The organism is Mesorhizobium sp. P171375, from assembly GCF_057786075.1.
In genome coordinates this window covers 118,882-173,447 of sequence record NZ_JBYNWF010000001.1, presented here as the reverse complement: position 1 = coordinate 173,447, position 54,566 = coordinate 118,882, and the positions used below count along the sequence as shown (strand labels likewise).

Below are 54,566 nucleotides of genomic sequence, written 5' to 3'. Positions count from 1 at the left end.
GTCGGAGAGCGAGCCGGCGACGTCGGGTTCGTCGTCGATGATCAGTGCGTGGCGCAAGCCGCTCGAACGGGCCGGGCTGTCGCCGACCGTGGCCGCACCGCTGCTGATCGCTGGCAGCTGGACGACAAAGCGCGCGCCGCGCGGCAGCACCTCCTCGAACCAGACATTGCCATTGTGCCGCTCGATGATCGACTTCGAGATCGACAGGCCGATGCCGGTGCCGACGCCAACCGGCTTGGTGGTGAAATAGGATTCGAAGATGCGGCCGCGGATCGCCTCAGGAATGCCCGGTCCATTGTCCTCGACCGAAAAGCCGGGATTGCCGCGGTCGCTGCGGAATGTCCGCACCTTGATCAGGCGGTCGCCGCCAATGCCGGCCAGAGCATGCTGGGAGTTGATCAGGAAATTGGCGGCCACCTGCGTCACGTGGTCGGCATCGGCCATCGCCAGCAGCGGGCCGGGCGCGAAATCGGTGTCGATGATGATGCCGCTCGAGCGCGCGCCATAGGCTGTCACTTCGAGTGCGGCGCGGATCACCTGGTTGAGATCGGTCTCGGCCTGGGCCGCCGGATGCAGGCGCACCATCGACAGGAAGCTCTTGACGATGCGGCCGCAGCGCTCGGCGGCGGCGCGTACTTTTTCGGCGCGCACCTTGGTCTGCGGGTCGGTGGCGAATTCATGCAGCAGCGTCGACTGCGCGACGACCACGGCGAGCGGGTTATTGAGCTCGTGCGAAACGCCGGCCAGCAGCGAACCCATCGCCGCCATCTTCTCGTTCTGGTGCAGTTTCTCGCGTTGGCGGTTGATCTCTTCCTCGGCGCGCAGTTTGTCGCGCAGGTCGCGGATCGAGCCGAAGATGAGGTGGCGGTCGGCAACCCGCATCTCGGTCGCGGTCAGCTCGATGGGAAACACCTCGCCGGCCGCATTCTGGGTTACCGTCTCCAGCCGCTGGCCGACCATCGGCGCGCCGCGGCCAGACATGTACTCGGCCCCCGAGACATAGCCCTTGCGATAATATTCCGGCACCACCGTATCGAGCAGGTCCTTGCCGAGAATGTCGCTGCGCTGGAAGCCGAACATCTTTTCAGCGGCCGGATTGAATTCGATGATCGAGCCGGTCTCGTCGATGACGATGATGGCGTCGAGCGATGCCTGCAGCATGGTGCGGCGGATGACTTCGCTGGCGTGGGCATCCGACGGCGACCGCTCAATGGCGTCGCCGATGGCAAGCGCGATGATGTGCAGCGCCGCCTCTTCCTCATCGGTCCACTCACGCTCATTGACGCAGTCATTGACCGCAAGCGTGCCCCACAGATGGCCGTGGGCGAACACCGACACCGACAGGAACGATTTGATGTGCTGCTTTTCGAAATCGCTCCTGAGGAAACCGTCGAGGTTGCGCGTGTGGCCGGCGAAGATCTTGCCTTGCCGTTCGTCCTCCGCAACCCGCTCAAGCAGCGGGTCGTTGTCGACGATCGATTGCATGATCACTGTCGGTGAGGCCAGCTCGCCGCCGAAGCGCGGGTCGATCCAGTAGGCGGCGACCGACTGGGCAAAACCCTGGCCGGGCAGCTCGCGCAGCCTGAACAGGATGCCGCGCTGGCAGTGCATGGCGACGCACAGCGTCTCCAGGATGGTGTCCATCTCGCGCTGCCAGTCGCCGGCTTCGCGCAGCCGGCGCACGACACGCACGGCCGCCATCGCCGCGCCCTGGCGAACGCCCTTCAGGTCCATGCGTGCTGGGTCAGCGGTCATGTCAGCCATCTATACAGGGCCGTGGGTGGCAGGGCTCTAGAACGGTGCACCCGTTCCATCTCTTTGTTCCGACGCAATTCCGGACGGAAAACCGCTACGCACTTTTCCTGGAATTGCTAGTGTCCGTCGCCGGTCGGCAGCGAGAAGATATAGCCTTCGCCGCGCACCGTGCGCAAAAATTTTGGATTGGCCGGGTCGGCTTCGATCTTCTTGCGCAGCCGCATGATGCGGATGTCGACCGCACGCGACGATTCCGGGTCTTCGACGAAGCCGATCGCCTCGGAGATCGCCGCCCGCGTCAACAGCCGGTTGGCACGGGTCAGGAAAACCTCCAGCACGTCGAACTCGCTCTTGGCCATGTCGATGACGGTGCCGTTGGCGCCGGTGACAAGCCTGCCGTCGAGGTCAGCCTGGAATTGACCGAAGCTCAGCCGGCGCCCGCCATCGGCTTGCGCCTTCGCGGCCTGCGGCGGGCTCGGTTGCGGAACCCGACGCAGCACGGAGCGGACACGGGCCAGCACCTCACGCAATTCATAGGGCTTGACGATGTAGTCGTCGGCGCCAAGCTCCAGCCCGACAATGCGGTCGAGCGCGGTGCCGGCAGCCGTGGCATAGATGATGCCGATCGGCATTTTCGAGCGCAGCCAGCGGCCGAGCGACAGGCCATCCTCGCCGGGCATGGCGATGTCGAGGATGGCCAGGTTGAACGCTTCGGTCTCCAGCAAGGTGCGCGCCTCGGCAGCGCTTCCGACCTGGGTCACATCGTAACCATTGGCGCCGAGATACTCGGCGACCGCGTCCCTGAGATCGGGCTCGTCCTCGACGATGACAATTCGTGCCCGCACTATGGCCTCGCTCCCGCTTTCAGCAGAAAGTAGATTGGGTATAAACATGATGTCCAGCACTCATATCCGGTTGCAGGGGCAGGGGAAGAAAATATGGCTGCACGATCCGTCATCGCGCTGGTTTCCGTCGCCGATGTGGTGGCCGGCGATCTCGCCGACCATCTCGACCGGCGTGGCCATGACGTGCGCGAGGCGCGGCAGCCCTGGGAAGCCGAATCCCTGCTCTCGGCCGGAGGCATAGACGTCGTCATCGTCGGTGACAGCGTCAGCCAGGCGGAGGGGCGGGACCTGCTCAGGCGTTATGGCGGCGGCAAGAGCGTGGACGGGAAGGCCGGGCCCGATTTCATCCTGATCTGCCGACCGGCCGATCTGGTCGACAAGGTGCTGGCGCTCGAGCTTGGCGCCGCCGACGTCGTTGAAAGCCCGCTCAATGTCCGGGAGCTTGCCGCGCGCATTGGCGGCCTGCTGACGCGACGCGGCAGGTCTGCCCAGGAACTGATCGTACTGGAAAATGCCACCGTCGATTTGCGGTCGGCCATCGTCATGCACCGCTCGGGTGCGGAAGAGCAGCTGTCGCCGGGTCAGGTGGCGCTGCTGAGGCTGTTTCTGGCCAGCCCGCGCAAGGTGCTGACGCGCGACGACATCATTGCGGCGGCGCCGGCCGAAAATGCCGATGCCTTCGACCGCTCGATCGATTCGCGCATCGTGCGGCTGCGCCGCAAGCTCGACACCGAAACCATCATCACCATACGCGGCGCCGGTTACCGGTTCGACCCGCCGACGCAGCGCGCCGATTGAGAGCAGTAAGGCTGGATTGTTACGCGGCTCGCCCAAAACCGCTGCGCAATTTTGGGCGGCATGCATAGGCGTCAGCGCACCACCAGAAGCGATGGTCCCGACGGCAATTCGCTGGCGACCACGATGTCGCTGGAAGCCTGCGCGCGGTCCCTCAGGAGAACTGTGGCGAGACCGGCAAAGCCGAGCAAGCCCTGTGCGTAGAGCAGTGCCGAAAGCACCGTGGCAGCAGATTTCGTCTTCATCGGTATCCCCCAAAATCAAAAACCGCGGGTGCTTCAGGATAAACCCGAAGTGCCCGCGCCGCCCACGGAGCCCCCCGCTGCGGCGCGGGCCTTCGGTCCTCTCGGCAGCAAGTTGCCGGAGGGGCCGCGCATCCACTTCAACCCAAGGCCGACCCGCCAGAAGGCCTTGAGGCGGCTGATGCGCAGACTGGAGACAATCCAGACCAAGGCTATGAACAGCGCGGCATGCAGTGTCGAAACCTCACCCGAATTCATGACCGCCAGTTTCGTCATCGGGGTGCCGGCTATTGTGCCGATGCCGCCGACAACAAATGCGGCAATGCTGATCCTGAAAAGCCAGGACAGGGTGGTCGATCTGATGCTCATTTTCGTTTGGCGCCGGCTGTTCTCGTTGGGATGACTGTGCGGTTGGCCTGTAACCAGATCATGCCGCCCGGGCCGCGCTTTGTTGCAAGTGGGTTTCGAGCGAAGTCAAACCTCTTTCATATAAGGATATCCGCGCCTTCGTTTGGCGGCCTGGCCACAGCCGGAGTGCGCAGGACGGGCGGGACGCTCCTCGTTGGCTTCTCCCTTGCCCGCCTTGCTTGTTAACCAGAGGAAACAGATTCGAAACAAAAACGAGCATCAAGCGAAGTCAGCCTGAAACATGACGCAGGGATAAGCGGTCATCGAATTGACGCCGGCCGGGCCGGCAAAAGGGGAGCCATCATGTACAGAGCCATTTCCGCCAAACTCATCAACGTCACCGTCGCCGCTGCAGGCGCCGCAATCCTGCTTGGCGCCGCCAACAGCGCCGCCCATGCTGCGGCAAACCAGATCGTGGCACGTGTTTCGCTGTCGCAGCAGACCATGGAAGTGCTGGTCGACGGCCGGCCGACCTTCGCCTGGAAGGTCTCGACCGGCGACAGGGCGCATGTCACGCCGACCGGCTCGTTCAAGCCGACCCGCATGCATGAGATGTGGTACTCGAAGAAATACGATAACGCGCCGATGCCGCATTCGGTGTTCTTCAGCGGCGGCTACGCCGTGCATGCGACCAACGCCATCAAGCGGCTGGGACAGCCGGCGTCGCATGGTTGCGTGCGGCTGCATCCCGACAATGCCGCCGACTTCTACCAGCTGGTTGAAACCTTCGGCCCGACCAACACCAGCATCGTCATCGTCAAGTAGCAGACTGCGGTTGGAGCGGTCGTGCGGCGCAGCTGCACAGCGAGCTCCCGCCTGAAGCTTCGTTGAGCTTCGCGGTAATCAATCCAGTCAAAAAAGAGGCCGGATTTTTCCGGCCTCTTTGTTTGTTCGGCGGTGTCTTCGCAGTTCAGTCGACAGGCACCGGCATCAGCTTCGGGTCCGGCTTCTCGGCGTGATGCGGCAGGTCCTTGCTGGCGATGAAGGTGTAGAACATCGGCACCACGAACAGGGTGAACATGGTTCCGACCAGGATGCCGGTGAAGATCACCAGGCCCATCGAATAACGCGCCGCCGCACCCGCGCCGCTGGACACGATCAGCGGCACGACGCCGAGCGCCATTGCCGCCGTCGTCATCAGGATCGGCCGCAGGCGCACCTTGGCTGAGGCGATGATAGCTTCCCTTCGCGACATCTTGTGCTTCTCGCGTTGCTGGTTGGCGAACTCAACCAGGAGAATGCCGTGCTTGGTGATCAGGCCGATCAGTGTGATCAGGCCGACCTGCGTGTAGATGTTAAGCGTTCCAAGCCCCAGATTGAGCGGCACGATGGCGCCGAAGATCGACAGCGGCACCGCCATCATGATGATCAGCGGATCGCGGAAGCTTTCGAACTGCGCCGCCAGCACCAGGTAGATGACGATCACGGCGGCCGCGAACGCGATCAGGATCGTGTTGCCCTGTTCCTTCTCCTGCCGGGACTGGCCGGAATAATCGATGAAAAAGCTTTCGGGCAAGCTCTCCTTGGCAAGGTTCTCCAGGGTCTGCAGCCCGTCGCCCGTGGTGACGCCTGGAAGCGGCAGCGCTGATATCGTCGCCGAGTTCAGCTGGTTGAACTGCTCGATCGCGGCCGGCGAGGCGTTGGTCGAAATCTTCACCACCGCCGAAAGCGGCACCATCTCGCCGGTCACGCTGCGCACGAAATATTCGCCGAGCTTGTCGGGATTGTCGCGGAATTCCTGCGGCACCTGCGGGATGATGTCATAGCTGTTGGAGTCGCGGTCGAACTGCGCCACTTCGGCGCCGCCGACCAACAGCGTCAGCGTCTGGCCGATGTCGGCGATCGGCAGGTTGAGGGCGGCGGCGCGGTCGCGGTCGATGGTCACCGTCACCTGCGGCGCGTCAAAGGACATCGAGTTCTGCACGACGATGAAGCGGCCGGAGGCCTGCGCCTTGTTCTTGATCTGCTCGGCCGCCTCGTAGACCTCGGCCGAACCGCCGGTCGAGCGAACCACCATGGAGATCGGCAGGCCGCCGCCAGAGCCGGGCAGCGTCGGCGGCGCGAAGACGAAAGCCTCGACGCCGGCGACCTTGGCGAGACGTCCCTGGATGTCGGCCTGAAGCTCCTTTGAACTGCGCTGACGCTCGGCCCAATCCTTGAAGGCGAAGCCGACAAAGGCACCGTTGGTCGCGCCGCCAAAGGCAACGGCGGAGAATTGCGCCCTGGTTTCAGGAATGTCCTTCACCAGGCCGAGGATCTGGTTGACATAGGTCTCGGTGTAGTCGGATGTCGCATAGCGCGGTGCCGTCACGATCGACAGCAGGAAGCCCTGGTCCTCTTCCGGCGCCAGTTCGCTTGAAGTCTTGGTGAACATGAAGCCGGTGAGCGCAACCAGCGCCACGACCATCAGCAGTGTCACCGGCCGATTTCTCAACGAGGCGGTGACCGCCCGCTCGTAGACATGCTCGACACGGCTGAAGGTGCCGTCGACGATACGCTGGAAGCGGCCGGGGGCGCCGGCCTTCAGCAGGCGCGCCGCCATCATCGGCGTGATGGTGACGGCAATGACGCCGGACAGCACCACCGATCCGGCCAGCGTCACCGCGAACTCGCGGAACAGCGCACCGGTCAGGCCGCCGGTGAAGGCCAGCGGCGCGAACACGGCGGCCAGCGTAATGGTCATGGCCACGATGGCAGAGAAAATCTCGCGCATGCCGTTGAAGGCCGCCTGCATCGGCGACATGTGGTCTTCCTCCATGTGGCGATGGATATTCTCCACCACCACGATGGCGTCATCGACGACAAGGCCGATGGCCAGCACCATGGCCAGCAGCGACAGAAGGTTGATCGAATATCCGACCGCAAACAAAAGGAAGCAGACGCCGACCAGCGACAGCGGGATGGTCACGATCGGCATCATCACCGAGCGGAACGAGCCGAGGAACAACAGGATGACCACGATGACGATGGCGACGGCCTCGGCGATCGTCTTGAACACCTCGTCGATCGAGGCGCTGATCTGCTCGGTGGAATCGTAGACGATCTCGATGGTCATGCCTTTCGGCAGCGTGTCCTGAATCAAAGGCACGATCTTGTGGATCGCTTCCGCCGTCGTCAGCGGGTTGGCGGCCGGCGTCGGGAAGATGGCGAGGAAGGTGCCCGGCTTACCATTGAAGCTCACCCTGGTGTCGGTGCTCTCGGCGGCAAGCTCGACGCGCGCCACATCGCGCAACCGCACCACCTGGCCGTCGGTCGAACGCAGCGGAAGTTCGGCAAAGGCCTCCGGCGTCTGCAAGGTCGAGCGAACGGTGATCGACGACACGACATATTCGTTCTCAGTGTTGCCGGGCGCCGACAGGAAGTTGGAGTTGTTGATGGCGGTCAGCACTTCGGCCGCGGTCACGCCGCGCGCGGCAAGCTTCACCGGGTCGATCCAGACGCGCATCGAATATTCTTCGGCACCGAAGATCTGCACATCGGCGACGCCTTCCACCGTCGATATGCGCGGCCGCACCACGCGCTCGATATATTCGGTGAGCTGCTCCTTCGTCATGTTCGGATTCTGCATCGAGATGTACATCATCGCGAATTCTTGGCCGGTACCCTTGACGATGACAGGGTCCTTCGAGGCGTCAGGCAAGGTGCCGCGCACGCCCTGCACCTTCGACAGCACCTCGGTCAGCGCGACATCCGGGTTGGAGCCGAGCTTCATCTGCACCACCACGGTGCTGGAAGAGGGCCGGCTCGACGAGGTGACGTAGTCGATGTTCTCGGTCGAGGCGACGGCACGCGCGATCGGGGCTGAGATGAAGCCCTGGATCAGGTCGGCGCTGGCGCCGGGATAGGCGGTCGTGATGGTGATCGCCGTCTCGTCGACCTTGGGATATTGCCGGATCGACAGGTTGAAGATGCCCTGGAAACCCAGGAGCAGGATCATGCAGGCCAGCACGGTGGAGAGCACCGGCCGGCGAATGAAGATATCGGAAACGTTCATTGCTGAGCCTGCTGGTTCGCCGACTTGCTGGGATCAATGGTGTTGTCGACAGCAACGGACATGCCGTTGAAGAGACGGTTCTGACCGGCGGTGACGACTTCGTCACCGGTCTTGATGCCTTCCACGATCTCGACCATGCCGTCGTTGCGGCGGCCGGGCTTCACGAACACCTGCGACAGGACAAGCGCCGGCTTCTCCTCTTCAGCGGCCGGTTTGCCGGCGTCGGCAGCGGCGGCCTTGTCGGCGGCCTTGTCCGTGGACTTCGTCGCGTCGGCGGCGGGCTTGGCGGCTTCGGCCTGCGGCTTTGCGGCATCGTCGGCCGGTTTGTCGGCGGCCGGCTTCTGATCCTCGGCCTTTGCCGGCGGAGCCGCGCCCGCCTCGGCGGGCTTTGCCGGAACGACCACGAAGACGAAGTCGCCATAGAGGCTCGACGTCAATGCCGTCTGCGGCAAGGACAGGATATTTTTTTCCTGCGGCAGCTCAACGCGAACCTGGACGAACTGGCCGGGCGTCAGCTTGCCATCAGGGTTGGCGACTTCGCCGCGGACGGAGACCAGGCGGCTAGAAGCGTCGATCTTGGGGTCGATGCCGCGAATGGCGCCGGCAAATGGCATGTCGCCACCGCCGCCGCTGCCGCCGATGCCGAGCCGCACGGTCTGGCCGATCTTGAGCAGCGGCAGCTGCTGTTCGGGCACCGTGAAATCGACCCGCATAGTGTCCAGATCCTGCAAGGTCACCACCGCGCTGCCGGGCGAGAGATACTGGCCAAGGTCGATCTTGGGGATGCCGACGGTGCCGGCGAACGGCGCCGTCAACTGCTTCTGATCAAGCACGGCCTGCAACTTGTTGACCTGCGCGGCGGAGGCCGATGCCGCGGCTTGCGCGGTGTCGAGCGTGGCGTCCGTGCCGACACCGCGCCGCTGCAGCTCAACCGCGCGTTCAAGCGCAGTCTCGTCGGATACGGACTGCGCCTTGGCCGCGGCGAGGTCCGCGCGTTCGACGGCATCATCAAGCTGCAGCAGGACCGAATCGACAGGCACCTTCTGGTTGGCGTGGAAAAGAATGTCCTTGACGATGCCGCTGGTCTCGACGGTCAGGTCGACGCCGCGCACGGCGCGCACCGTGCCGATCGCCTCGACGCCCGGCGTCCAGTCGGAAGGCTTGACGACAACCGTCGACACGGTGGTCGCCGGCGGCTTCATGGTGGCAAAATACTGTTTGATGGCGCCGTCACGGAACAGGTTGAAGCCGACGACGCCGACGCACACCAGAGCGAGCAGAAGCAGAATTACTGTGATAGAGATGAAGCGCTTCACGAACTGTCCCCTCGGCCGGTGTCCGGCAAAATAGCCGAATTTCGGGACACCTATCCACGGGCAAGTCCCGATACAAATGACGGCACTTACTGTACCGTCTGGACGGTCTTGTCAATTCCGCCTAGGCTCTTGCGGGGGAAGGGATCGATGAAAACCCGAAGGGCAAATTCGCGCGACAAGATACTCGCCGCTGCCGCCGACGTAGCACGCGAGGCCGGCCCCGGCAGCCTGTCGCTGGATGCCGTCGCCAGCCGCGCTGGCGTGTCGAAAGGCGGCTTGCTTTACAATTTTCCGACCAAGGCCAAATTGATGCAGGGCCTGGTGGAGAATTACCTGCGCGCCTTCGAGCTGGCGCTGGAATCGGGCCGCGTCGCCGGCGCCAGCGGCGAGAGCCTGCTTGCCACCTATATCCGGCTCTCGGCGGCTGATTGTGAGGAGCCGAAGCCGACGGCCTCGTGGATATTTTCGGCGATCGCCGAGGATCCCGATTTCCTGACGCCGATAAAAGCCTTCAAGTCGCAGCTTCTGCAGCGGCTGAAGAGCGAGACACCGGACCTCAAGACGCTGCTGGTCTGCTTTCTGGCCATCGAAGGGATGCGCAGCATGAACCTCTTCGATTCCGACGTGCTTTCTGCCGACGAACGCCGCTTGCTCGTATCGGCGCTGCTCGAGATTGCGGGATAGTTCCATCAGGGCGATGCAAGCGGGCGGGTCAAATTCCGGCGCTGCTGCGCCCTTGCGCGATCAAAAAGACCATAGCCGTCACATCAGCTTCATCGTCCAGCCATAGCGTCACCCGTGGTTCTTTGCTGCAGTGCAAACGGAGTGGGACGATGGTGGACGTTGTTTCTAGCGAAGCGGGGATTCCGAGACCGGACCATCCGCTCAATCAAACGGGCGGTGCCAAGTGGTTCCTGCCGGCCTTCGGCGTGCTGGTGCTCGTAGGTGTCATCTATGTCGGCTACGCGCTCAGCCAGGATCTGGCGGTGGCCAAGACCGTGCCGTGGATCCTGCTTGGCATTGCTGATTGCGCTGGGCTTAGAGCGCCTCGCGCGTCGTGCGGTAGGTGATGATGACGTATTCGCGGTCGAAGAAGCGATACGGGCCGGGCGGGAAGGACGGGTTGGTCAGCGGCATCGCATAGGCGCGCTTCACGACATCGGCGATTTCCAAATTGCTCACCCATCGGTTCAGGAACGATCTTGCGGACGTGCAGGACGATTATGTTGCACGGCAGCATGACAGTGCCATGTCGTGTCACTTCGATGCCAGCGCAAGGCGCGCGTGGAGGATCACAACATTGTAATCGCAATGACATATGGTCATGCCATTGTTATGTTGCGATGCACAAACCGTCTGCGTCAAAGCTCCTCCCAACAGTCGCGAGATCTCCATGGGTTCCCTGTCTTCGAAGAATGCGCTCGTCACCGGCTCGACCAGCGGCATCGGCCTGGCCATTGCCCGTGCCTTTGCCGCCGAAGGCGCCAACGTCACCATCAACGGCCTCGGCGACGCCGCAGCGATCGAACAGGAGCGCGCCGGCATCGAGAAGGATTTCGGCGTCAAGTGCCGCTACTCCGGCGCCAACATGATGGACGGCGCGGCCGTGACCGCCATGGTGCACGAGGCTGAAGCTGCCTTCGGCAGCCTCGACATTCTGGTCAACAATGCCGGCATCCAGCATGTCGCGCCGATCGAAGAGTTTCCCGACGACAAGTGGGAAGCCATTATCCGCATCAATCTGCTGGCTGCCTTCTATGCGATCAAGGCCGTGGTGCCGGGCATGAAGGCGCGCAAATGGGGGCGCATCATCAACACCGCCTCGGCGCATGCGCTGGTCGCCTCGCCGTTCAAGTCGGCCTATGTCTCGGCCAAACACGGCATTGCCGGCCTGACCAAGACGGTGGCGCTCGAGGTCGCTCAGGATGGCATCACCGTCAATGCGATCGCGCCCGGCTATGTCTGGACACCGCTGGTCGAAAAGCAGATCCCCGACACGATGAAGGCGCGCGGCATGACCGAAGAGCAGGTCAAGCACGACGTGCTGTTGGCAGCGCAGCCGACCAAGGAATTCGTCACCGTCGAGGAGCTTGCCGCGCTGACGCTGTTTCTGTGCTCGGATTCAGCCAGGCAGATCACCGGCACGACCTTGCCGATGGATGGCGGCTGGACGGCGCAGTAGGCGCCGCCCCCAAAGGAAGGCCCCGAGCGCTGCTCCTTCCTTGACAATCGTGGTCGATCAATCCAGCATAGTGACAAGGGGTTCCTTCGCGACGACCCCGTGAGGCGTCAGCCCAACGATCGCGTCCAAACTCTCACTCTGGAGGTGGACGCCATGCCGTCAACAACCGCAATCACCGTAGCGCAGCTTTCTCGTCTCATCGGCCTGCCGGGCGCGCCTGTTCTTGTCGATGTCCGCACCGGCGAGGATTATGACGCCGATCCGCGCTTGCTTCCGGCCTCATCCCGGCGCGACTTCAAGGCCGTTTCCACCTGGGCGGCCGAGTTCGCCGGACGCCACGTCGTCGTCATCTGTCAAAGGGGGCAAAAACTCTCGCAAGGCGTCGCTGCCTGGCTGCGCCATGAGGGCATCACTGCTGAATCCCTGGAAGGCGGTTTCGAGGCCTGGCTGGCGGCCAAGGGGGTTCTGGTCAAGGCCGGGAAGATGCCGCGCCGCGACGACAAGGGCCGCACGGTCTGGGTGACGCGCGCCCGCCCCAAGGTCGACCGCATTGCTTGCCCATGGCTGATCCGGCGTTTCATCGACCCTTCGGCGGTGTTCCTGTTCGTCGAACCGGCCGAAGTGCTGGCTGCCGCCGACCGTTTCGCGGCGATCCCCTTCGACATCGACGATGTGTTCTGGAGCCATCGCGGCGAGCGCTGCACCTTCGACACCATGATCGAGGAATTCGGGTTGCGGTCCGAAGCGCTGGATCGTCTTGCCTTGATCGTGCGTGCGGCCGACACGGCGCGCCTCGATCTCATACCGCAGGCGGCGGGGTTCCTCGCGGCATCGCTTGGCCTGTCGCGCATGTTCCGCGACGATCTCGAACAGCTCGAGGCCGGCATGCTGCTCTATGACGCGTTTTTCAGGTGGTGCCGCGACGCCACCGACGAAACCCACAACTGGCCGAGCGGGGCCAAAACATGAGCGCCGTTGCCGCTGGGGAAAAGGCTCATGGTGTCGAGGCGCCCCCAGCGCCGACCTTCGGGCAAGCCACAAAACTGTGGGCGAAGATCGGTCTGCTCTCCTTCGGCGGGCCGGCCGGACAGATCGCGCTGATGCACAAGGAACTGGTCGAGGAACGGCGCTGGATCGGCGAGCAGCGTTTTTTGCATGCGCTCAATTATTGCATGCTGTTGCCCGGACCCGAGGCACAGCAGCTGGCGATCTATATTGGCTGGCTGCTGCACCGGACCGCCGGCGGCCTCGTTGCCGGCATCCTGTTCGTGCTGCCCGGCGCCTTGGTCATGTTGGGCCTCAGCATCTTCTACGTGCTCTACAATGATGCCCCTGTCATCGAGGCGCTGTTCTTCGGCATCAAGGCAACGGTGCTGGCGGTCGTCGTCGAGGCGGTGATCCGCATCGGCAAACGGGCGCTCAAGAACCGGGTGATGGTGGCGATCGCGGTGATCGCCTTCCTCGCCATCTATGTCGTCGGGTTGCCGTTTCCGCTCATCATCCTGTTTGCAGGGCTGACCGGCTGGATCGGCAACCGCCTGGCGCCGGCGCGTTTTTCCGGAGCCGCACACGGCAAGGACAATTTGCCCGATGTCAGGGGCGCCGTCGACCTGATGTTCGAGCGTGGCGAACTTGCCCATACCAGACCGACCAAATGGCACGCGCCGCGCACCATTGCGATCTGGCTGCCGATCTGGCTCGGACCGGTTGTGCTGATCCTGGCGCTGACCGGCCCAGCCAGTGTGTGGACACAGCTCGGCGGCTTCTTCAGCCTGATGGCGGTGGTCACATTCGGCGGCGCCTATGCGGTACTCGCCTATGTCGCGCAAGCAGCGGTGACCTCGTTCGGCTGGCTGGCACCCGGCGAAATGGTCGACGGCCTCGGCCTTGCCGAGACGACGCCGGGACCGCTGATCCTGGTGTTGCAATTCGTCGGTTTCGTCGCCGCCTACCGGAATGCCGGTGCGATAAGCCCGCTCGCCGCCGGATCGCTCGGCGCGTTGCTGACGCTCTGGGTGACGTTCGTGCCCTGCTTCTTCTGGATTTTTCTCGGCGCGCCCTACATCGAAGCGCTGCGCGGCAACAAGGCGCTGTCGGCGGCGCTGACTGCGATCACGGCGGCTGTCGTCGGCGTGGTGATGAACCTTGCTCTGTGGTTTGCGCTTCATGTCGTTTTCGGCGCGGTGCACCGTGTCGGCCTCGGCATGGAGGTGCCGGTGCTGTCGTCGCTGGACTGGCGCGCCGCACTGCTGGCGGCAGCCGCGATGGTCGCCATGCTGAAACTGAAGATCGGCATGCTGCCGACATTAGCCGGCTCGGCACTGGCCGGACTGGCGCTGCTGGCCTTGCCTGCTTAGAAAGGATCAGCGCGCGTCCGGGGGAAACGCTTTATGTCGAACCCGATACCGCCAAGCTGAACCTGTTCGACGCGGAGAGCGGGCGAGCGCTGGCAAGCTGATTTGACGAGGTTAGCCGAGCTGCTTCAAAGTCGGTCCCGGATCACGCAACGGGATATGGCATGGTGGATTTTGATCGGATCGACAAGCTGATCGCAGGGGTGCCCCCGGCCTTGGCGCTTCGCGCCGGGCTGGATCTCGGCATCTTCACCCGGCTCGGCGGCAACACGATGACTGCCGACAGCCTTGGGGCGGCGCTCAAGGTCGAGCCCGATCGTCTGTCGCGGCTCCTCTACGCGCTCGCCAGCATCGCGCTCCTCGAAGTCGAGGATGGTCAATTTCGCAACGGAGCCGAGGCGTCGGAGTTCCTCGACGCGTCCAAGCCGACCTATCGCGGTGGCGACCATGCGCTCCTGCGCGAGCTCTGGGGAGCCGACCTTTTGACCGCCGAGTCGTTGCGACAGAACCGGCCGGCTGCGCTGCACGACTTTTCCGAAGCGGGGCCTGAGTCCGCGGCGGCCTTCAGCCGCATGCTCGCACCGGGCGGGGTGATTTTCGGCCGAAATCTGGCCCGCGAGTTGGACCTGTCGGCGATCGGCTCGGTGATCGACATTGGCGGCGGCGCCGGGACCATTCTCGTCGGACTTCGCGAGCGGTGGCCGCACATTGCGGCGACGCTGATGGAACTGCCAACGGTCGCAGCGGTCGCGCCAGCCATCCTGTTGGAATACGGTGCCGACGACGTGGTCGTAGAAGAAGGCGACATAACGGTCGCGCCATCGATCGGTCAGCACGATCTGGCGATCCTGAAGGCCGTCGTCCAGGTCCTGCCGCCGGATCAGGCGCGCAGTTCGATCCTGAACGCCGCGCGTTGCCTGACACAAGGAGGCGAGATCGCAATTGCGGGGTGGGGTGTCGTCGATGACGACCGCCTCGGCCCGCCCGAGGGTGTCTTTCTCAATCTCACCTTCCTGAACCTCTATCGCGCAGGCGAATCGTACACCGAAGGTCAGTATCGCGCGTGGATGAGCGAGGCAGGATTTCGGAATATCTCCAGGTCGCGCCTGGCGGACGGCTGCACGTTGTTTCGTGCGCGCCTCGCGGGCTGATCGTGGCGGAATGGCTGGTTTCGGGCGGAAAGTCTGTCCGAGGCGCGTCCCGTCGCCGTGGCTCTCAAAGCCAGCCCTGGATGGATTGCACAAATTTCCTGAGGCGGCGTGAGCCGATCTTTCCCCTCACCGGGCAGCGTGGCGCATCAGCAGTCTTCTTCACGATGAGTTGTTTGGTACGCGAGATCTCTTGAAACTCTTGCGCGTAGGCAACCAGGAAGCCATCGACGGCGGACGTGGGACGTTCCCAATTGGCCTTGTCGTCCTTATAGTCAGTGTAGTCGTCCCAAATGAGCGTGCCGCCAAGCTTGAGCATCCCCCATGCCAGGACGCTATCCATCATGACGCTTTCGCGCTCGTGACAGCCATCGACATAAACCAGGTCAAATTCCGCCCCTGCCTGGCGTAGCCTGATCAGCGCCGGCAGCGAGAAGTCGCGAATCTTCGTAACCCGATCGGCGTAGCGCTTCAAATTCCTGTCGAACCTTTTCTCCCGTTTGTGGAAGGGATCAACGCAGGTGATGACGGCCCTTCGCAAATAGCTGGCAAAGAATAGCGCGGAGCGACCTTCCATGGAGCCAATTTCCAGAATCGAAAGCGGCGTGTCCCTTAGCGGTTCAAGAATGGGCATCCACGTCGACAGCTTGTTCGTCACGTAGTCGCGCTCGGCAAACGAAGCTGAAGCGTTGATGCTTTGCCAATCGAAATCCATTCCTGTCAGGCGTCCCTTCAGTGTAGCCGTGATTGTCGTTCCGGCCTCGCCGCACATTTGAACAATTTTGCGTCTTGAAACCATCCCCCTGTCTTCTCGATAGCTTCGTCTCAGACGGGTAAAATGTCATTTTGGTCGACAACAACGTTCGCGATAGCGGCATATGACCTCTCCATGAAAACGATGTTTCGCATTCATCGTTTCTGGGGCGATACCTCCGACGGTCAAGCGGCGGCATGAGGCGCGATCGCGGCAATTGCGCCTGGCCCGTCGGACTACGTCGAATCGGAATGGAGTTTTTAGACATTCGTTTATCTATTCGTGGTTTCTAATAACATATGGCATTCAATGCATTCACCTGGATGTGGTTTGTTTTCGGCCGCCTAAAACGCGCCGCGAACGGTAACGTTGCCGTCACCTTTGCCTTCACCTTGCCGGTCGTCGTCGGTGGCGCGGGACTTGGTGTCGAGACCTCCCTCTGGTACTACAACAGTCTGAAGCTGCAGGCTGTCGCCGATGCCGCGGCCTATGCCGGTGCGCTCGAGAAAATCGCGGGCTCCGACAACCCGACCATCATCGCCGCCGCCACCCAGTCGGCGACCTCGAACAATTTTGCCACGCCGGGCACGATCGAGGTCAACACGCCGCCATTGTCTGGCCCGAACACCGCGAAGAAGGCGGTGGAGGTCATCGTCAAGCAGAACCTCGATCGCTACTTCACGGCGATCTTCAACCAGGCGCCCGTTGCCGAACAGGCAAGGGCGGTGGCGCTGATCACCGACGCCGCCAAGGCCTGCAACCTAACTCTCAATCCGTCGGCCTCGCAGGCGGCGCTCTTCTCCGGCAACACCAACGTCAACCTCGTCGGCTGCGTCGTCATGTCGAATTCGACCGCCAGCGACGCCATCAAGACGCAGGGGTCGGCGGTGATCAAGGCCGACTGCCTGGTCACGGTCGGCGGGATGGTGCTGAACAATCCGGCGACCACGGTCTGCAAGTCTAACGTTACCCAGGCCTTGCCGGCATCCGATCCTTTCTCCAGCCTGCCGACGCCGACGGCCGGCAACCCGTGCAAGAGTGTCAACGGCAACAAGACGTCGCAAACACTCCAGCCCGGCACCTATTGCAGCGGCATGAGCCTCAGTGGCAACGTCACCCTGCAGCCCGGCGTCTATGTCGTGCAGGGCGGTATGAAGGTCAACGCCAACGCGGTCGTCGCGGGCAGCGGGGTAACCATCTTCATGGCAGGCAGCAACACCGTCAGCATGAACGGCAACGCCAAGGTGACGCTGAGCGCGCCGACATCCGGAACCTATTCCGGAGTGCTGTTCTACGGCGACAGGAACGGAGCTGCGGCGCAGAGCACTTTCAACGGCACCGCGGACTCGCTTTTGACCGGCGCGATCTATTTTCCCAAACAGCAGGTCAACTACCTTGGCAACTTCTCGGGGAACGGCGGCTGCACTCAGGTCGTCGCGGACACCATCCAATGGTCCGGCAGTACGACCATCAAGCAGGACTGCACCAGCCTCGGGATGAAGGACATTCCGGCGACGCAGTCCGTTCAGCTCGTAGAGTAGTGGGGATGTGTAGGCGGACCTTGCGCATTGTCCGGGACAAATCCGGGATAGCTGCCGTGGAATTTGCCATGGTGCTGCCCGTCCTGTGCTTAGTATGCTTCGGCATCGCCGACGGCTGGTCCTACGTGACGAGTTACCTGCAGATGCGCGCCGGCGTCAAAACCGCGGCCAATCTCGTGATGGCCGGCGCGTCCAATGACACGGGAACGCAGGCGGTGGCGCTTTCGAGCTGGAACAACAAGCCCGAGGATGCCGCGGTCGTGCTGGTCCGCTCCTATTTGTGCGGCACCACGGTCGTGGATGCGACCACCATCTGCGGCGGAACGAAGCTGCCGAACGTCTTCGTCCAGATAACGGCCACGGGCACCTGGGTGCCCCCGTTCAACTTCGGTGTCTTCCCCGATCCGCGCGCGATCAGTCATCAGCAGGTGATCCGTGTCCGCTGAAAGGATCGGATCCAGATGGCGCCATGACGGCTCCGGCGCAGCAGGGCTGGAATTCGCCTTGATCGCGCCGATCCTGGTGATGCTTTTGTTCGGAATCTTCGCCTTCGGCTGGGCCATGAACGCCGTGTCGACCGTCCGCTATACGCTGGAGACCTCTTCTCGGGCGCTGCAACTGAACAACACGCTTTCGGAGAGCGACATCCAGGCCATCGCTACGGAGAAATTGGCGAACCTGGGTCTGCAGAACGTCGTTGTGACGATTGCGATCGACCCTGCCAGCGGCGGCTTCAAGATGGCGCATCTGACCGCCAGCTATGCCTTCGTCATCGCCTTCCCGTATTTCGACCAGTATCCGATAAATTACGCTACGACCGTCACCGTTCCGCTGGTTGCCAGCTAGGTTGCGGCCGGCTTTCGTTGAGTTGGCGGCGCCCAACTCAGACCGTACCGGAACCACCGCGAGCCATAGCCGCCCCATCCGAGTTTGTACTTGCAAGGTGGTCGATTCCCTTCGTGGATGTAGCCGCTTAAAAGCCCGCTGCTGAAACCTCGGTGGTGGGCTTTTTCTCTATCGGACTAAAGTCTTGCTGCTTGCTTTCGAAGGTCTGATGTAACCGCTTTGGTTCTGTTCCTGTCCATTTGATGTTCCGAACTTTTTAGTGAATCCTCATACATTTTCGTCGGTCTGGATGATGCTACCCAGCCTTAGGTCAAGTGGCCCGAAGTCTCTGGGAGATGCTTCGCAACTTTCCGCACGTCGAACCGTACAGGTGGAGGTCGCTCCGTTGTAACCTCATGCCGGGGCGGCTGGCTCGCTGAGAATTCGGGCTGGGGTGTTCTCGGCGAGCCTGCAGGGACAGAACCCACGGAAGACCGGGGACTTCAGTCTTAGTTGAGCAATGGCTGACGTGCCTATAAGTTGGGCGTTGCGGGCCGAACCCCGTCCTCTAACCCATCCGCAAATGGCCCGACGCGCGTCTAGGTTCCGCCGACCTGCGTCGCGCGCGTCGGGCTGTTTCCTTCGCGAAGGTGCAGGTCTGTCCATGCCGACATCGAAGAAGCGTTTGCAGATACGCAGCGCGGGGTCACCGAACATTAAGCAAGCTTGAAAACGTTGGTGATCCCGACAGGAATCGAACCTGTGACCTACAGATTAGGAATCTGCCGCTCTATCCTACTGAGCTACGGGACCACGCGGCCAGATACATAGCCGCTTCGGACCGTTTCGCCAAGAGGCTCGCCGAAGGCAAATCAAGAGGCCGGCCGAAGGCAATCGGCCGGCCTTTCGGCGGCATAGGTCAGGCGGCGAGCGCCGTTTCGGCCAGTTTCACCCAGTAGCTCATGCCGTGCGGGATGACCTCGTCGTTGAAGTCGTAGGCCGGGTGGTGGAGGCCGGCGGTCTCGCCATTGCCGATGAAGATGAAGGCGCCGGGCCGGGCTTCCAGCATGTAGGAGAAATCCTCGCCGCCCATCACAGGCTGGATGGCGCGGTGAACCTGGGTGTCGCCGGCGACACTTGCCGCGACATCGCTGGCAAAGACGGTTTCTTCCGGATTGTTGAAGGTGACGGGGTAGTTGGCGTCATAGTCGACAGTGATCGTCGCCCCGAAGGCGGTGGCGATGCCGTCGCAAATGGCGCGGATGCGCTCCTCCGACTTCTTGGCGATCTCCTTTTTCAGCGTGCGCACCGTGCCGGCGATCTCGGCGGTCTCGGGAATGACGTTGTAGGCGTCGCCGGCGTGGAATTTGGTCACCGACACCACCACGGCCTCGACCGGATCGGTGCTGCGCGAGGCAACCGTCTGCAAGGCGCCGACAAGCTGGCTGGTGATGACGATCGGGTCGATCGTGCCGTGCGGCATAGCCGCATGGCCGCCGCGGCCCTTGACGGTGATGGTGAACTCGGCCGTCGCCGCCATGATCGGGCCCGGCCGGATGGCAAACTGGCCGACCGGCAGGCCCGGCATGTTGTGCATGCCGAAGACCCTGGAAATGTCGAAACGCTCCATCATGCCGTCCTTGACCATCTCGTTGCCGCCGCCGCCGCCTTCTTCGGCCGGCTGGAAGATCACCGCCACCGAGCCGGCAAAATTGCGCGTTTCGCTCAGATATTTGGCGGCGCCCAACAGCATTGCGGTGTGGCCGTCATGGCCGCAGGCGTGCATCTTGCCGGGCACGGTCGAGGCGTAGGACTTGCCGGTGATCTCGTTGATCGGCAGCGCGTCCATGTCGGCGCGCAAGCCTATGGTCGCGCCTTCGCCCTTGCGGCCATGGATGATGCCGACGACGCCGGTCTTGCCGAGGCCTGTCACCACGTCGTCGCAGCCGAACTCCTTCAGCTTCTCGGTGACGAAGGCGGCGGTCTTGAAGACATCGAAATTCAGTTCTGGCGTCTGGTGCAGATGACGTCGCCAGCCGGCAACTTCATCTTGCATCTCGGCGGCGCGGTTGAGAATCGGCATAATGGTTCCATCTCGCTGTTGGAGCAGACGGTCTAGCCTGCTGCTTTGCAATTGTGATTGCCAGGCACTTTGCCATCTTGGCGTCACATAGGGTAAATAGCACCGCAAACAACGTGATCCGGAAATTGAGGGCCGGATCTCATCATGCTGGCCATCGCGTAACGAAATCTTACGGAGCCAGGGGCGACTACGGCAAGAGGCGATTTCGGATTCCATGATGCGGCACAGCCATATCCTCAAATTACTGCTAACGGGCGCCTTGGCGCTGCCGATGCTGGCCGGGCCGGCTTCGGCCAATCCGATTGTCCTGTTCGACCTGAACAGCGGCAAGGTTTTACAGCATCAGGACGCCTTCAGCCGCTGGTATCCGGCTTCACTGAGCAAGCTGATGACCGCCTATGTCACCTTCCGGGCGATTGCCGCCGGCGAGGTCCAGCTCAATTCGCCGATCAAGGTGACCAAGCATTCCGCCGGCGAACCGCCAAGCAAGATGGGCTTCAAGCCGGGCTCGGTGATGCGGCTCGACAATGCGCTGAAGATGATGCTGGTCAAATCGGCCAATGACATCGCCATGGCCGTCGGCGAGAATATAGGCGGCTCGCAGGCCGGCTTCGCCATCCGCATGAACGCTGAAGCCGCGCGGCTCGGCATGACCGGGACGCATTTCGTCAACCCGAACGGGTTGTTTTCGCCGGACCAGTATACGACGGCGCGTGACCTTGCCTTGCTGGTGATGGCGATCCGCAAGGAATTCCCGCAATACGCGCCCTGGTTCTCGATCGAAGGCCTTGCCGTCGGCAAGAAGGCGATCTCCAACTACAATCTCTTGATCGGCCGCTACCCGGGCGCCGACGGCATGAAAACCGGGTTCGTCTGTCCCTCGGGCTTCAACATGATCGGCTCGGCGACGCGCAACGGCCGCACGCTGGTCGCCGTCGTGCTTGGCGAAAAATCGGCGATCAGCCGCGCCGAGACCGCCGCCAGGCTGCTTGATCAGGGCTTTGCCATGTCCGACCCGAACTGGCTCACGGTTGCGGCCATGCCGTCCTACGGCGATACCATGTCGCCCAACGACATGCATGACGAGATCTGCAAGAAGAAGGCCCCCGAAGAACAGTCCGAGGCAGCACCGCCGGTCGCCGCAAAAAACGCCACGGCCGCACCGAAATCGCCCTATCGGGAGAAGCTCGACCATGTGCCGACGCTGGTTGCCGTCGGCCTTGGCGGCGCCACCGGGCCGGCGCCGAAGGCAATGCTCGACCAGGGCGGCCAGGAATTCGCCGATGTGCCGCTGCCGAATTGGCGGCCCGACGTCCCGGCGCCAAAGGGCTCGGAACCGGTCGTGGTGGGTTCGGCAAGCGCAGTGCAAGGCGACCAGCCGGTCAAGGCCGCGAACTAGGCCGATGGCCAGTTTTCCGATACCCGTCACTGTGCTCACCGGCTTCCTCGGCGCCGGCAAGACGACATTGCTCAACCGGCTGCTCAAAGACCCGGCTCTTGTCGATACGGCCGTCATCATCAACGAGTTCGGCGAGGTGGCGATTGACCATCTCCTGGTCGAGCAGGCCTCGGACGGCATCATCCAACTGTCCGACGGTTGCCTGTGCTGCACGGTGCGCGGCGAACTGGTCGACACGCTGGCCGACCTCGTCGACCGGCTGCAGACAGGTCGTATAGCCCGCCTTGCCCGCGTCGTCGTCGAGACCACCGGCCTCGCCGATCCGGCGCCGGTGCTGCAGTCGATCATGGCGCATCCCGCCCTTGTCCAGGCGTTCCGGCTCGATGGCGTCATCACGCTGGTCGACGCGGTCAACGGCAATGCCACGCTCGATGGCCATGTCGAGGCGGTCAAACAGGTGGCGGTGGCCGACCGCATCGTGCTGACCAAGGTCGATCTGGCCGGCGATCCCGCCGATGTCGAGGCTTTGCGGGCGCGGCTCCATCAGCTCAATCTGGGTGCCAAAGTGCTGGAGGCCGGTGACAGCCAAACCGGCGTCGCGGCCCTGTTCGATTGCGGTCTCTACAATCCGGCGACCAAATCCGCCGACGTGCAGCGCTGGCTGGGCGAAGAAGCCGCTGATGACCATGAGCACCATCATCATGGCGATCACCTTCACCATGGGCACGGCGATCATGATCACGCCGGGCATCGCCACGATTCCCGTGTGCGCTCGTATTCGCTGGTGCATGACGGGCCGGTGCCGTTTTCGGCGATCGAGATGTTCCTCGACCTGTTGCGTTCGGCGCATGGCGATAAGCTCTTGCGCATGAAGGGCGTCATCGAGCTTGCAGAAGACCCGTCACGGCCGCTGATCGTCCACGGCGTGCAGAAGATCCTGCATCCGCCGGCGCGGCTGCCGTCCTGGCCGGACGGCCAGCGCGGCACCAGGCTGGTGCTGATCACGCTCGACATGCCGGAGGACTATGTGCGCCGGCTGTTTGCCGCCTTCACCAACCGTCCGTCAATCGACACTCCGGATCGTGCGGCGCTGGAGAGCAATCCGCTGGCGATTGCCGGGGGCTGAAGCAATTCCAGGAAAAGTGTGAGCGGTTTTCCCGGGAAAATCGCCTAGCGCTTTCCCTTGCGAATTGCGTCAAAACAAAGGGATAGAGCAGTTCCAAGGCGCTACGCGCCGCGCTCGACCAGAAAGCGATGGCCGCCGGAAATGGCCGCTGTTTCAACCAGCTGGTGGCCGGCGTCGGCGCAAAAGGCGGGGATGTCGATGACCGCCAGTGGGTCGGTGGTCTCCAGCCACAGCCGGCTGCCCGGCTGCATCGCCGCCAGGCGTTTTTTCGCCTTGAGAACGGGCAAGGGGCAGTTCAGCCCTTTGAGATCATAGATCGCGGCCAAGGTGAAACCTCAGCCGCCGAACATGCCGAGCAACTTGTTCTTGATCTTTGACAGCCGGCTTTCATCGGCCTGCGGCTCGGCCGGGGCTGCCTCGACGCTGGCGGTGGCGACCGGCTGCTGGGCGGCCTGCTTGGCTGCTTCCTTTTCGGCTACCGCCTGGGCCTTGGCCGCTTCCTTTTCAGCCAGTGCCTGGGCCTTGGCGGCTTTCGCGGCTTCGATGGCCGCAACCCGCTGTTCCTCGGCCTTGCGCCTGGCTTCCTTCTCGGCGTCGAGCGCGGCCATCTTGCGGCCGGCCGGCGAATCGATGCGGCCCATGCGCGCCGTCTCGGTCACCGTGCCATCGGAATTGAGCGACGGCGGGTCGATCGGCACGCGCTCGCCGCGGGCGCGCCGCTTCGACCAGTCGGAAACGATGCTGGCCTCCTTGATGCCGGCAATGGTCGGCTTGGGCGCCGGCACGCTGGCCTTGACCGCGCCGGTGAAGGCCGCGTCATAGCTGCTCTGATAGGCGTTGTAGGCGCTCTTCAGCGAATCCGGCTGCGTGGTCGGAGGGCAGGCGCCGGTCGGATCGAAGGTCGTGCCTTGAGGCGCCACCTGGTTAAAGACATAGCGCTTCTCGCAAACATCGACCTTCGGCGGCACCTTGGTGATCTCGAAGTTGTCGTAGCCGACCTTCAGCATCTTCCAGAACTCGTAGTTCGGGTCGTTGCGATAGCGCGCCATGTTGGCGGCGGTCATGCGGAACGGAAAGGCCTGGATCTGGAACTCGGTCTGGCCGCCCTGGAAGGCATCGCGGCCGAAGGCGTAAATCTGCTCGATCTGCGGGTCGGTCATCGAATAGCAGCCCGACGACGAGCAGGCGCCATGCACCATCAGATTGGCGCCGGTGCGGCCATTGGCACGGTCATAGGCGTTGGGATAGCCTATGTTGAACGACAGGTGATAGTTCGAGCGCGGGTTCATTTGCGACGGGCGAACCGTGTAGAAACCTTCCGGCGCCTGGCGGTCGCCCTCGGTGTATTTCGGTCCGAGCTTGCCCGACCATTTGCAAATGTCGTAGCTGGCGACCATCTCGTAGCGGCCGGTGGTCTTGGCCTTCCAGATCTCGAGCTTGCCTTCTTCCTTGAAGATGCGGGCCATCACCGACGAGGTGCGGACCATGCCCTTGGCCTTCATGTCGGCGAGGATCTTGTCCGGCAGCGGCTTGTTGGCCTCCGGCGCGAAATCCTTCATCGAGGAATCGTTGCAGCCGGCAACGCCGAGGGCGGCGATCAGGATTCCGGTGCGGGCAAGCTTGGCAAACATGGTTACGGCTATGTCTTTTTCCCGGGGCGTGGGGCTTCGCAGCCGCAGGCCAACACACTAAACCTTCACGGACACTAAGCCCGTTAACCTTGAAAATTCCTTACCGCAAGCTCCGGACGGCTGCCCCCACGGCAATTCGCTCGATGTCACGGACTTTTCATTGAACCGAATGCGGCGGCAATTTTGTGGCGAAATTGCTCGCTGACGCCACATTGCGGCGCCCGGCCGGCCTGAAATCAGAGGCTGCGGCCCATCGCCAGGTATTTTTCGCGGCGCTGCTCGCGAAAATCGGTGTTGGCGCCGGCAAAATCCTTCATCGTCTTGGCGATGAGGTCGCCGGTGGCGGCGATCACCGTTTCGGGCGCGCGCTGGGCGCCGCCGAGCGGCTCGGGGATGATGGCGTCGATGATCTTCATTTCCAGAAGATCCTGGGCGGTGATCTTCATGTTGGTCGCCGCATCCTTGGAGCGCGTGGTGTCGCGCCACAGGATCGAGGCCGCACCCTCCGGCGAGATCACCGAATAGATGGCGTGTTCCAGCATGTAGACGCGGTTGGCGGTGGCAATGGCAATGGCGCCGCCCGAGCCGCCTTCGCCGATGACGACCGAGATCGACGGCACTTTGAGGCCGAGACAGGCCGAGGTCGAACGGGCGATGGCTTCGGCCTGGCCGCGTTCCTCGGCGCCGACACCGGGATAGGCGCCGGCGGTGTCGACCAGCGTCAGAAGCGGGATCTTGAAGCGGTCGGCAAGTTCCATCAGCCGCACCGCCTTGCGGTAGCCTTCAGGTCGGACCGAGCCGAAATTGTGCTTGAGCCGGCTCGCCGTGTCCGAGCCCTTTTCCTGGCCGATGACGGCCACCGGTTCGCCGCGGAAGCGGGCGAAGCCGCCGATGATCGCCTGGTCCTCGCCGAAATTGCGGTCGCCGGCGAGCGGCGTGAAATCGCTGAACAGGCCCTTGATGTAGTCGACGCAATGCGGCCGGTCGGTGTGACGCGCCACCTGCACCTTCTGCCACGGCGTCAGCGCCTTGTAGATATCGCGCAGCGCGTCGCGCACGCGCTTCTCGAGCCGGCTGATTTCGTCGCCGACATCGACCGCCTCGCCATTCTCGGCAAGCTTCTTCAGCTCGAGGATCTTGAGTTCAAGGTCCTGCACCGGCTTTTCGAAATCGAGGTAATTGTACATTCTTGAGCGGACCGATGCGTCGGAAGGCAAAGACTGACGGAACCCTGAAAAGCGGGGCGCCGCGCGGTGGAACGTGCCCTCACATAGCGATATGAGGCCTAGTCGGCAAGCGGATGATGATCGTTGACCAGCCGCACCAGCCGCTCTTCCAGCACATGGGTGTAAATCTGCGTGGTCGAGATATCGGCATGGCCGAGCAACTGCTGCACCGCCCTGAGATCGGCGCCGTTCTGGAGGAGATGGCTGGCAAAAGCATGGCGCAGCACATGCGGCGATATTTTCGCCGCCGATATGCCGGCCCGTGCCGCAAGGCCTTTGAGGTCGCGGGCAAAGACCTGCCGGGAGAGATAGCCGCTGTCGCCGGCGGCCGGAAACAGGAACGGGCTGTCGGCGAAAGCCGGCACCGTGGCCCGGGCCGTGAGCCATGCCCGCATCGCCGTGCGCGCCTTGGCCGACAGCGGCACCATGCGCTCCTTGTCGCCCTTGCCACGCACCATGAAGAAGCGGTCGTCGCGCTGGGCGACGGTCACCGGCAGGCCGACCAGTTCGGAGACGCGCAGGCCGGTGGCATAGAGCACCTCCACCAGCGCGTGGAGGCGCAGCGCCGCCAGCCGGTCGCCATTGACGCCATTACCTGCTTCGAGGGCCGCGCGGTCGAGCAGCCGGCCGGTATCGGCCTCGCTCATCGTCTTGGGCAGCGGCCGGCCCTTTTTCGGGCTGTCGAGCGTGCCGGTCGGGTCGTCGCCGCGCAGGCCCTCGGCATAGAGAAATTTGAAGAACTGGCGGATCGCCGACAGTTTGCGCGCCTGCGAGGTCGGGGCAAAGCCCCGCGCGGCGATGTCGTCGAGATAGGCGCGGATGTCGGCCGCGGCAGCGCCGGCAAGCCCGCCGCGAATCTGCTGCGAGGCATCCTCGAGATCGCGGCGATAGGAGGACAGCGTATTTTCGGCGGCACCGCGTTCGGCGCTCATCATTTCGAGAAAGGCTTCGATGCGAGCCGCGCTGTTCATTTCCTGAAGTCAGCCTGCTTTGGTCAGTTTTTCTTGGGGTTCAGCTTTTCCGGCGGAATGCGCACGGTGATTTCCGCCTTTTTCGGCTCGACGAACATCGCCAGCGCCACCATCATACCATAGGCAATGCCGGCAAGAATCATCAGTGTCACGACAAAGCGGAACAGTGTCGGCATCAATTTTCGCCCGTCTTCTTGTTCTGCGATTCCAAACCCTGTGCCCTTATGGGACGCCAATCCGGCCAATTCAAGCACGAAGGGTTTTGTCTAACGCAGGTCGATGCGGGAAAACCACTGCACTTTCCGAGGCCTGCTCAGGGCGCGATGCTTGACGCAAACCGGCTTTTGATGTCGATACGCCGGCAAAGACGGCTTAGAAACAGCATGGTTTCATGAACGCGTTTCCAGCAAATCCTCCTGGCGAGAGCCATGCTACGCTGCTCGACAGGCTGGGCAGTCGTTCGATTGTCTTTGTCGGCCTGATGGGCGCCGGCAAGACAGCGATCGGCCGCAAGGTGGCGGCCATGCTTTCGCTGCCGTTCATCGACAGCGACCAGGAGATCGAAAGCGTGTCGCGCATGACCGTGCCGGAGCTGTTCGAACGCTATGGCGAGACCGAATTCCGGGCGCTCGAGCAGCGCGTCATCCTGCGCCTCCTGGAAAACGGCCCGCAGGTGCTGTCGACCGGCGGCGGCGCCTTCATGAATGCGCAGACGCGCGACGCGATCGCGTCGCATGGTGTCTCGGTGTGGCTGAAGGCCGAGCTCGATCTGTTGATGGAGCGCGTCTCCAAGAAGCAGAACCGGCCCTTGCTCAAAAACCCCGATCCGCGCGCCGTGCTCGAGCGATTGATGGGCGAACGCTATCCGGTCTATGCGACCTCCGACGTCACCGTGGCGACACGCGACGACCGCAAGGAGGTCATCGCGACCGAGGTCGTCGACGCATTGTGCGGGCATTTCGGCATTCCGGCCACCACGGCACTGGGCGAGGTGAGGCCATGAGCGAGCCGGTCACTGTCGAGGTCGGCCTTGGCGAGCGCGCCTATGACATCCTGATCGGCCCCGGCCTTCTGGCGCGCGCCGGCGCCGAGATATCGCGCCGCCTGCCCGGCACGAGGGCGGCGGTGGTCACCGACGAAAATGTCGCGGCGACACATCTCGACGCACTGAAGGCCGGTCTGGAAACAGGCGGCATCCAGCCTGCTGTCATCACCTTGCCGGCCGGCGAAAAGACCAAGAGCTTTGCCCATCTCGAAGAGGTGGTCGACGGCGTGCTGGCCGCCAGACTGGAGCGTGGCGATGTCGTCATCGCGCTCGGCGGCGGGGTCATCGGCGACCTCACCGGCTTTGCCTCCGGGATCGTGCGCCGCGGCATGAATTTCGTCCAGATTCCGACGTCGCTCTTGGCGCAGGTCGATTCCTCGGTCGGCGGCAAGACCGGCATCAACAGCCCGCGCGGCAAGAATCTGGTTGGCGTCTTCCACCAGCCGAAGCTGGTGCTGGCCGACACCGAGGTGCTCGACACGCTGCCGATCCGCGAATTTCGCGCCGGCTATGCCGAACTCGCCAAATACGGGCTGATCGACCGGCCAGCGTTTTTCGCCTGGCTGGAAGAGAACTGGACAAAGGTATTCGCCGGCGGGGCGGAGCGGGCCGAGGCCATTGCCGAAGCCTGCCGAGCCAAGGCCGATGTCGTTGCCCGCGACGAGTTCGAAACCGGCGACCGCGCGCTGCTCAATCTCGGCCATACATTCGGCCATGCGCTGGAGGGGGCCACACAGTATGACGGTGCTCGTCTTGTCCATGGCGAAGGCGTCGCCATCGGCATGGCGCTGGCGCATCGCTTTTCCGCACGGCTCAACCTGGCAAGCCCGGACGACGCGGCAAGGGTCGAGGCGCATCTGCGCGCCGTCGGCCTGCCTTGGCGGATGTCCGACATCCCTGGCGAACTGCCCGACGCCGAGGCGCTGCTTGGCTTCATCACCCAGGACAAGAAAGTGTCGCGCGGCGCGTTGACCTTCATCCTGACGCGCGGCATCGGCCAGGCTTTTATTGCCAAGGATGTGCCGGCGTCCGAAGTGCTGTCGTTCCTCAGGGAAAACCATCCGGCCAACGGGAAAGCCGGCTGAGATGGACACCGGCTGGATCGTTGTCGCCGTCCTCGCCATCCTCATCTTGTTTTTCATTGCCGTGCGCACGCGCCTGCTTGCCATGTTCGGCTATGAGCTGTCACGCATCGAGCCGCAGCGCTCCACCCAGGATGAGTTGCGCGGTGCGGTCGACGATTTCCGCCGTGACGGCCAGATGGTGCGCGAGGACCGCGACCGTGTCGGCGGCCTGTTCGACCTTGACGAGCTCGAAGTCTCCGACATCATGGTCCACCGCACCAATATGCGCTCGGTCAATGCCGACAATGCGCCGGAAGCGGTGGTGCGCGAGATCCTGCAGAGCCCGCACACTCGCATGCCGCTGTGGAAGGGCTCGCTCGACAACATTGTCGGTGTGCTGCACGCCAAGGACCTGCTGAGATCGCTGAACGAGGTCGGCAACGACTTTACCAAGATCGACGTGATGAAGATCGCGTCCAAGCCATGGTTCGTGCCCGACACCACGACCTTGCAGGAACAGCTCAACGCCTTCCTGCGCGCCAAGGCGCATTTTGCCATCGTCGTCGACGAGTATGGCGAGGTCGAAGGTCTGGTGACACTGGAGGACATCATCGAGGAGATCGTCGGCGAGATCGCCGACGAGCACGATGTCGACGTCCAGGGTGTGAAGCAGGAGGCCGACGGCTCCGTCGTCGTCGACGGCACGGTGCCGATCAGGGATCTCAACCGGGCGCTCGACTGGAACCTGCCGGATGAGGAAGCCACCACCATTGCCGGGCTGGTCATCCACGAGACGCAGTCGATCCCCGAGGAAAAGCAGGCCTTTACCTTCCATGGCAAGCGCTTCGTGGTGATGAAGCGCGACAAGAACCGGATCGCCAAGATCAGGATCCGGCCCGCGGGGGAAGTTAGCTAAATTCGGCCGTGGATATCACAATTCCCTGGTCGAGCGCTGGCTTAGCGTCGCGCCGGTTTCAGCATCGATCGCAGCCAAGCTGACATCATAACCCCAGAGGCTTCGGATATGGCGAAGCGTCGCGTCACGGCTCTTGCCGTCGAGCATGATACCGTTCTTGACATCGTGCTGCAGCCGCAGATGCCGGTCGCCCAGCAGATCGACGTCGACGACCTGGATGTCGGGACGGCTGGCGCCGATATCGTAGCTTTGCGCGAGCGCCGACCGTATCCTGGCATAGCCGCGCTCATTGTGGATCGAGGCCACCTCATAGTGTGGCTCGTCGGCACCGTCGGCGAGCACGAAGAGCCGCCATTTGCGGATCAGCGTCGGGCTTAGATATTGGCGGATGAAGGATTCGTCGCGGTGGTTTGCCCAGGCGTCGAGCAAGGTGTCGCGCCAGTCGCCGCGGCCGGCGATGTCGGGAAACCAGTCGCGGTCCTCGGCGGTCGGCGCGGTCGAGATGCGCTGGATGTCCTGCATCATGTCGAGACCCAGCGCATAGGGATTGATGCCGGAAAAGCGCGGGTCGTCATAGGCCGGCTGGAAGATGACGTTGGAGTGGTTGCGCAGGATCTCCAGCATGGCGCCTTCGTTGATGCGGCCGCGATCGAACAGCGTGTTCATGAGCGTGTAATGCACGAAGGTGGCGCAGCCTTCGTTCATCACCTGGGTTTGCCGCTGCGGGTAGAAATATTGCGCGACGACACGCACGATCCTGACGATCTCGCGCTGCCAGGGCTCGAGGACGAGGCTGTTCTTCTCGAGGAAATAGAGCAGGTTTTCCTCCGGCAGATTGAGCGATTTCTTCCGCTCGGCAAGGATTTCGTCCCCTGCTTCCGGCTTGCTCTTGCCCTGCGAGGGCGGCAGTGTCCGCCACAGATCGTTGAAGGAGCGCTCCTCGTATTCGAGACGTTCGCGCAGTCCCTCGCGCTGTTGCTCCGACGACAGTTTCGGCGGCCGGCGGTAACGGAACACACCTTGCTCCATCAGCGCATGCGCGGAATCCAGGATCGCCTCCACGGCGGCCATGCCATGCCGTTCCTCGCACCGGGCTATGTAGCTCTTGGCGAAGTCCAGATAGCTCAGGATGCCGCCGGCATCCGTCCATTGCCGGAAGAGATGATTGTTCTTGAAGAAATGGTTGTGCCCGAGCGCGGCATGCGCGGTCACCAAGGCCTGCAGGGCCATGGTGTTTTCTTCCATGAGGTAGACGATGCAGGGGTTGGAGTTGATGACGATCTCGTAGGCCAAACCCCGCGCGCCCTTGCGGTAGAGAAGCTCGTCGTGGAGAAAACGTTTGCCGAACGACCAGTGCCGGTACATCAGCGGCATGCCGATCGACGAATAGGCGTCGAGCATCTGCTGCGAGGAAATTATCTCCATCTGCACCGGATAGATGTCGAGGCGAAGCTCTTCGCGGCCGATCGCTTCGATCTCGTCATAGACCCGGGACAGTTTGTTGAAATCCCAGTCGGACCCGGAAAACAGCAGTTCGGACTTGCGCGCCTGGCTGACCATTGCCGAAGCCCTCAAGCGCTCTTGCGCAGGTCGGGCTGCCTGGCAAACAGCTCGCGGAAGACCGGGTATATGTCGGCCGGCGCGGCAATGCGCCTCATCTGGAAGTTCGGCCATTTGCCGTCGACGGCGTTGTAGGCGCGCCAAAGCGACGTGCCGTTCTCGGTCGAGCCGAAAATGTGGCTTTCCCGTTCGTCGATGATCTCCACATAGGCGAAATACTGGCAAAGCCGCATGAGCTTGCGGTCGAGCAGTTCTATGCAGCGCTCGGAGTCGGTGGCGAAATTGTCGCCGTCGGAGGCCTGGGCGGCATAGATGTTCCATTCGGACGCCGGATAGCGCTCTTCGATGATGCGATGCATCTCCTCGAGCGCCGTGGAAACGACGGTGCCGCCGCTCTGGGTGTGGTGAAAGAAGGTGTGCTCGTCCACTTCCTGGGCTTCATGGGTGTGGCGAATGAAAACGAGTTCCGTCCGCTCATAACGCCGCGTCAGGAACAGATGCAGCAGCACGAAGAAGCGTTTGGCCAGATCCTTCTCGCGCTCGCCCATCGATCCGGAGACGTCCATCAGGCAGAACATGACGGCGCTGGCATTCGGCCGCGGCTGAGGGTCGAAGCGATTGAAGCGAATGTCGACCGGATCGACATAGGCGATCCGCCTGCGCCGGCGCTCCAGCCGATCGAGCTCTTCGCGCAGAGCCTCGATGCGTTCGCCTGTCTTTGCCCCCGGCGGCCTGGATTCGAGCTCGGCGATCTGCTGGGCGATGGCGTCCACGTCGGCCTGCTTTGGACGCCTGAGCGCGATGCGGCGCCCGTGGCTGTTGCGCATCGTGCGCCCGACATTGATGTTGGTCGGCGCGCCGCTTGCCGCGAAGCCCGCCCGCCTCGGCTTGAAGCTGAGTATCTGCTTGAGGCTGAGCTTGACCAGATCCGGCAGCTCGAGGTCCTCGAAGAAGAGGTCGAGCACTTCCTCGCGCGACAGCACGAAGCGGAAGTCGTCCTCGGATTCCGTGGTCCCCGGAGCCGAGCCGTAGCCTCCGCCGCCGCCAGGCTTGTCGATAAGATCGCCAGGGCTGAACGTCCGGTTGCCGGGCAGGATGTGCTGGCGCCGGCCGCTGTCCTTGTCGTCGCCGAAGGTCGGTTCACCGGTGCCCTTGCGCGGAATCGGCACGGCGTGCTCGCGATCGAGCTCGGCGATGCCGCCGGCGCGGACCTTGTCGCGGATGCTGCGCTTGAGCTCTTCGCGGGCGCGCCTGAGGAAGCGCTGGCGATTCCCAAGGCTTTTGTCCTTCGGGTTCAGGCGGCGGTCGATGAAGATCGGCATGGAACCGTCCCGGCTTTGCTCAGCCCGCTTTGTTCACGCGCATGTACCAGTCGACCAACCGGCGCACCTGCCGCTGGGTATAGCCGCGTTCCACCATCCGCTGCACGAATTCGTTGTGCCGCTTCTCCGTGACGCTGTCCTGCTTGGAGCCGAAGCTGATCACCGGCAGCAGGTCCTCGACCTGGCCGAACATGCGCTTCTCGATGACCTCGCGAAGCTTTTCGTAGCTCGTCCAGGACGGATTGCGGCCATGGTTGCGCGCCCGGGCGCGCAAGGTGAATTTGACCACTTCGTTGCGGAAGTCCTTGGGATTGGCGATGCCGGCCGGCTTCTCGACCTGCGACAACTCCTTGTCCAGGACCTCACGGTTGAGAATCTGCCCGGTGTCGGGGTCCTTGTAGTCCTGATCCTCGATCCAGGCATCGGCATAGGCGATATAGCGGTCGAAGAGGTTCTGACCGTACTCGCTGTAGGATTCCAGATAGGCTTTCTGGATCTCGTGACCGATGAACTCGGCATAGCGGGCCGCGAGTTCCGACTTGATGAATTCGAGATAGGCGGCTTCCGTTTGCTTCGGGAATTGCTCGCGCTTGATCGCCTCCTCGAGGATGTACATCAGGTGCACGGGGTCGGCCGCCACCTCCTTGGTGTCGTAATTGAACGTCTGCGACAGGATCTTGAAGGCGAAGCGCGTGCTGACCCCGGTCATGCCCTCGTCGACGCCGGCGGCGTCGCGATATTCCTGGACCGACTTGGCTTTCGGATCGACCTCCTTGAGGTTCTCGCCGTCATAGGCGCGCATCTTGGTGTAGAGCGACGAGTTCTCGTGTTCGGCAAGACGGGTCGAGACGGTGAAGCGGCTGAGAATGTCCAGCACTTCCGGGGCGCAGGGGCTGCTTGCCAGTTCGCTTTCGCGCAGCAGCTTCTCGTAGATTTGCCTTTCCTCGGTGATGCGCAGGCAATAGGGAACCTTGACCACGAGGATGCGGTCGAGGAAGGCCTCGTTGTTCTTGTTGTTCTTGAACTGCTGCCATTCCGATTCGTTGGAATGGGCAACGACGATGCCCTGATAGGGGAAGGCGCCGAAATTCTCGGTGCCGTTGTAGCTGCCTTCCTGGGTTGCCGTCAGCAATGGGTGCAGCACCTTGATGGGCGCCTTGAACATCTCGACGAATTCGAGCAGCCCTTGCGTGGTCCGGTTGAGGCCGCCGCTGTATGAATAGGCGTCAGGATCCGATTGGCTGAAATTCTCCAACTGCCTGATGTCGACCTTGCCGACCAGCGCCGAGACGTCCTGATTGTTCTCGTCGCCGGGCTCGGTCTTGGCGATGGCGACCTGCCGCAGCCGCGACGGCATCAGCTTGACGACGCTGAATTTGGAGATGTCGCCCGACAGTTCGTCGAGGCGCTTGGCCGCCCAGGGCGAAATCAGTCCGTTCAGGCGGCGGCGGGCGATGCCGTATTTATCCTCCAGCAGATCGCCCATGCGGTCGGGATGGAAAAGGCCGAGCGGCGATTCGAAGACGGGGCTGATCTTGTTGCCGACCTTCAGCGTGTAGATCGGGCGCTCCTCCATCAGCTTCTTCAGCCGTTCAGCCAGCGAGGATTTGCCGCCGCCGACCGGACCGAGGAGATAGAGGATCTGCTTGCGCTCCTCGAGCCCCTGCGAGGCGTAGCGGAAATATCCGGCGATGCGCTCGATCGTATCCTCCATTCCGTAGAAATCGGAAAAGGAGGGATAGACCTTGACGGTGCGGTTGGAGAAAATGCGACCGAGCCGCTCGTCCTTGCTGGTGTCGATCAGGTTCGGTTCGCCGATGGCCTCGACCATACGCTCTGGCGCCGAGGCATACATGGATTTGTCCTCGCGGCAGGCAAGCAGATATTGCTGGAGACTGATCTCTTCCTGGGCCGCGTTGGAATAAATCTCCGAAAACAGGTCGAAGACGTCTGATTGATTCTCGCGCATGATGCTTCGCCTCGGAGCCGACCGGCAGCCAATCGGCTCATCGCTCCATCAACTGCCGGAAAGCAGTGTGGTTCCCTTCTCCTGAAGGGACAGTGCACCGCACTCCGACATTGGCCTTCGGGGATGCCCGATTCGGCCGAAAATGCTCGCCTAATAAGATACGTGGTGATTGCTGGCGGAGCGTCAAGGAGAGGATTTGTTTTCGCACCGAAAGTTGTCATTTTTGGTTCGTAGATTAGGTGCGTGGCGAGCGTCCGCGCGCTGTCGCCTAAACTTGGCCGGAGATGACGATGATCGATCGACGCAGCTTCATCGTGGCATCCATCGCAGCGATGCTGGCTGCCGGTGGAACGGCAGCTAAGCCGCAGCGCCAGCCGCAACCGCAGACGTTCGACTATGGACCGGCCAAGCTCGACATTTACGCGCCGGCCGGCGCGAAGAACCTGCCGGTGGTGTTTTTCGTTCATGGCGGAACCTGGCAGTTCGGCAAACGCAGCCAGGTCGGTGCCAAGCCCGCCTTCCTGCTCGCCAACGGCTTCTGCTTCGTCTCCATCGACTATCGAATGTTGCCCGAGGCCGATGTCGCCACCCAGGCCGGCGATGTTGAGAAGGCCTATGCCTATGTCAGGGCCAACATCGCCAAACATGGCGGCGATCCCGACCGCATCGTCGGCATGGGCCATTCGGCCGGCTGCCACCTTGTCGCACTGACCGGCATGCGCGGCGGGCTGCCCGGCGTTGCCGGGCTGATCCTCGACGATACCAGGGCGTATGATCTTGCGGCACTCGAAAAAAGCGGCGGCATGGTCCGCGCTTATGCCCGCGTCTTTTCCGATCCTTCGCAATGGGCGGCTCTGTCGCCGGCGAGCTATGTCGACGGGCGCAAGCATCCGCCGACCTTCATCGCCTATTCGCGCGCCGATGGCCGCGACGAGCAATCGACGGCCTTTGCCGAGCGCCTGCGCGCTACCGGCACGGCGGTGACGCTGTTCGACGGCAGCGCCTACACGCATATGTCGATCAACCGTGACTTTGGCGAGGACGGCGATGCGTTGACGGCCGCCGCGCTGGCATTCCTGAAATTGACGGTCGCCTGACGTCTACCAGCGGGTCTTTTCGCCTGGGGCTGCCGGTTCGATGGCCAGGGCATGGACGCCGGCCTTCAGCTCCGCCGCCAGCAGTTCGTTGACGGCGCGGTGGCGGTCAATGCGGCTCATGCCGGCAAAGACGGGCGAGACGATGCGGACACGGAAATGCGTCTCGCCGGTGCCGTCATAGGCGCCGTGATGGTCGGAGCCGTGGTGATGGTGGCCGGCATGGAGATGACTTTCATTGACGATAGCCAGCCGCTCCGGCGAAAACGCCTTGTTCAGCTTGTCTTCCATGGTCGCCTGTATGGACATCGCCGTTTCCCTTCACCATATCTGCAAAGGCGTGATCGGGAAATCGGGATCGATCTCGCCGGGCCGCCTCAAAAATCACCATTCGCCCTGCTTTATGCCGCGATTCAGCGGTTAGGGCGATCATCGCGAAAATGTCAATTCTTGTTTCGCACGTGCGAACAGCCCATAAATGGGTGAGATGAAATCGTACCCCAAATATTTCGAGAAGATTCGGATCCGTCCCGAAAAGGACGCGGAGCTGAAGTCGCGCTCGCCAATCTGCCAGTGGGACGGCTGCAAGGAGGCCGGCACCCATCGCGCGCCGGTCGGCCGCATGAAGGAAGGCGAGTATTTTCAGTTCTGCTTCGACCACGTGCGCGAATACAACAAGGGTTTCAATTACTTCTCCGGCGTGCCGGATACCGAGATCGCTCGCTTCCAGAAGGAGGCGATGACCGGCCACCGGCCGACATGGAAGATGGGCCTCGCCGGCGCTTCGACGCGCTCCTCCCCCGATATGGCGCAGATGCGCTCCGGCCGCGCCGGCTATTACAACCGTATGCGCGACCCGTTCGACCTGTTCAAAGGCCCGAAAGACCCGCGCGAGGCGCGCGAACGCAAGGCCAAGCCGCTTGAGGCCAAGGCGCTGGAAACGCTTGGCCTTGATACAAAGGCGACTGGCAAGGACATCAAGGCGCGCTATAAGGAACTTGTGAAGCGCCACCATCCGGATGCGAATGGCGGCGACAGAGGTTCGGAAGACCGGTTCCGCGATGTGCTGCAGGCCTATCGCGTGCTCAAGCAGGCGGGTTTGTGCTGAGCGACCCAACGGTTCGTATCGTTTTCCAACTTTCATAAGGGTGGAAAAGGCTCTAAGACCGCCCCCGGACAAAATCGATTGCCGGCGAAATCAGGCTTTTCGCCCGTGGAGACGTGGATAGAGATGAACAAGGTCGATCGCGACATCGCCAATTTGCCGGACACGACGGTGTCGGTGAAGGAAAAATTCGGCTTCGAGTCCAAGATGGTGGTGCCGGCCTATTCGGTAACATCAGAGCATGTGCCGGACATCGATCCGGACTATCTGTTCGACAAGGCGACGACGCTGGCGATCCTCGCCGGCTTTGCCTACAACCGCCGCGTCATGGTGTCTGGCTATCACGGCACCGGCAAGTCGACCCACATCGAACAGGTCGCCGCCCGCCTCAACTGGCCTTGCGTGCGCGTCAACCTCGACAGCCATGTCAGCCGTATCGACCTCGTCGGCAAGGACGCCATCGTCGTCAAGGACGGGCTGCAGATCACCGAATTCCGCGACGGCATCCTGCCCTGGGCCTACCAGCACAATGTCGCGCTCTGCTTCGACGAGTATGACGCCGGTCGTCCGGACGTGATGTTTGTCATCCAGCGCGTGCTGGAATTGTCGGGCCGCCTGACGCTGCTCGACCAGAGCCGCGTCATCCGTCCGCATCCGGCGTTCCGGCTGTTTTCGACCGCCAACACGGTTGGCCTTGGCGACACCACCGGCCTCTATCACGGCACGCAGCAGATCAATCAGGCGCAGATGGACCGCTGGTCGATCGTCACCACGCTGAACTATCTGCCGCACGACAATGAGGTGAACATCGTGCTGGCCAAGGCCAAGCACTATCGCGACGGCAAGGGCAAGGACATCGTCAACAAGATGGTACGCGTCGCCGACATGACGCGCTCGGCCTTCATCAATGGCGATCTGTCGACGGTGATGAGCCCGCGTACCGTCATCACCTGGGCTGAAAATGCCGAGATCTTCGGCAATATCGGCATGGCGTTCCGGCTGACCTTCCTCAACAAGTGCGACGAGCTGGAGCGTTCGGTGGTGGCCGAGTTCTACCAGCGCGCCTTTGGCGAGGATCTGCCTGAGAGCGCCGCCAACGTGGTGCTGGGGTAACATCGCTCCATGGGAACAACCGGTCGGACGTTCCTGTGGGGCTTCTCAATCCTCTGCTTTGGTCTCTCTCAGGCAGCTATGGCCCAGAACGAACCCTTCAAGCCTGGGCAGACCTGGACCTATCACGGTGCGACGCCAATATCGTCGCGGGTGATCATAGGCGCAGTCGACAATCTGAAAGGCGAAGATCAACCGATCGTGTCGATTTCAGTTACCGATGCGCCGATACCGAATGACGGAAAGCCGCTGCAAACCGTTCCCCACCTTCCTGTGGCGGCCAACGTGCTCAGGGAGAGTGTGGTTGAGCTTGAGGGGACTGCACCAATTCCCGATGGCTTCGGCCATGGATATAGCCTGTGGAGACAGGCATATGACAGTGGCAAGGGCGGCTATTTTACAATCTCGGTGCAAGAGATTGTTGGCATCCTGCGCACCCAGCTCGGCCAGCAGCCGGCGGCGAAATAGAGATAGATAATGGCGGGTCCGGGCGACAACACGCGCAACAAGTCGAAGACGGGGTCTGAGGCCGACAGCTTCAAGCGCGCCGTCACCGTCTGCATGCGCGCCATAGCCGGCGACAAGGAGCTTGAGGTCGGTTTCGCCAAGGACAGGCCAGCGCTTGCCGGCAGCCGCGCCCGGTTGCCCGAACTGCCGAAGAAAGCCTCGAAAGAGGATATCGCGATTACCCGCGGTCTCGGCGATTCCATGGCGCTGAAGCGCGCCTGCCACGATCAGCGCATCCACACCAAGCTGGCGCCGGAAGGCAAGCTGGCGCGCTCGATCTATGACGCGGTCGAGCAGGCCCGGGTCGAAGCGATCGGCAGCCGCGCCATGCTGGGCGTCGCCGACAATATCGGCTCGATGCTGGAGGACAAATACGCCAAGGCCAATCTCGTCGACGTCAAGGACAAGGCCGACGCGCCGATCGAGGAAGCGCTTGCGCTCATGGTGCGCGAGAAGCTGACCGGCCGCCCGATCCCGAAGAGCGGCGAGCGGCTGGTCGAACTCTGGCGGCCCTGGGTCGAGGAGAAGGCCAAGGCCGACCTCGATGGTCTCTCGGCCAAGCTCGGCGACCAGCAGGCCTTCGCCCGCGTCGTGCGCGACATGCTGGCGTCCATGGAGATGGCCGAGGAACTCGGCGACGACCAGGAGACCGAAGACTCCGAGGACAATGACGAGAACCAGCCGCAAGGCGAAGAGCAGAGCGAGGAGGGTGGCGAAGACGATTCCGGCTCCGAGCAGTCGCAGTCCGAGGATGCCGAAGCGTCGGCTGACGACGAACAGTCGTCCGAGACGGAAGCCACCGATGCCACTGCCGACGATCTCTCCGACGATGACGATGCGGACGCCGAAACCCCGGGCGAAGCGCGCCGCAACGACAATCCCTTCACCAATCTGCCGAAGGAAATCGACTACAAGGTCTTTACCACCGCCTTCGACGAGACGGTCGGTGCGGAAGAGCTGTGCGAAGAGGAAGAACTCGACCGGCTGCGCGCTTTCCTCGACAAGCAGTTGGCCAATCTCTCCGGCGTCGTCGGGCGGCTCGCCAACCGCCTACAACGGCGCCTGATGGCGCAGCAGAACCGCTCCTGGGATTTCGACCTCGAGGAAGGCTATCTCGACCCAGCCCGGCTGGTACGTGTCGTCATCGACCCGATGCAGCCGCTGTCGTTCAAGCAGGAGCGCGATACCAAATTCCGCGACACGGTGGTGACGCTGGTGCTCGACAATTCGGGCTCGATGCGCGGCCGGCCGATCACGGTTGCCGCCACCTGCGCCGACATCCTGGCGCGCACGCTGGAGCGGTGCGGTGTCTCGGTCGAAATCCTCGGCTTCACCACGCGGGCCTGGAAAGGCGGCCAGGCGCGCGAAAAATGGCTTAAGGACGGCAAGCCGCCGAACCCCGGCCGACTCAACGATCTGCGCCACATCATCTACAAATCCGCCGACCATCCTTGGCGGCGGGCGCGCCGCAATCTCGGCCTGATGATGCGCGAGGGCCTGCTCAAAGAAAACATCGACGGCGAGGCGCTGCTGTGGGCGCACAACCGGCTGATCGCCCGGCCCGAACAGCGCAAGATCCTGATGATGATCTCGGACGGCGCGCCGGTCGACGATTCGACGCTGTCGGTCAACCCGGGCAATTATCTCGAGCGCCATTTGCGCGCCGTCATCGAGCTGATCGAGACACGCTCGCCGGTCGAGCTTCTGGCCATCGGCATCGGCCACGACGTCACCCGCTACTACCGGCGCGCCGTCACCATTGTCGATGCCGAGGAACTGGCCGGCGCCATGACCGAGCAGCTGGCCTCGCTGTTTGCCGAGGAAAACGCGCGCGACACGCGCCGCGGCGGCTATCGGCGCGCCGGATGATCTTTTTGCGCGGTGGCTTCAGGCAGACGTTTTTTGCCGCCACTGCCTTGTTTGGCATGGCTTTGGCGCCAGCCATCGCCGCCGGGCCAAGCGCGGTCGAGATGGTCGAAGTCTCGGCCCGACCGATCAGCAACTTCCATATAGGCAGCGCCGACAAACAGTTCGGGCCGCTGGAATTCGTCGGCGGACTGGAGATGACGTCGACGACGCGCGATTTCGGCGCGCTGTCGGCGTTTCGCTTCCTCAAACCCGGCGGCGATTTCATCGGCGTCGCCGATACAGGCTTCTGGTTTTTCGGCACCATAGTCCACGACGCCGACAAGCGGCCGTCCGGCATCCAGAACTTCCGCATGCAGCAGATGGTCGATACATCGGGCCGGCCGATCGACAAGAAATGGCAAGTCGACGCCGAAGGCCTGGCGGTCAAGGACGGCATTGCTACCGTCGGCTTCGAGCGCGACCAGCGCGTCGCCCAGTTCAAGATCGACCCTGACAATATGAAGGCGCCATTCAAGCAGCTGAATTTTTTGGTTCCGGCCCATGAACTTCGGCAGAATCGCGGCTTCGAGACCGTCACCCACGCCAATCCTTATGGCCAGCACGAAGGCGGGTTGGTCGTGGTCTCGGAAAAGAGCCTCGACAAATCAGGCAACATCTATGCCGCCATCATCGAAGGACCGCACAAGGGCGTCTTCACCGTCAAGCGCAATGGCGATTTCGACATCACCGACGGCGCCTTCCTGCCGGACGGCGACCTGCTGCTCCTGGAGCGCAGTTTTTCGATGGCCGGCGGGGTGAAGATGCGGCTCAGACGCATCTATGGCGAAAGCGTCGGGAAGGGCGCGGTTGCCGACGGACCGGTGCTGATGGAAGCCGATATGGGCTATCAGATCGACAATATGGAAGGGCTCGACGTCTGGACCCGAGACGACGGCGCGGTGATGGTGTCGCTGATCTCGGACGACAACCATTCGATCCTGCAGCGCAACCTCTATCTGGAATTCATCCTGCACCAGGATTGAGCCGACCGGATTTCTGCTTTCCCGTCTGCAACCATGCACGGTTTGGTAACGCCGAATCGGCAAACTGCCTTGCAATCCCTGGTTTCAGTCGGGCGACGCCTGTCTGGAACCGTGCAACCGGTTCTGGACCCATGACGAGCGTCTCATCCGTATCTCGACAGCAGGTGGCCCTGCAATTGCTGCTCAGAGGCGATTCCGGTGAGAAGCCGAAACCGATCGGCCTCCTGACCGATGGCCCGAGCCTTCGCCGAGGCGACAGTGCCCAGAAAAGTGCGCTCGAGCGGATCATCAAGCTGTCGATGGAAGGGGCCTGGGCCAGCAATGGATTCCTGGTCGTCATGCCCGTCAATGCAGAGTTCATCGAAACCGGATCCGGCAACGACACGGTCAACATCACCTCGTCCGGCGACGACACTGCGCCGAACTACATCTCGCTCGGAGACGGAAACGATCGGCTCAATCTCGTGGCCACCGAGGACGCCACTTCAGACTATTGGCAGGGCAGCACGACGGCAGGCGCCATGGCGCTGAAGGCATCCGATGCGGTCAACCACGAAATCTCCATCTTCGTGCCAAGCGGTCGCGGCATCTTCGCCGGCGCCGGCAATGATGTCGTCAACATTGCTGCCGGACGGGATGTCTACAACGTCATGGCCGGTGAAGGCGACGACGCGCTCACCGTTTCCGCGGGACGGGATATCTCGGGAATCTGGGGCGGCGACGGACGCGATGTGCTTGTCCTTGCGGGCGGAATGAACATCGACAACATAACCGGCGACGCCGGCGACGACATCATCACCGTTGCTGCGGGCAACGAAGCGCGCGGTATTTCAGGCGGTCAAGGCCGCGACATCATCACCGCCGCCGCCGGGCAGAGGGTCGATGGCATTTCCGGCGGCCAGGGCTCCGACATCATCACGATCGCGAGCGGTCAGGCCGTCTTTGGCGTCTACGGAGGCGATGATGACGACACCATCGCCATCGCCGCCGCCAAGGTCGATCGCGTCGAGGGTGGCAGCGGCGACGACACAATCAGGATCAACGCGCGCACCGCCGACGCCATTTCAGGCGGGCTGGGCGACGATCGGATCGATCTCACCGGCACGGACAAGGCCAAGCTGTTCTTCGATCGCGGCGACGGCAAGGATGTCGTCCGGGTTGCCGGAGAGACCACCATCGTCTTCGCCGAGCGTTCAATCGACGACGCCGACATCAGCTATGGCGACGGCAAGATCACCATCTCCTTTGCCGACACGGGCGACTCCGTGACGCTGGATTACAGCGCGGCGTCGTTGAAAGGACCCACGCCCAAGTTGAGCTTCGAGGACCCAGATCACCTCGACGTCCGTCGCGAGGCGCCGCATGGCTGGAATGCTTCCACCTTGTACCGGTATTTCGACGCGCACGGCGCGGGCGGCTTCTCGCTCACCCTGAGATAAGGCGCCGGCCCTTCGGCCGGCCGCCTTCCGCGTGTGCCTTGCCGTCTCTTAGCTTTCGCCTGTCTGGTTTTGCCCGGCTGATCGCACAGCTTTTCGAAAATACTTTAGTCGTGACTTGACAATTTTCTCTCGCCGGAATACTCAAGTCCATGCTTAACTATCCGGAGATTGACAGCATCCTGCGGGCTCTTGTCGAGCCCACCCGCCGCCAGATCCTGGAAAGGCTGAGCCGCGGACCAGCGACCGTCAGCCAACTGGCGGAGCCGTTCGGCATGACCTTTGCAGCCGTGCTGCAGCATCTGCAGGCGTTGGAAGCCTGCCGGCTGATCCGCAGTGAAAAGATCGGGCGGGTGCGCACCTGCCGGATCGAACCGGGCGGGCTCGCTCCGCTCGCCGACTGGATCGCGGAACGCCGCATTCCGGCGGAACGCCATCTCGACCGTCTTGGCCAGATCCTGGCCGAGACGGACCCCGAAGACCAATCCCCCGAATCCCCCAAGAAGACTCAGGACAAGGACCAAGAGACATGAACCAGATCGCCCCCGTAGAAGAGCACTCCGTCATCCACTCCACCTTCACAGTCGAGCGCACCTATCCGCAATCGCCGGCCAAGGTCTTCCATGCCTTTGCCGACAAGGAGACGGTGCGGCGCTGGCGCGTCGAAGGCCACGGCTTCACCATCGCCGAATTCAGCTTCGACTTCCGTGTCGGCGGCGCTGAGGTATCGCGGTTCAGTTATCAGGGCGGCCCGGAGATCAGGCTCGACGCGCAGTTCCAGGACATCGTTGCGGAACAGCGCATCGTGTTCTCCTATCGGATGGCAATCGGGCCACAGCCCATGTCGGCCTCGCTGACCACGGTCGAGTTGGCCCCGTCGGGTGAGGGCACCCGTCTGACCTTCACCGAACAGGGCGTGTTCTTCGATGGCGTCGATTCGGCGCAAGGCCGGGAAGAGGGTACGCGCGGTCTGTTGGAGGCGCTTGCCGCCGAACTGTCGAGATAGCTTCTATCCAAGTCGGGCGGGATCGAAGCGATCCGCCCGTCTTTCCTCGCAAGCTCAGCTAGAGGTTCGTTGCGATCCAGATGACATGGCGCGCGCCGCGCTTGCCGTTGGCGCGCGTCTTCACTTCTTCCACCGCAAAGCCCGCCTGCTTGAGCCTGCGCGTGAAGCCATTGTCGGGCCCTTGCGACCACACGGCCAGCACGCCACCGGGCTTGAGCGCGGTGCGGGCCGCTGTGAGGCCAGCGGCGCTGTAGAGAGCGTCGTTGCCCTTGTGAACGATGCCTTCGGGGCCATTGTCGACATCGAGCAGGACGGCGTCCCAGGCCGAGACATCGGATCTTATGATGTGCCCGACATCGGCTTCGCGGATGTTGACACGCGGGTTATCGAGACAACCGGCAAAAAGAGCGGCCATCGGGCCGTGTGCCCAAGCAATGACCGCGGGCACAAGCTCGGCAACGGTGACGCTTGCGTCGGCGCTGAGTTCGGCAAGGGCAGCACGCAGCGTAAAACCCATGCCGAGGCCGCCGATCAGGATTTTCGGTCGGCTGTGTCCGGCAATCCTGTCGCAGGAGAGTTTTGCCAGCTCTTCCTCGGAACCGCTGAGGCGGCTGTTCATCAGCTCATTGGTGCCGAGCATGATGGAGAATTCAGCCCCGCGCTGCTTTAAGCGCAGTTCCTGGGCGCCGTCGGGCGTCTTTGCACTGTCGAGTTGGACCCAGGGGATCACAGCGTTAAGCGGCCAAGGCCGGCTGGCTCCAGCGGGCGGCGAGCAGCCGGTAGGGGATCAGCGCCACCACGGCGATGATCAGCTTCACCGAGAGATCGCCGAGCGCCCAGGAGACCCAGCGCATGGTCTCGACCGGCAGCACGCCCATCAGCGGCGCCGTCTCCAGCGCAAAGCTGTCGTTCGGGCCGGCGAAGGCGAAGAGGGCGGAAAAGGCGACGCTGAAGAACACCAGCGTGTCAAACACCGAGCCGACCAGCGTGCCGACGATCGGCGCGCGCCACCAGCTCTGCCGGCGCAGCCGGTTGAACACCGTGACGTCGAGCAATTGCGCGCAAAGGAACGCCGCACCCGAAGCCGTCGCAATGCGCACCAGCCGGTCGGCTGCGGTCTCGAATTCGATCAGGCCGTGGCGAAACAGGAAGGGCGGGACGAGGATCGAGCAGATCACCGCGGTCATGAAGCCGACAAAAACGATGCGACGCGCCACGGTCGGGCCGTAGCGGCGGTTGGCAAGGTCGGTGACCAGGAAGGAGAAGGGGTAGGTGAAGGCGCCCCAGGTCAGGATGTCGGCCAGCGACAGGCCGCCGATCTGGCCCTGCATCGGGAACTGCACGAGAATGTTCGATGCCACGACGACAAGCGCCATGGCGGCCACAAAGGGCAAATATCGCGAGAAGGAAGTCATTTTTTTATCCTGGGTAATGGAACCAGCCAGGCGCTATCCGAAATGCGGATCGCGCTGCCTTGCAAGTTTTGAGCATCGGATCGCTCCGATGCTCAAGGCGGTCGTCCCCCGCCTTAATATCTTTAAGCGGCGGGCTGGTCGGCCAGCTTCTTGGCGATCTGCTTCTTCAAGAGGCGCGCGCGCTGCGACAGCTCCTTGGCATCGGCCTTGGCCAGGAAGGCATCGAGGCCACCGCGATGCTCGACCGAACGCAGCGCGTTGGCCGAAATGCGCAGGCGCACATTCTGGTTCAGCGCTTCCGAAATCAGCGTCACATTGACGAGGTTCGGCAGGAAGCGGCGCTTGGTCTTGTTGTTGGCGTGGCTCACATTGTTGCCGGTCTGGACTGCCTTGGCAGTGAGTTCGCAGGTACGGGACATGGTTCTAACCTTCAGTTCTTTCTAAGCCTGCCAAACCATTTTCGCCCGCGCCGGGCGGCGCGCGGTTTCGGTCAGGCGGCCTTATGGAAAAGTTGGCGTTCCATAGTTGCATTTCGCCGAGGCGTCAAGCTCCGGCTTCCCTCGGGATGCGGCGGTCCTTTCATATAAAGGCCGAAATTCAGCCTATAAGCGGTCGCATAGGGACATGCCAGGCCGGAGTTGCCCATCTGCGGCTTGAAAATTCAAGGAACGATCCCCGCCATGCTTCGTCCGTCACATGCCGTTGTCGCGGTGCTTGCCGCTGCCTTGCCGACGTCAGCCCTCGCCGCCACACCGGCAACTGCCCCGCAGTCCTTTAAGGGCGAATACACGGTGTCGTTCCTCGGCCTTTCGGTGGCCAAGGCGAAATTTAACAGCCACTACGAAGGCGATAGCTATTCCATCGACGGCACCGTCTCCAGCGCCGGTATCGCCACTTTGTTCGACGATACGAGCGGCACGATCTCGTCAAAGGGCAAGATCCTGGGCAAGCAGATGCAGCCGCAGGCGTTTCGCGCCGACTACAAGTCCGGCAAGAAGGCTTCCGTGGTCGATATCCGCTTTGCCAATGGCGCGGTTACCGCCACTCAGGTCATTCCCGAACCGAAAAAGCGCAATCCCAAGACCTGGATACCGCTGGGTGGCAACGATCTGACATCGGTGCTCGACCCGATGGCCGCCACCGTCATCCATGCCGATAGTCTCGACAAGGTCTGCGGGCGCAAGGTGAAGTTCTATGATGGCGAGATGCGCGCCGACCTGACGCTGACCTATGCCTCGAAAGGCTCGATCTCGGTCAAGGGCTACAAGGGCGACACCGTCACCTGCAAGATGAGCTTCGAGCCGGTGGCGGGCTACCGAAAGGGCCGCAAGGCGCTGAATTACCTGAAGAACAAGAGCAAGATGATGGTGACGTTTGCACCGCTCGGCCAAACCGGCGTATATGCGCCGATCCACGCCACGGTCGGGACGCAGATAGGCACCTTGACCGTCAGCGCGGGGCGGTTCGAAGCTGCTGAATAATTTGTTTTTACGCAATTCCGGACGGAAAACCGCCGGACACTTTTCCTGGAATTGCTAGAGGCGCCTGGCGCGCCGCCGGAGACGGGCATGGGGCGCGCAACACTGATCGGTTTCTCGGCAGTCGCCATGTGGGCGCTGCTGGCGTTGCTCACCGACGCCTCGGGCGCCGTGCCGCCTTTCCTTTTGTCGGCCATTACCTTCACCATCGGCACCGCGGTCGGGCTGGTCGCGCGGTTGTTCATGCCGGCGACCGATAAAAGCCAGAAGATCCCGCGCCAGGTCTGGGTGATCGGCATTGCCGGCCTGTTCGGCTACCACTTCTTCTACTTTACCGCACTGCGCAACGCGCCGGCGGTGGAGGCAAGCCTGATCGCCTATCTGTGGCCGCTGCTGATCGTGCTCGGCTCGGCGCTGATGCCGGGCGAGAAGCCGGCCTGGAACCATGTCGTCGGCGCGTTGCTTGGGCTGGCCGGCACTGTCCTCATCGTCACCAAGGGCGGCGGTCTTGCCTTCGATGCGCGCTACGCTTTCGGCTATGCGATGGCCGCCGTCTGCGCGCTGCTGTGGTCGTCCTATTCGCTGTTGTCGCGCCGCTTTCCGGCGGTGCCGACGTCGATCGTCACCTGGTTCTGCGCCGCCACGGCAGCCCTTTCGCTCGTCTGCCATCTGCTGCTGGAACAGACGGTGCTGCCCGACGGTCCCGGCCAGTGGCTGGCGGTGCTCGGGCTCGGGCTGATGCCAGTGGGTGCAGCCTTCTATGCCTGGGATATCGGCGTCAAACGCGGCAACATCCAGGTGCTGGGTGCGGCAAGCTATGCGGCGCCGCTTCTGTCGACGCTGGTGCTGATCGTGGCTGGCGTGGCCGAGCCGTCGCTACGTATCCTCGCCGCCTGCGTGCTGATCACCGGCGGCGCGGCCTTGGCGGCGAAGTCGCTGTTCCTGCGCAAGCCGGCTGAGATCGGAGCCAAGGCATGACGATGCCGTTTGCCGGCGGCATCGACGCCAATGCCAATGCGACATTGATTTTTTCGCTGGTGGCGGCGGTGATCTACGCCTTTACCCTGGATATGCGGCCGACGCTGGCCCGCTCGGCGGCAAAGGCGCTGTCCGTGGCCATGCTTGCGGTGCTGGCCTTCATGCAAGGTGGTCCATTGCTGCTCATCGCGGCGCTGGCCCTCAGCGCCGTCGGCGACGCCTTCCTGTCGCGTGACGGCGAGAAGGCCTTCCTCGGCGGGCTGGCCAGCTTCCTGGCGGCGCATATCCTCTATGTGCCGCTCTTCCTGCGCAGCGGCGGCGGGCTGGATGTGCTGGGCACCGAGACATGGCGCGGCGCCATCGCACTCGCCATGGCCGCCTTCGTCGTCGTCATGCTGGCGGCACTCTGGCGCCGTGTCGGCCCCGGCCTGCGAGCGCCGATCGCCGTCTATATCGCGGCCATCCTGGCGATGGGTATCTCGGCGCTGACGCTCGACAATCCATGGGTCATCATCGGTGCCGTTATGTTCATGGCGTCGGACGGGCTGCTTGCCACGGAAAAATTCCTGGTGCCGGCCATCGCGCCCTATCGCGCCGGCATCCGCTATGCCGTCTGGGTGCTCTACTATGCCGCCCAGCTGGCAATTACGCTTGGCTTTTTGCTGAGCTAGGTTCCCAGCCGGGTTCGGCCATTTCGAAGGCGGCGAAGTCGAAGCCCGGCGCCACGGTGCAGCCGACCAGGGTCCATTCGCCGAGGCTGCGCGCGGATTGCCACCAGCCTGCCGGCACCACGATCTGCGGCCGCTCGCCCGCCGCAAGTTCAATGCCGAGCACCTGCTCGATCATGGCACTGCCTTCCTCGCACATCGACAGCGCCAGCGGCGCACCGGCATGGAAATGCCAGACCTCGGCCGCGTCCTTGACTCGGTGCCAAGCCGAAATCTGGTCCTCTTCCAGGAGGAAATAAATCGCCGTCGAATGGCCGCGTGCGCCGCCGGCGCCGTCGCGAAAGGTCTCGGCATACCAGCCGCCTTCCGGATGCGCCTTGAGGCTAAGCGTGGCGATGATTTCAGCGGCGCTGGTCATGGCTTTTCCGCAAACGTCATGATGGTCAGAAATTGTCTTTGCGCTTGCGGATCTCGGCAAACACGTCGGCATCGCTGGCCTTTTCCATGCCGAGATGCTTGCGGATCGCCGGGTCGTGCCAGCGCAGGAACGGATTGGTCGACAGTTCCTCGCCGATCGTGGTCGGCAGCGTCGCCTTGTTGTCGGCGCGCAGTGTCTCGATCTTGGCGGCGCGCTCCTTCAGCGCCGAATTGGTCGGGTCCACAGTCAGCGCGAAGCGGGCATTGGAAAGCGTGTATTCATGGCCGCAATAGATGACCGTGTCGGCCGGCAGTGCGGCGAGCTTCTTCAGCGATTCATACATCACCGGCGGTTTGCATTCGAACAGCCGGCCGCAGCCGAGCGCGAACAGCGTGTCGGCGGTGAACGCCACTTTCGAGGCCGGCAGGTAATAGGAGACGTGGCCCGCCGTGTGGCCGGGCGTGGCGATGACATCAATCCGCTCACCGCCGAGATGGACGACCGAGCCTTGGCCGACGGTCTCGTCGATGCCGGGGATCTTTTCCTTTTCCGCCTCCGGTCCGACGATGCGCAGCTTGAAGCGCTCCTTCAGCGCCAGATTGGCCTCGACATGGTCGACATGGTGGTGGGTGGTCAGGATCAGCGTCGGCTTCCAGCCGGTACGCTCGATCGCGGCAAGGATCGGCGCTTCTTCGGGCGCGTCGATGATGGCGGTCTCGCCGCTCTTGGGGTCATGCACCAACACGCCGAAATTGTCGCTGCGGCACATGAACTGTTCGATTTCGACCGGCATTTTCATCTCTCCATCTGTCGCCGCAGACATAGGGCGCTTGCCCGCCGATGTCATCCGGAACTTGGCACCTTTGTTGAACTTCAGCGGCATCGCAGCTACCGTCCCGCGCATGCATTCCGATATCGTCGATCTCCGTTCCTTCTATTCGACCACGCTCGGCCGCCTGGCCGAACGCTCGATCACCATGGCGCTGTCCTCGATATGGGCTGCCGTGCCCAATGAGCGGCTGGTTGGGCTCGGCTATACCTTGCCGTGGCTGGAGCGGTTCGGCACCGATGCCGAGCGGGTCTTTGCCTTCATGCCGGCCACCCAAGGTGCGGTGGTCTGGCCGGCGAGCGGGCCGACGTCGACGGCGCTGGTCTTCGACGAGGAACTGCCGCTGGTCGATTCCTGCATCGACCGCATGTTGCTGGTGCATTCGCTGGAGCATGTCGAAAACCCGCGCGAGACGCTGAACGAGATCTGGCGGGTGTTGTCGCCGGCGGGGCGTGTCGTCATCGTCGTGCCCAACCGGCGCGGCGTCTGGGCCCGGTTCGAGCACACGCCGTTCGGCAATGGCCGGCCGTTCTCGCGCGGCCAGCTCACCGAATTGCTTCGCGAGGCGAATTTCACGCCGGCTTCCTGGTCCGACGCGCTGTTCTTCCCGCCATCGCCGCGGCGCTTCATGATGCGCTTCCACAATGTGCTGGAGCGCGCCGGCAGGCGGTTCTGGCCGATCTTTTCCGGCGTCATCGTGGTCGAGGCGCAGAAGCGGCTCTATCAGGGCGTGCCGGTCGCCCAGCGCGCCTCGCGCCGCGTCTTCGTGCCGGTGCTGTCGCCGCACGGCGCGACAAGGCTTGGCCACCGCGCTGAAGGGGTGACATCGACCAAGCGTCAGGTGACACCTTCGTGATCACGATTAAAACTGGTGTTGCGTGGGGTTTTCCCACCTATCTGTCGCAGATGCATTCACAGGCCGTTTGAGCTGCGGATGCCTTCAAGTCCCTCCATTCGGTTTAAGCACCGCTGTTGAACGCAAGGATTCAGGTCATGGCTGATCAACCGGACGCGAACGCCACAGCCCAGCCGGTGACCGTCGAAGCCAGCAGTCTGCGCGACCAGGTGGCGACGATCAAACGGGCGCTGGTCTGCTCGCCGATGCGCAAATGGCTGGTGTGGACGTCGGTCGGTATCATGGCCGTCATCGTCGCGACGTCGATTGGCCAGGTTCTGCTCAACCGCTGGAACCAGCCCTTCTACGATGCGCTGGCGCGCCGCGACATGGCGGCCTTCCTTCACCAGCTCATGATTTTTGCAATGATCGCCGGCACGCTGCTGATGCTCAACATCGCTCAGACCTGGCTCAACCAGATGATCCGGCTGAAGCTGCGCGAGGCGCTGACGCTCGACCTGATCGACCAGTGGATGCGGCCGGCGCGGGCCTTCCGGCTGGCCAATGCCGGCGCCATCGGCGTCAATCCCGACCAGCGCATGCAGCAGGATGCCGCGCATCTATCCGATCTGTCGACGGATCTCGGCGTCGGCCTGCTGCAATCCTTCATCCTGCTGGTGTCCTTCGTCGGTGTGCTTTGGCAACTCTCGTCGGGCTTCGTCTTCCACATCAACGGCTGGTCGCTGGCGATACCGGGCTACATGGTCTGGGCAGCGTTCCTCTATGCCGGCATCGCCTCATGGTTGAGCTGGCTGGTCGGGCGGCCGCTGATCCGCCTCAACAGCGACCGCTACACGCGCGAAGCCGAGTTGCGCTCCTCGATGGTGCGGGTCAACGAGAATGTCGACGCCATTGCGCTCTACCATGGCGAAGCCGACGCCAAGCGACGGCTCGAACTCGACCTCGGCACGGTGCTGGGCGCCATGCGGCGCATCTACACCGCGCAGATCAACCTGTCCTGGGTGACCGATACCTATGGCTGGATCACCGTGGTGGCGCCGATCCTGGTGGCGTCGCCGGTCTATTTCTCGGGCGATATCAGCTTTGGCGGGCTGATGATGGCGGTTGGTGCCTTCAACCAGGTGCATTCGTCGCTGCGCTGGTTCATCAACAACATCGGCGGCATCGCCGACTGGCGCGCGACGCTGATGCGCGTTGCCGACTTCCGCATCGCGCTCGATGAAACCGATGTGCTGCACGACAAGGAAAAGCGCATTGAATTCGGCGACAACGCCAATGGCAGCCTGACGTTCGAAAAGCTCCAGGTGGCCTCGCCCGAGGGCTGCACCAAGCTTGCCGACAGCCACGTCGAAATCCATCCCGGCGAGCGCGTCATGATCACCGGCGAGCCCGGCGCCGGCAAGACGCTGTTCTTCCGCGCCATTGCCGGCCTGTGGCCATGGGGCAGGGGGCGGATCGGCCTACCGGCTGGAGAAACCCTCATCTTCGTGCCGCGTGTCCCATATTTGCCGGCCGGCACGTTGCGAGAGGTGCTCAATCATGCGAACGGGCATGCGCCCGCTAACGATGCCGACATTTCGGCCGTGCTGGCCGAGGTTGGTCTTGAACGGCTGTCATCGTCGCTCGACCGCGTGGGGCGCTGGGACCATGAGTTGGCCGATGACGAACAGCGCCTACTGGGCGTGGCCAGGCTCGCGTTGCGGCAGCCGAAATGGGTGATCATCGACGAAGCGATGGATGCGTTTGACGGACCCTCGCTGAGGCGAGTGCTGGCGATGTTGGAAAAGCACCTGAAGGGAGCCGCGATCATCAATATCGGGCGCGGCCAGCACAACACTCAGTTCTTTCCGCGCGGCCTGACGATCGTGAAGGATTCCGGTGCGCCGGCGCTGAAGCCCGCTCGCGTCAGGGCCGGCGCCATCGACCCGCCGCCGAGAGGGGCTCGCCCGCGAAAAGAGTAGCCTAAAGCGCGACGCATTTGAACGGATTCACGCGACGCGCTTTAGGTCTTTGTTTCATGCATGTCGTTCTCTCAAAACCGGGGCCACTTTTGAGCGACATGCATTAGGCTTTATTTCGCCGCGATCGCGGCGAAGATTCGCGGATCGAAACATCCGTGGTGCGGCCATGCTCGATGCGCTCAGCCTGCTAGCCTGCCTTGCCTGCACTCCGGTCACGCCCGTGGCTGCCCCGGCCAATGCCGTTGCCGTGGATGTCGAACTGGTGCTGGCCGTCGATATCTCGCAGTCGATGGACGAGAGGGAGTTCGCGCTGCAGCGTGCCGGCTATGTCGAGGCGCTCAGGCATCCCGACTTCATCAAGGCTGTGCGCTCGGGCACGACCGGCCGCATCGCGCTTGCCTATTTCGAATGGGCGGGCGTCGTGCGCGAGGATGGCGTCATCGCCTGGCAGGTCATCGACAGCGCAGAAAGCGCCGACGCCTTCGCCGACAAAATAGCCGCGCGGCCGTTCCGCAGCTTTCGCGGCACCTCGATTTCCGGCGCGCTTGCCTTCGGCGCCGGGCTTTTCGACAGCACCGGCTTCGACGCACCACGCAGCGTGATCGACATCTCCGGCGACGGCCCCAACAACACTGGGCTGCCGGTCGCCACCACACGCGATGCCGCGGTGGCCAAGGGCATCGTCATCAATGGTCTGCCGATCCTGATCAGCCCGTCACCGACCTTCAGCCATCTCGACCAGTATTATGACGATTGCGTCACCGGTGGGCCCGGCTCCTTCGTGCTGCCGATCTACGCAGCGTCTGAATTCGCCACCGCCATACGCCGCAAGCTTATCCTGGAGGTGAGCGGCATTGCCGATGCGACCGTGGTCACGATCGACGCGGCAGCGCCCATGGACTGCCTGCAGGGTGAACGCGACCGGCGGCTTTATTCCGACCCTTATTTCCCGGAACTCGACAAATGAGGCCTAGAAATAGTTCCCGAGGGAAGCTCTAGGCCGGCCGCGCACCGTATTTGTCGCGAAATTCGGTGTAGAGATCGCGGCGCCAGCGCCGGCCGCCGACATAGCCGCGAAACAGTTGCGGCAGCGAATAGCCGAGTGCCTTCGACGACCGGTTGGCCAGATAGCCGGAGAACGCCTGCGAAACCCTGCCCTTGAGCGCGTCGGCGATGAGCTGCCGGGCGATCATGTAGGGCGGAATGTGGGGATAGCGGTCGGCGATATAGGGGTGCTTGTCGATCAAACTGGCATAGGCTTCGACATAGCCATCGCGCTGTCCGGAGATGGAATTCTCCGAATTGTACTTTTTCCAGTCGATCACTTCGGACAATTGCGCGCCGCTGCGCCGGGCAAAGCGCAGCAACAATTCGCGATCCTGCATGCGCGTGACGTCGCTGTCGTAGCCGCCGATGGCCAAAAGCGACTCGCGCCGGGCGGTGATTGCCGACCCGGCAATGAAGATGGTCTGCGCGACAAGGGCTCGTTCCAGCGAGTCGCGGCTCAGGAGAGCCTCGCGGTTGACGCAATTGGTGCGGCGATTGCCCTTCAGCGACACGAAGGAACTAATCAGCACTTCGAGCGAGGGATTGTTGTCGAACTGCTCCAGCGTCCGCACCAGCCGGTCCGGCAAATAGACGTCGTCGGAATCGAGGAATGTGACCACCGGCGCCCGCGCCCGCTCGATGCCGGCATTGCGGGCGGCATTGGCGCCACGCCATTTCGAGCCGACATAGATCAGCCGTGGATCGCGGATTTCGGCGAGTGCCGCGGCCGTGCCGTCGGTCGAGCCGTCATCGACGACGATGTGCTCGAACCGGGCAAAATTCTGCGCCAGCACGCTCTCGACGGCGCGCACCACCTTGCTGCGGCGATTGTGCGTCGGCGTGATCACCGAGATCAGCGGAGCGAGGTCGGTTGTCTTGGACATGCTGCTTCGATTATGCCCCGAATTCCCTGGAGGCCGGATGCTTTGATGGGTTCGCCTTCCAAGCCTTACCTCGGGATGGCATTCGATTCGACGCTACAAAAAACCGGCGGCAATGTCATCACAAACTGTTGAGCCAGGACGCCCGTAGGCTGGCCGATTACCCCTGACGTAATCGACCGATGGCCGTCATTTCCGCAGATTGCGCCAACGGAGCCGGTTATTGCGCTTCGATCGAACAGGGAGTTCAGCCATGACCGCCTACGCCGATGTGGTCATCGCCGACGGTGTCAGGCACCCGCACAAGGCCACGGACGTGCTGGGATAGGAGACACTATCGCTTCAGCAAGAACACCGCCTGCTGGCCGAAGAAATTCCAGAACCACCATGGCATCGACAGGCCGATCTTCTGGCC

55 protein-coding genes, 1 tRNA gene and 1 pseudogene (2 of these 57 only partly in view) are annotated in these 54,566 nt (G+C 62.8%); 32 read left to right on the top strand and 25 right to left on the bottom strand.

The window, feature by feature from the left end:
• Positions 1-1,755, bottom strand: the 5' portion of a protein-coding gene (locus ACYHH6_RS00865; RefSeq protein WP_352585310.1) for a PAS domain S-box protein. The gene continues 333 nt to the left of window position 1, outside the view; only the first 1,755 of its 2,088 coding nucleotides appear in the window; it begins with the start codon at positions 1,753-1,755; its stop codon lies off the left edge, out of view.
• Between the two features lie 116 nt (positions 1,756-1,871).
• Positions 1,872-2,648 (bottom strand): response regulator, encoded by a 777-nt coding sequence (locus tag ACYHH6_RS00860; RefSeq protein ID WP_203279116.1) that lies wholly within the window; start codon positions 2,646-2,648, stop codon positions 1,872-1,874.
• 45 nt (positions 2,649-2,693) lie between these two features.
• Here ACYHH6_RS00860 and ACYHH6_RS00855 point away from each other — a divergent pair, with 45 nt between their 5' ends.
• Positions 2,694-3,398 (top strand): winged helix-turn-helix domain-containing protein, encoded by a 705-nt coding sequence (locus tag ACYHH6_RS00855; protein ID WP_112559478.1) that lies wholly within the window; start codon positions 2,694-2,696, stop codon positions 3,396-3,398.
• 71 nt (positions 3,399-3,469) lie between these two features.
• On the opposite strand, the gene ACYHH6_RS00850 is transcribed toward ACYHH6_RS00855, so the two are convergent.
• Positions 3,470-3,640, bottom strand: a complete 171-nt coding sequence (locus ACYHH6_RS00850) for a hypothetical protein (protein ID WP_352585312.1) — start codon at positions 3,638-3,640, stop codon at positions 3,470-3,472.
• Here ACYHH6_RS00850 and ACYHH6_RS00845 point away from each other — a divergent pair.
• Together ACYHH6_RS00845 and ACYHH6_RS00840 are read left to right on the top strand one after the other, a co-directional pair.
• On the top strand, positions 3,618-4,040 hold the full coding sequence (locus ACYHH6_RS00845) for a hypothetical protein (RefSeq protein WP_352585314.1): 423 nt from the start codon (positions 3,618-3,620) through the stop codon (positions 4,038-4,040). The two genes, ACYHH6_RS00850 and ACYHH6_RS00845, sit on opposite strands and share 23 nt — an antisense overlap.
• 308 nt (positions 4,041-4,348) lie before the next feature.
• Positions 4,349-4,810 carry a L,D-transpeptidase gene (locus ACYHH6_RS00840; RefSeq protein ID WP_352585316.1) on the top strand — a complete coding sequence of 154 codons (462 nt, stop codon included), beginning with the start codon at positions 4,349-4,351 and terminating at the stop codon, positions 4,808-4,810.
• A gap of 145 nt (positions 4,811-4,955) precedes the next feature.
• On the opposite strand, the gene ACYHH6_RS00835 is transcribed toward ACYHH6_RS00840, so the two are convergent.
• Together ACYHH6_RS00835 and ACYHH6_RS00830 are read right to left on the bottom strand one after the other, a co-directional pair.
• A complete protein-coding gene (locus ACYHH6_RS00835; RefSeq protein ID WP_352585318.1) occupies positions 4,956-8,039 on the bottom strand; it encodes an efflux RND transporter permease subunit in 3,084 nt (1,027 codons plus the stop codon).
• Positions 8,036-9,355 (bottom strand): efflux RND transporter periplasmic adaptor subunit, encoded by a 1,320-nt coding sequence (locus ACYHH6_RS00830; RefSeq protein WP_352585319.1) that lies wholly within the window; start codon positions 9,353-9,355, stop codon positions 8,036-8,038. The genes ACYHH6_RS00835 and ACYHH6_RS00830 overlap by 4 nt, the downstream gene beginning before the upstream one ends.
• 147 nt (positions 9,356-9,502) lie before the next feature.
• Here ACYHH6_RS00830 and ACYHH6_RS00825 point away from each other — a divergent pair, with 147 nt between their 5' ends.
• Both ACYHH6_RS00825 and ACYHH6_RS00820 read left to right on the top strand, forming a co-directional pair.
• On the top strand, positions 9,503-10,039 hold the full coding sequence (locus ACYHH6_RS00825; RefSeq protein WP_352585321.1) for a TetR/AcrR family transcriptional regulator: 537 nt from the start codon (positions 9,503-9,505) through the stop codon (positions 10,037-10,039).
• A gap of 149 nt (positions 10,040-10,188) precedes the next feature.
• Positions 10,189-10,425 carry a hypothetical protein gene (locus ACYHH6_RS00820; protein ID WP_352585322.1) on the top strand — a complete coding sequence of 79 codons (237 nt, stop codon included), beginning with the start codon at positions 10,189-10,191 and terminating at the stop codon, positions 10,423-10,425.
• Here the strand turns inward: ACYHH6_RS00820 and ACYHH6_RS00815 are convergent.
• A pseudogene (locus tag ACYHH6_RS00815) lies at positions 10,397-10,528 on the bottom strand (acetoacetate decarboxylase); the annotation flags it as partial. The gene ACYHH6_RS00820 and the pseudogene ACYHH6_RS00815 sit on opposite strands and share 29 nt — an antisense overlap.
• Positions 10,529-10,748: 220 nt before the next feature.
• Here ACYHH6_RS00815 and ACYHH6_RS00810 point away from each other — a divergent pair.
• From ACYHH6_RS00810 to ACYHH6_RS00795, 4 genes are all read left to right on the top strand, one after another.
• Positions 10,749-11,537: a 3-hydroxybutyrate dehydrogenase gene (locus ACYHH6_RS00810; protein ID WP_352585324.1), complete on the top strand. Its 789-nt coding sequence runs from the start codon at positions 10,749-10,751 to the stop codon at positions 11,535-11,537.
• A 153-nt stretch (positions 11,538-11,690) separates the two neighbouring features.
• The gene (locus ACYHH6_RS00805) at positions 11,691-12,506 is read left to right on the top strand and encodes a chromate resistance protein ChrB domain-containing protein (RefSeq protein WP_352585326.1); all 816 of its coding nucleotides are present in this window, start codon (positions 11,691-11,693) and stop codon (positions 12,504-12,506) included.
• The gene (gene chrA / locus ACYHH6_RS00800) at positions 12,503-13,894 is read left to right on the top strand and encodes a chromate efflux transporter (RefSeq protein ID WP_352585328.1); all 1,392 of its coding nucleotides are present in this window, start codon (positions 12,503-12,505) and stop codon (positions 13,892-13,894) included. The genes ACYHH6_RS00805 and chrA overlap by 4 nt, the downstream gene beginning before the upstream one ends.
• Before the next feature lie 161 nt (positions 13,895-14,055).
• Positions 14,056-15,042 carry a methyltransferase gene (locus ACYHH6_RS00795; RefSeq protein ID WP_352585330.1) on the top strand — a complete coding sequence of 329 codons (987 nt, stop codon included), beginning with the start codon at positions 14,056-14,058 and terminating at the stop codon, positions 15,040-15,042.
• 64 nt (positions 15,043-15,106) lie between these two features.
• Here the strand turns inward: ACYHH6_RS00795 and ACYHH6_RS00790 are convergent, their stop codons facing one another.
• The gene (locus ACYHH6_RS00790) at positions 15,107-15,838 is read right to left on the bottom strand and encodes a class I SAM-dependent methyltransferase (RefSeq protein WP_352585332.1); all 732 of its coding nucleotides are present in this window, start codon (positions 15,836-15,838) and stop codon (positions 15,107-15,109) included.
• A gap of 254 nt (positions 15,839-16,092) precedes the next feature.
• Here ACYHH6_RS00790 and ACYHH6_RS00785 point away from each other — a divergent pair, with 254 nt between their 5' ends.
• Genes ACYHH6_RS00785 through ACYHH6_RS00775 form a run of 3 tightly spaced genes read left to right on the top strand, consistent with a single transcriptional unit; the run spans position 16,093 to position 18,180 of the window.
• Entirely contained in the window at positions 16,093-17,334 is a 1,242-nt protein-coding gene (locus ACYHH6_RS00785; RefSeq protein WP_352585333.1) for a pilus assembly protein TadG-related protein, read from the top strand.
• A 5-nt stretch (positions 17,335-17,339) separates the two neighbouring features.
• A complete protein-coding gene (locus ACYHH6_RS00780; RefSeq protein WP_352585335.1) occupies positions 17,340-17,780 on the top strand; it encodes a TadE/TadG family type IV pilus assembly protein in 441 nt (146 codons plus the stop codon).
• Positions 17,770-18,180 (top strand): TadE/TadG family type IV pilus assembly protein, encoded by a 411-nt coding sequence (locus tag ACYHH6_RS00775; protein WP_352585336.1) that lies wholly within the window; start codon positions 17,770-17,772, stop codon positions 18,178-18,180. The genes ACYHH6_RS00780 and ACYHH6_RS00775 overlap by 11 nt, the downstream gene beginning before the upstream one ends.
• Positions 18,181-18,895: 715 nt before the next feature.
• Here ACYHH6_RS00775 and ACYHH6_RS00770 read toward each other — a convergent pair.
• Both ACYHH6_RS00770 and ACYHH6_RS00765 read right to left on the bottom strand, forming a co-directional pair.
• Positions 18,896-18,972: transfer RNA gene (locus tag ACYHH6_RS00770), tRNA-Arg, on the bottom strand.
• Positions 18,973-19,078: 106 nt separating this feature from the next.
• A complete protein-coding gene (locus tag ACYHH6_RS00765) occupies positions 19,079-20,242 on the bottom strand; it encodes a M20 aminoacylase family protein (RefSeq protein WP_352585337.1) in 1,164 nt (387 codons plus the stop codon).
• A 217-nt stretch (positions 20,243-20,459) separates the two neighbouring features.
• On the opposite strand from ACYHH6_RS00765, the gene ACYHH6_RS00760 reads away from it, so the two are divergent.
• Positions 20,460-21,641 (top strand): D-alanyl-D-alanine carboxypeptidase family protein, encoded by a 1,182-nt coding sequence (locus tag ACYHH6_RS00760; protein WP_488500508.1) that lies wholly within the window; start codon positions 20,460-20,462, stop codon positions 21,639-21,641.
• Between the two features lie 4 nt (positions 21,642-21,645).
• Positions 21,646-22,767 carry a CobW family GTP-binding protein gene (locus ACYHH6_RS00755; RefSeq protein ID WP_352585341.1) on the top strand — a complete coding sequence of 374 codons (1,122 nt, stop codon included), beginning with the start codon at positions 21,646-21,648 and terminating at the stop codon, positions 22,765-22,767.
• A gap of 101 nt (positions 22,768-22,868) precedes the next feature.
• Here the strand turns inward: ACYHH6_RS00755 and ACYHH6_RS00750 are convergent, their stop codons facing one another.
• From ACYHH6_RS00750 to ACYHH6_RS00730, 5 genes are all read right to left on the bottom strand, one after another.
• Complete coding sequence (locus tag ACYHH6_RS00750; protein WP_352585343.1) at positions 22,869-23,093, bottom strand: sulfurtransferase TusA family protein; 225 nt, start codon at positions 23,091-23,093, stop codon at positions 22,869-22,871.
• Between the two features lie 9 nt (positions 23,094-23,102).
• Positions 23,103-24,398 carry a L,D-transpeptidase family protein gene (locus tag ACYHH6_RS00745; protein ID WP_352585345.1) on the bottom strand — a complete coding sequence of 432 codons (1,296 nt, stop codon included), beginning with the start codon at positions 24,396-24,398 and terminating at the stop codon, positions 23,103-23,105.
• A 236-nt stretch (positions 24,399-24,634) separates the two neighbouring features.
• Positions 24,635-25,585 (bottom strand): acetyl-CoA carboxylase carboxyltransferase subunit alpha, encoded by a 951-nt coding sequence (locus ACYHH6_RS00740; protein WP_192258328.1) that lies wholly within the window; start codon positions 25,583-25,585, stop codon positions 24,635-24,637.
• A gap of 98 nt (positions 25,586-25,683) precedes the next feature.
• Complete coding sequence (locus ACYHH6_RS00735; protein ID WP_352585348.1) at positions 25,684-26,595, bottom strand: site-specific tyrosine recombinase XerD; 912 nt, start codon at positions 26,593-26,595, stop codon at positions 25,684-25,686.
• 23 nt (positions 26,596-26,618) lie between these two features.
• A complete protein-coding gene (locus tag ACYHH6_RS00730) occupies positions 26,619-26,771 on the bottom strand; it encodes a histidine kinase (protein ID WP_112562194.1) in 153 nt (50 codons plus the stop codon).
• Positions 26,772-26,986: 215 nt separating this feature from the next.
• On the opposite strand from ACYHH6_RS00730, the gene ACYHH6_RS00725 reads away from it, so the two are divergent.
• The 3 genes from ACYHH6_RS00725 to ACYHH6_RS00715 are packed head-to-tail and all read left to right on the top strand — an operon-like array spanning position 26,987 to position 29,620.
• Entirely contained in the window at positions 26,987-27,598 is a 612-nt protein-coding gene (locus tag ACYHH6_RS00725; protein ID WP_352585350.1) for a shikimate kinase, read from the top strand.
• The gene (gene aroB / locus ACYHH6_RS00720) at positions 27,595-28,725 is read left to right on the top strand and encodes a 3-dehydroquinate synthase (protein ID WP_352585352.1); all 1,131 of its coding nucleotides are present in this window, start codon (positions 27,595-27,597) and stop codon (positions 28,723-28,725) included. The genes ACYHH6_RS00725 and aroB overlap by 4 nt, the downstream gene beginning before the upstream one ends.
• A gap of 1 nt (position 28,726) precedes the next feature.
• Positions 28,727-29,620, top strand: a complete 894-nt coding sequence (locus tag ACYHH6_RS00715; RefSeq protein ID WP_352585354.1) for an HlyC/CorC family transporter — start codon at positions 28,727-28,729, stop codon at positions 29,618-29,620.
• 15 nt (positions 29,621-29,635) lie between these two features.
• Here ACYHH6_RS00715 and ACYHH6_RS00710 read toward each other — a convergent pair whose 3' ends face one another.
• From ACYHH6_RS00710 to ACYHH6_RS00700, 3 genes are read right to left on the bottom strand one after another with little or no spacing between them, the layout of a single operon-like run.
• Positions 29,636-31,180, bottom strand: a complete 1,545-nt coding sequence (locus ACYHH6_RS00710; RefSeq protein ID WP_352585828.1) for a SpoVR family protein — start codon at positions 31,178-31,180, stop codon at positions 29,636-29,638.
• An 11-nt stretch (positions 31,181-31,191) separates the two neighbouring features.
• Positions 31,192-32,502: a YeaH/YhbH family protein gene (locus ACYHH6_RS00705; protein WP_112562199.1), complete on the bottom strand. Its 1,311-nt coding sequence runs from the start codon at positions 32,500-32,502 to the stop codon at positions 31,192-31,194.
• A 19-nt stretch (positions 32,503-32,521) separates the two neighbouring features.
• A complete protein-coding gene (locus tag ACYHH6_RS00700) occupies positions 32,522-34,471 on the bottom strand; it encodes a PrkA family serine protein kinase (protein ID WP_112562200.1) in 1,950 nt (649 codons plus the stop codon).
• A gap of 290 nt (positions 34,472-34,761) precedes the next feature.
• Here ACYHH6_RS00700 and ACYHH6_RS00695 point away from each other — a divergent pair, with 290 nt between their 5' ends.
• A complete protein-coding gene (locus ACYHH6_RS00695) occupies positions 34,762-35,568 on the top strand; it encodes an alpha/beta hydrolase (RefSeq protein ID WP_352585355.1) in 807 nt (268 codons plus the stop codon).
• A gap of 3 nt (positions 35,569-35,571) precedes the next feature.
• On the opposite strand, the gene ACYHH6_RS00690 is transcribed toward ACYHH6_RS00695, so the two are convergent.
• Positions 35,572-35,874 (bottom strand): BolA family protein, encoded by a 303-nt coding sequence (locus ACYHH6_RS00690; protein ID WP_352585357.1) that lies wholly within the window; start codon positions 35,872-35,874, stop codon positions 35,572-35,574.
• 169 nt (positions 35,875-36,043) lie between these two features.
• On the opposite strand from ACYHH6_RS00690, the gene ACYHH6_RS00685 reads away from it, so the two are divergent.
• The 8 genes from ACYHH6_RS00685 (at position 36,044) to ACYHH6_RS00650 (ending at position 43,620) form a co-directional block, all read left to right on the top strand.
• Entirely contained in the window at positions 36,044-36,673 is a 630-nt protein-coding gene (locus ACYHH6_RS00685) for a J domain-containing protein (protein ID WP_112562202.1), read from the top strand.
• A 123-nt stretch (positions 36,674-36,796) separates the two neighbouring features.
• A complete protein-coding gene (gene cobS / locus ACYHH6_RS00680; protein ID WP_488500391.1) occupies positions 36,797-37,783 on the top strand; it encodes a cobaltochelatase subunit CobS in 987 nt (328 codons plus the stop codon).
• 78 nt (positions 37,784-37,861) lie between these two features.
• Positions 37,862-38,248: a hypothetical protein gene (locus ACYHH6_RS00675; RefSeq protein WP_352585359.1), complete on the top strand. Its 387-nt coding sequence runs from the start codon at positions 37,862-37,864 to the stop codon at positions 38,246-38,248.
• Positions 38,249-38,257: 9 nt separating this feature from the next.
• The gene (gene cobT / locus ACYHH6_RS00670; protein ID WP_352585360.1) at positions 38,258-40,156 is read left to right on the top strand and encodes a cobaltochelatase subunit CobT; all 1,899 of its coding nucleotides are present in this window, start codon (positions 38,258-38,260) and stop codon (positions 40,154-40,156) included.
• Positions 40,153-41,178, top strand: coding sequence for an esterase-like activity of phytase family protein (locus ACYHH6_RS00665; RefSeq protein WP_352585362.1), 1,026 nt, complete (start codon positions 40,153-40,155; stop codon positions 41,176-41,178). Before cobT ends, ACYHH6_RS00665 begins: the two co-directional genes overlap by 4 nt.
• Before the next feature lie 131 nt (positions 41,179-41,309).
• Positions 41,310-42,617 carry a calcium-binding protein gene (locus ACYHH6_RS00660; RefSeq protein ID WP_352585363.1) on the top strand — a complete coding sequence of 436 codons (1,308 nt, stop codon included), beginning with the start codon at positions 41,310-41,312 and terminating at the stop codon, positions 42,615-42,617.
• A gap of 149 nt (positions 42,618-42,766) precedes the next feature.
• Complete coding sequence (locus tag ACYHH6_RS00655; protein ID WP_352585365.1) at positions 42,767-43,147, top strand: ArsR/SmtB family transcription factor; 381 nt, start codon at positions 42,767-42,769, stop codon at positions 43,145-43,147.
• A complete protein-coding gene (locus ACYHH6_RS00650) occupies positions 43,144-43,620 on the top strand; it encodes an SRPBCC family protein (protein ID WP_352585366.1) in 477 nt (158 codons plus the stop codon). The genes ACYHH6_RS00655 and ACYHH6_RS00650 overlap by 4 nt, the downstream gene beginning before the upstream one ends.
• A 58-nt stretch (positions 43,621-43,678) precedes the next feature.
• On the opposite strand, the gene ACYHH6_RS00645 is transcribed toward ACYHH6_RS00650, so the two are convergent.
• The 3 genes from ACYHH6_RS00645 to rpmB all read right to left on the bottom strand — a co-directional run bounded on the left by ACYHH6_RS00645 (position 43,679) and on the right by rpmB (position 45,454).
• Positions 43,679-44,350, bottom strand: coding sequence for a spermidine synthase (locus ACYHH6_RS00645; RefSeq protein ID WP_352585368.1), 672 nt, complete (start codon positions 44,348-44,350; stop codon positions 43,679-43,681).
• Between the two features lie 4 nt (positions 44,351-44,354).
• Complete coding sequence (locus ACYHH6_RS00640) at positions 44,355-45,035, bottom strand: queuosine precursor transporter (RefSeq protein ID WP_352585370.1); 681 nt, start codon at positions 45,033-45,035, stop codon at positions 44,355-44,357.
• Between the two features lie 122 nt (positions 45,036-45,157).
• Entirely contained in the window at positions 45,158-45,454 is a 297-nt protein-coding gene (gene rpmB, locus ACYHH6_RS00635; RefSeq protein WP_023670682.1) for a 50S ribosomal protein L28, read from the bottom strand.
• A 261-nt stretch (positions 45,455-45,715) separates the two neighbouring features.
• Between rpmB and ACYHH6_RS00630 the strand changes: the two genes are divergently transcribed.
• The 3 genes from ACYHH6_RS00630 (at position 45,716) to ACYHH6_RS00620 (ending at position 48,162) form a co-directional block, all read left to right on the top strand.
• Entirely contained in the window at positions 45,716-46,516 is an 801-nt protein-coding gene (locus ACYHH6_RS00630) for a DUF3108 domain-containing protein (protein ID WP_352585372.1), read from the top strand.
• An 87-nt stretch (positions 46,517-46,603) separates the two neighbouring features.
• Positions 46,604-47,491, top strand: coding sequence for an aromatic amino acid exporter YddG (yddG, locus tag ACYHH6_RS00625; RefSeq protein ID WP_352585373.1), 888 nt, complete (start codon positions 46,604-46,606; stop codon positions 47,489-47,491).
• Positions 47,488-48,162 (top strand): lysoplasmalogenase, encoded by a 675-nt coding sequence (locus ACYHH6_RS00620; protein ID WP_352585375.1) that lies wholly within the window; start codon positions 47,488-47,490, stop codon positions 48,160-48,162. The genes yddG and ACYHH6_RS00620 overlap by 4 nt, the downstream gene beginning before the upstream one ends.
• Here the strand turns inward: ACYHH6_RS00620 and ACYHH6_RS00615 are convergent.
• Entirely contained in the window at positions 48,137-48,577 is a 441-nt protein-coding gene (locus tag ACYHH6_RS00615; protein ID WP_352585376.1) for a cupin domain-containing protein, read from the bottom strand. The two genes, ACYHH6_RS00620 and ACYHH6_RS00615, sit on opposite strands and share 26 nt — an antisense overlap.
• 25 nt (positions 48,578-48,602) lie before the next feature.
• Positions 48,603-49,370: a hydroxyacylglutathione hydrolase gene (gene gloB / locus ACYHH6_RS00610; RefSeq protein ID WP_192258309.1), complete on the bottom strand. Its 768-nt coding sequence runs from the start codon at positions 49,368-49,370 to the stop codon at positions 48,603-48,605.
• Between the two features lie 109 nt (positions 49,371-49,479).
• Here gloB and ACYHH6_RS00605 point away from each other — a divergent pair, with 109 nt between their 5' ends.
• The 3 genes from ACYHH6_RS00605 (at position 49,480) to ACYHH6_RS00595 (ending at position 53,190) form a co-directional block, all read left to right on the top strand.
• The gene (locus ACYHH6_RS00605; RefSeq protein WP_352585829.1) at positions 49,480-50,262 is read left to right on the top strand and encodes a class I SAM-dependent methyltransferase; all 783 of its coding nucleotides are present in this window, start codon (positions 49,480-49,482) and stop codon (positions 50,260-50,262) included.
• 137 nt (positions 50,263-50,399) lie between these two features.
• Positions 50,400-52,223: an ABC transporter ATP-binding protein/permease gene (locus ACYHH6_RS00600; RefSeq protein ID WP_352585377.1), complete on the top strand. Its 1,824-nt coding sequence runs from the start codon at positions 50,400-50,402 to the stop codon at positions 52,221-52,223.
• A 166-nt stretch (positions 52,224-52,389) separates the two neighbouring features.
• Positions 52,390-53,190, top strand: coding sequence for a DUF1194 domain-containing protein (locus tag ACYHH6_RS00595; protein ID WP_352585378.1), 801 nt, complete (start codon positions 52,390-52,392; stop codon positions 53,188-53,190).
• A gap of 28 nt (positions 53,191-53,218) precedes the next feature.
• Here ACYHH6_RS00595 and ACYHH6_RS00590 read toward each other — a convergent pair whose 3' ends face one another.
• Together ACYHH6_RS00590 and metW are read right to left on the bottom strand one after the other, a co-directional pair.
• Positions 53,219-54,154 carry a glycosyltransferase family 2 protein gene (locus ACYHH6_RS00590; protein WP_352557659.1) on the bottom strand — a complete coding sequence of 312 codons (936 nt, stop codon included), beginning with the start codon at positions 54,152-54,154 and terminating at the stop codon, positions 53,219-53,221.
• Between the two features lie 331 nt (positions 54,155-54,485).
• A protein-coding gene (gene metW, locus ACYHH6_RS00585; RefSeq protein WP_112562220.1) for a methionine biosynthesis protein MetW crosses the window boundary here: on the bottom strand, positions 54,486-54,566 show its 3' portion. Its footprint extends 534 nt past the window's final position; 81 of the gene's 615 nt are visible here — the last part of the coding sequence; the start codon falls outside the window, past its right edge — the gene reads right to left on this strand; its stop codon occupies positions 54,486-54,488.

Excerpts from the sequence above, each read along its gene's own strand:
- ACYHH6_RS00855 (WP_112559478.1), top strand. The coding sequence starts at position 2,694 with ATGGCTGCACGATCCGTCATCGCGCTGGTTTCCGTCGCCGATGTGGTG.
- ACYHH6_RS00695 (WP_352585355.1), top strand. The coding sequence starts at position 34,762 with ATGATCGATCGACGCAGCTTCATCGTGGCATCCATCGCAGCGATGCTG.
- ACYHH6_RS00715 (WP_352585354.1), top strand. The coding sequence starts at position 28,727 with ATGGACACCGGCTGGATCGTTGTCGCCGTCCTCGCCATCCTCATCTTG.
- ACYHH6_RS00620 (WP_352585375.1), top strand. The coding sequence starts at position 47,488 with ATGACGATGCCGTTTGCCGGCGGCATCGACGCCAATGCCAATGCGACA.
- ACYHH6_RS00780 (WP_352585335.1), top strand. The coding sequence starts at position 17,340 with ATGTGTAGGCGGACCTTGCGCATTGTCCGGGACAAATCCGGGATAGCT.
- ACYHH6_RS00725 (WP_352585350.1), top strand. The coding sequence starts at position 26,987 with ATGAACGCGTTTCCAGCAAATCCTCCTGGCGAGAGCCATGCTACGCTG.
- ACYHH6_RS00595 (WP_352585378.1), top strand. The coding sequence starts at position 52,390 with ATGCTCGATGCGCTCAGCCTGCTAGCCTGCCTTGCCTGCACTCCGGTC.
- ACYHH6_RS00810 (WP_352585324.1), top strand. The coding sequence starts at position 10,749 with ATGGGTTCCCTGTCTTCGAAGAATGCGCTCGTCACCGGCTCGACCAGC.
- cobS (WP_488500391.1), top strand. The coding sequence starts at position 36,797 with ATGAACAAGGTCGATCGCGACATCGCCAATTTGCCGGACACGACGGTG.
- ACYHH6_RS00755 (WP_352585341.1), top strand. The coding sequence starts at position 21,646 with ATGGCCAGTTTTCCGATACCCGTCACTGTGCTCACCGGCTTCCTCGGC.
- ACYHH6_RS00825 (WP_352585321.1), top strand. The coding sequence starts at position 9,503 with ATGAAAACCCGAAGGGCAAATTCGCGCGACAAGATACTCGCCGCTGCC.
- gloB (WP_192258309.1), bottom strand. The coding sequence starts at position 49,370 with ATGCCGGTCGAAATCGAACAGTTCATGTGCCGCAGCGACAATTTCGGC.
- ACYHH6_RS00665 (WP_352585362.1), top strand. The coding sequence starts at position 40,153 with ATGATCTTTTTGCGCGGTGGCTTCAGGCAGACGTTTTTTGCCGCCACT.
- ACYHH6_RS00735 (WP_352585348.1), bottom strand. The coding sequence starts at position 26,595 with ATGAACAGCGCGGCTCGCATCGAAGCCTTTCTCGAAATGATGAGCGCC.
- ACYHH6_RS00765 (WP_352585337.1), bottom strand. The coding sequence starts at position 20,242 with ATGCCGATTCTCAACCGCGCCGCCGAGATGCAAGATGAAGTTGCCGGC.
- ACYHH6_RS00630 (WP_352585372.1), top strand. The coding sequence starts at position 45,716 with ATGCTTCGTCCGTCACATGCCGTTGTCGCGGTGCTTGCCGCTGCCTTG.
- ACYHH6_RS00690 (WP_352585357.1), bottom strand. The coding sequence starts at position 35,874 with ATGTCCATACAGGCGACCATGGAAGACAAGCTGAACAAGGCGTTTTCG.
- ACYHH6_RS00590 (WP_352557659.1), bottom strand. The coding sequence starts at position 54,154 with ATGTCCAAGACAACCGACCTCGCTCCGCTGATCTCGGTGATCACGCCG.
- ACYHH6_RS00615 (WP_352585376.1), bottom strand. The coding sequence starts at position 48,577 with ATGACCAGCGCCGCTGAAATCATCGCCACGCTTAGCCTCAAGGCGCAT.
- chrA (WP_352585328.1), top strand. The coding sequence starts at position 12,503 with ATGAGCGCCGTTGCCGCTGGGGAAAAGGCTCATGGTGTCGAGGCGCCC.
- ACYHH6_RS00710 (WP_352585828.1), bottom strand. The coding sequence starts at position 31,180 with ATGGTCAGCCAGGCGCGCAAGTCCGAACTGCTGTTTTCCGGGTCCGAC.
- ACYHH6_RS00820 (WP_352585322.1), top strand. The coding sequence starts at position 10,189 with ATGGTGGACGTTGTTTCTAGCGAAGCGGGGATTCCGAGACCGGACCAT.
- ACYHH6_RS00805 (WP_352585326.1), top strand. The coding sequence starts at position 11,691 with ATGCCGTCAACAACCGCAATCACCGTAGCGCAGCTTTCTCGTCTCATC.
- ACYHH6_RS00790 (WP_352585332.1), bottom strand. The coding sequence starts at position 15,838 with ATGGTTTCAAGACGCAAAATTGTTCAAATGTGCGGCGAGGCCGGAACG.
- ACYHH6_RS00840 (WP_352585316.1), top strand. The coding sequence starts at position 4,349 with ATGTACAGAGCCATTTCCGCCAAACTCATCAACGTCACCGTCGCCGCT.
- ACYHH6_RS00640 (WP_352585370.1), bottom strand. The coding sequence starts at position 45,035 with ATGACTTCCTTCTCGCGATATTTGCCCTTTGTGGCCGCCATGGCGCTT.
- ACYHH6_RS00730 (WP_112562194.1), bottom strand. The coding sequence starts at position 26,771 with ATGCCGACACTGTTCCGCTTTGTCGTGACACTGATGATTCTTGCCGGC.
- ACYHH6_RS00795 (WP_352585330.1), top strand. The coding sequence starts at position 14,056 with ATGGTGGATTTTGATCGGATCGACAAGCTGATCGCAGGGGTGCCCCCG.
- ACYHH6_RS00745 (WP_352585345.1), bottom strand. The coding sequence starts at position 24,398 with ATGTTTGCCAAGCTTGCCCGCACCGGAATCCTGATCGCCGCCCTCGGC.
- ACYHH6_RS00850 (WP_352585312.1), bottom strand. The coding sequence starts at position 3,640 with ATGAAGACGAAATCTGCTGCCACGGTGCTTTCGGCACTGCTCTACGCA.
- ACYHH6_RS00605 (WP_352585829.1), top strand. The coding sequence starts at position 49,480 with ATGCATTCCGATATCGTCGATCTCCGTTCCTTCTATTCGACCACGCTC.
- ACYHH6_RS00860 (WP_203279116.1), bottom strand. The coding sequence starts at position 2,648 with ATGTTTATACCCAATCTACTTTCTGCTGAAAGCGGGAGCGAGGCCATA.
- ACYHH6_RS00655 (WP_352585365.1), top strand. The coding sequence starts at position 42,767 with ATGCTTAACTATCCGGAGATTGACAGCATCCTGCGGGCTCTTGTCGAG.
- ACYHH6_RS00600 (WP_352585377.1), top strand. The coding sequence starts at position 50,400 with ATGGCTGATCAACCGGACGCGAACGCCACAGCCCAGCCGGTGACCGTC.
- ACYHH6_RS00760 (WP_488500508.1), top strand. The coding sequence starts at position 20,460 with ATGCGGCACAGCCATATCCTCAAATTACTGCTAACGGGCGCCTTGGCG.
- ACYHH6_RS00700 (WP_112562200.1), bottom strand. The coding sequence starts at position 34,471 with ATGCGCGAGAATCAATCAGACGTCTTCGACCTGTTTTCGGAGATTTAT.
- aroB (WP_352585352.1), top strand. The coding sequence starts at position 27,595 with ATGAGCGAGCCGGTCACTGTCGAGGTCGGCCTTGGCGAGCGCGCCTAT.
- ACYHH6_RS00685 (WP_112562202.1), top strand. The coding sequence starts at position 36,044 with ATGGGTGAGATGAAATCGTACCCCAAATATTTCGAGAAGATTCGGATC.
- ACYHH6_RS00835 (WP_352585318.1), bottom strand. The coding sequence starts at position 8,039 with ATGAACGTTTCCGATATCTTCATTCGCCGGCCGGTGCTCTCCACCGTG.
- cobT (WP_352585360.1), top strand. The coding sequence starts at position 38,258 with ATGGCGGGTCCGGGCGACAACACGCGCAACAAGTCGAAGACGGGGTCT.
- ACYHH6_RS00650 (WP_352585366.1), top strand. The coding sequence starts at position 43,144 with ATGAACCAGATCGCCCCCGTAGAAGAGCACTCCGTCATCCACTCCACC.
- yddG (WP_352585373.1), top strand. The coding sequence starts at position 46,604 with ATGGGGCGCGCAACACTGATCGGTTTCTCGGCAGTCGCCATGTGGGCG.
- rpmB (WP_023670682.1), bottom strand. The coding sequence starts at position 45,454 with ATGTCCCGTACCTGCGAACTCACTGCCAAGGCAGTCCAGACCGGCAAC.
- ACYHH6_RS00705 (WP_112562199.1), bottom strand. The coding sequence starts at position 32,502 with ATGCCGATCTTCATCGACCGCCGCCTGAACCCGAAGGACAAAAGCCTT.
- ACYHH6_RS00740 (WP_192258328.1), bottom strand. The coding sequence starts at position 25,585 with ATGTACAATTACCTCGATTTCGAAAAGCCGGTGCAGGACCTTGAACTC.
- ACYHH6_RS00660 (WP_352585363.1), top strand. The coding sequence starts at position 41,310 with ATGACGAGCGTCTCATCCGTATCTCGACAGCAGGTGGCCCTGCAATTG.
- ACYHH6_RS00675 (WP_352585359.1), top strand. The coding sequence starts at position 37,862 with ATGGCCCAGAACGAACCCTTCAAGCCTGGGCAGACCTGGACCTATCAC.
- ACYHH6_RS00785 (WP_352585333.1), top strand. The coding sequence starts at position 16,093 with ATGGCATTCAATGCATTCACCTGGATGTGGTTTGTTTTCGGCCGCCTA.